Source organism: Nostoc sp. UIC 10630 (genome assembly GCF_010747425.1).
Classification (GTDB): domain Bacteria; phylum Cyanobacteriota; class Cyanobacteriia; order Cyanobacteriales; family Nostocaceae; genus Nostoc.
Window position 1 is genome coordinate 1 of sequence record NZ_JAAGOG010000033.1, and the last position, 53,760, is coordinate 53,760.

General features: G+C 41.3%; 43 protein-coding genes and 2 pseudogenes. 23 read left to right on the plus strand and 22 right to left on the minus strand.

Features of this window, described 5'->3' with window-relative positions; genetic code table 11:
- Positions 1–548: 548 nt before the first annotated feature.
- Positions 549–1,868 (minus strand): dihydroorotase, encoded by a 1,320-nt coding sequence (locus G1O98_RS10960; RefSeq protein ID WP_163928823.1) that lies wholly within the window; start codon positions 1,866–1,868, stop codon positions 549–551.
- Positions 1,869–2,139: 271 nt separating this feature from the next.
- Between G1O98_RS10960 and lepB the strand changes: the two genes are divergently transcribed.
- From lepB to G1O98_RS10980, 4 genes are all read left to right on the plus strand, one after another.
- On the plus strand, positions 2,140–2,793 hold the full coding sequence (gene lepB, locus G1O98_RS10965; RefSeq protein WP_163928825.1) for a signal peptidase I: 654 nt from the start codon (positions 2,140–2,142) through the stop codon (positions 2,791–2,793).
- 123 nt (positions 2,794–2,916) lie between these two features.
- Positions 2,917–3,699, plus strand: coding sequence for an MOSC N-terminal beta barrel domain-containing protein (locus G1O98_RS10970; RefSeq protein WP_163928883.1), 783 nt, complete (start codon positions 2,917–2,919; stop codon positions 3,697–3,699).
- Between the two features lie 529 nt (positions 3,700–4,228).
- Positions 4,229–7,801, plus strand: coding sequence for an ATP-binding protein (locus G1O98_RS10975; protein ID WP_163928827.1), 3,573 nt, complete (start codon positions 4,229–4,231; stop codon positions 7,799–7,801).
- Positions 7,798–9,633 (plus strand): GGDEF domain-containing response regulator, encoded by a 1,836-nt coding sequence (locus tag G1O98_RS10980; RefSeq protein WP_163928829.1) that lies wholly within the window; start codon positions 7,798–7,800, stop codon positions 9,631–9,633. Before G1O98_RS10975 ends, G1O98_RS10980 begins: the two co-directional genes overlap by 4 nt.
- 38 nt (positions 9,634–9,671) lie before the next feature.
- Here the strand turns inward: G1O98_RS10980 and tnpA are convergent.
- Positions 9,672–10,019: pseudogene (gene tnpA / locus G1O98_RS10985) on the minus strand (IS200/IS605 family transposase); the annotation flags it as partial.
- A gap of 105 nt (positions 10,020–10,124) precedes the next feature.
- Here tnpA and G1O98_RS10990 point away from each other — a divergent pair.
- Together G1O98_RS10990 and G1O98_RS10995 are read left to right on the plus strand one after the other, a co-directional pair.
- The gene (locus G1O98_RS10990) at positions 10,125–11,330 is read left to right on the plus strand and encodes an RNA-guided endonuclease TnpB family protein (RefSeq protein ID WP_163928831.1); all 1,206 of its coding nucleotides are present in this window, start codon (positions 10,125–10,127) and stop codon (positions 11,328–11,330) included.
- 147 nt (positions 11,331–11,477) lie between these two features.
- Entirely contained in the window at positions 11,478–12,914 is a 1,437-nt protein-coding gene (locus G1O98_RS10995) for a response regulator (RefSeq protein WP_163928833.1), read from the plus strand.
- A gap of 123 nt (positions 12,915–13,037) precedes the next feature.
- Here the strand turns inward: G1O98_RS10995 and G1O98_RS11000 are convergent, their stop codons facing one another.
- From G1O98_RS11000 to G1O98_RS11015, 4 genes are read right to left on the minus strand one after another with little or no spacing between them, the layout of a single operon-like run.
- The gene (locus G1O98_RS11000) at positions 13,038–13,475 is read right to left on the minus strand and encodes a four helix bundle protein (protein WP_163928835.1); all 438 of its coding nucleotides are present in this window, start codon (positions 13,473–13,475) and stop codon (positions 13,038–13,040) included.
- A 57-nt stretch (positions 13,476–13,532) separates the two neighbouring features.
- Positions 13,533–15,152 carry a response regulator gene (locus G1O98_RS11005; RefSeq protein WP_163928837.1) on the minus strand — a complete coding sequence of 540 codons (1,620 nt, stop codon included), beginning with the start codon at positions 15,150–15,152 and terminating at the stop codon, positions 13,533–13,535.
- Positions 15,153–15,154: 2 nt separating this feature from the next.
- The gene (locus G1O98_RS11010; RefSeq protein WP_345940545.1) at positions 15,155–15,553 is read right to left on the minus strand and encodes an ATP-binding protein; all 399 of its coding nucleotides are present in this window, start codon (positions 15,551–15,553) and stop codon (positions 15,155–15,157) included.
- Between the two features lie 3 nt (positions 15,554–15,556).
- Positions 15,557–19,105 carry a PAS domain-containing protein gene (locus G1O98_RS11015; protein ID WP_163928842.1) on the minus strand — a complete coding sequence of 1,183 codons (3,549 nt, stop codon included), beginning with the start codon at positions 19,103–19,105 and terminating at the stop codon, positions 15,557–15,559.
- 161 nt (positions 19,106–19,266) lie between these two features.
- Here G1O98_RS11015 and G1O98_RS11020 point away from each other — a divergent pair, with 161 nt between their 5' ends.
- The 5 genes from G1O98_RS11020 to G1O98_RS39850 all read left to right on the plus strand — a co-directional run bounded on the left by G1O98_RS11020 (position 19,267) and on the right by G1O98_RS39850 (position 24,009).
- The gene (locus G1O98_RS11020) at positions 19,267–20,415 is read left to right on the plus strand and encodes an LdpA C-terminal domain-containing domain (RefSeq protein WP_163928844.1); all 1,149 of its coding nucleotides are present in this window, start codon (positions 19,267–19,269) and stop codon (positions 20,413–20,415) included.
- Positions 20,416–20,571: 156 nt separating this feature from the next.
- Entirely contained in the window at positions 20,572–22,305 is a 1,734-nt protein-coding gene (locus G1O98_RS11025) for a R3H domain-containing nucleic acid-binding protein (protein ID WP_163928846.1), read from the plus strand.
- Positions 22,306–22,475: 170 nt separating this feature from the next.
- A complete protein-coding gene (locus G1O98_RS11030) occupies positions 22,476–23,084 on the plus strand; it encodes a hypothetical protein (protein ID WP_163928848.1) in 609 nt (202 codons plus the stop codon).
- 435 nt (positions 23,085–23,519) lie between these two features.
- Positions 23,520–23,909: a hypothetical protein gene (locus G1O98_RS39255; RefSeq protein ID WP_202985789.1), complete on the plus strand. Its 390-nt coding sequence runs from the start codon at positions 23,520–23,522 to the stop codon at positions 23,907–23,909.
- Positions 23,875–24,009 carry a hypothetical protein gene (locus tag G1O98_RS39850; RefSeq protein ID WP_345940544.1) on the plus strand — a complete coding sequence of 45 codons (135 nt, stop codon included), beginning with the start codon at positions 23,875–23,877 and terminating at the stop codon, positions 24,007–24,009. Before G1O98_RS39255 ends, G1O98_RS39850 begins: the two co-directional genes overlap by 35 nt.
- A 184-nt stretch (positions 24,010–24,193) precedes the next feature.
- On the opposite strand, the gene G1O98_RS11040 is transcribed toward G1O98_RS39850, so the two are convergent.
- Complete coding sequence (locus G1O98_RS11040) at positions 24,194–25,387, minus strand: Coenzyme F420 hydrogenase/dehydrogenase, beta subunit C-terminal domain (RefSeq protein WP_163928850.1); 1,194 nt, start codon at positions 25,385–25,387, stop codon at positions 24,194–24,196.
- A gap of 92 nt (positions 25,388–25,479) precedes the next feature.
- Positions 25,480–26,250, minus strand: coding sequence for a pentapeptide repeat-containing protein (locus tag G1O98_RS11045; protein WP_163928852.1), 771 nt, complete (start codon positions 26,248–26,250; stop codon positions 25,480–25,482).
- Between the two features lie 495 nt (positions 26,251–26,745).
- On the opposite strand from G1O98_RS11045, the gene G1O98_RS11050 reads away from it, so the two are divergent.
- The gene (locus G1O98_RS11050) at positions 26,746–27,012 is read left to right on the plus strand and encodes a type II toxin-antitoxin system HicA family toxin (RefSeq protein WP_163928853.1); all 267 of its coding nucleotides are present in this window, start codon (positions 26,746–26,748) and stop codon (positions 27,010–27,012) included.
- Complete coding sequence (locus G1O98_RS11055) at positions 26,996–27,208, plus strand: type II toxin-antitoxin system HicB family antitoxin (RefSeq protein WP_163928855.1); 213 nt, start codon at positions 26,996–26,998, stop codon at positions 27,206–27,208. The genes G1O98_RS11050 and G1O98_RS11055 overlap by 17 nt, the downstream gene beginning before the upstream one ends.
- A 167-nt stretch (positions 27,209–27,375) precedes the next feature.
- Here the strand turns inward: G1O98_RS11055 and G1O98_RS11060 are convergent, their stop codons facing one another.
- On the minus strand, positions 27,376–28,437 hold the full coding sequence (locus G1O98_RS11060) for an L-histidine N(alpha)-methyltransferase (protein ID WP_175586624.1): 1,062 nt from the start codon (positions 28,435–28,437) through the stop codon (positions 27,376–27,378).
- A gap of 205 nt (positions 28,438–28,642) precedes the next feature.
- On the opposite strand from G1O98_RS11060, the gene G1O98_RS11065 reads away from it, so the two are divergent.
- The 4 genes from G1O98_RS11065 to G1O98_RS11080 all read left to right on the plus strand — a co-directional run bounded on the left by G1O98_RS11065 (position 28,643) and on the right by G1O98_RS11080 (position 32,924).
- Positions 28,643–30,436 carry an ABC transporter ATP-binding protein gene (locus G1O98_RS11065; RefSeq protein ID WP_163928857.1) on the plus strand — a complete coding sequence of 598 codons (1,794 nt, stop codon included), beginning with the start codon at positions 28,643–28,645 and terminating at the stop codon, positions 30,434–30,436.
- 145 nt (positions 30,437–30,581) lie between these two features.
- A complete protein-coding gene (locus G1O98_RS11070) occupies positions 30,582–32,384 on the plus strand; it encodes an ABC transporter ATP-binding protein (RefSeq protein ID WP_163928859.1) in 1,803 nt (600 codons plus the stop codon).
- A gap of 39 nt (positions 32,385–32,423) precedes the next feature.
- Positions 32,424–32,678, plus strand: coding sequence for a TIGR03643 family protein (locus G1O98_RS11075; protein WP_163928860.1), 255 nt, complete (start codon positions 32,424–32,426; stop codon positions 32,676–32,678).
- Between the two features lie 15 nt (positions 32,679–32,693).
- Positions 32,694–32,924, plus strand: a complete 231-nt coding sequence (locus G1O98_RS11080) for a hypothetical protein (protein WP_243458403.1) — start codon at positions 32,694–32,696, stop codon at positions 32,922–32,924.
- 137 nt (positions 32,925–33,061) lie between these two features.
- Here G1O98_RS11080 and G1O98_RS11085 read toward each other — a convergent pair whose 3' ends face one another.
- Positions 33,062–35,053 (minus strand): AarF/ABC1/UbiB kinase family protein, encoded by a 1,992-nt coding sequence (locus G1O98_RS11085; RefSeq protein ID WP_163928861.1) that lies wholly within the window; start codon positions 35,051–35,053, stop codon positions 33,062–33,064.
- A gap of 276 nt (positions 35,054–35,329) precedes the next feature.
- Here G1O98_RS11085 and recN point away from each other — a divergent pair, with 276 nt between their 5' ends.
- Positions 35,330–37,078, plus strand: a complete 1,749-nt coding sequence (recN, locus tag G1O98_RS11090; protein WP_163928885.1) for a DNA repair protein RecN — start codon at positions 35,330–35,332, stop codon at positions 37,076–37,078.
- 693 nt (positions 37,079–37,771) lie between these two features.
- Positions 37,772–38,092: a hypothetical protein gene (locus G1O98_RS11095; protein WP_163928863.1), complete on the plus strand. Its 321-nt coding sequence runs from the start codon at positions 37,772–37,774 to the stop codon at positions 38,090–38,092.
- Positions 38,093–38,287: 195 nt separating this feature from the next.
- Here G1O98_RS11095 and G1O98_RS11100 read toward each other — a convergent pair whose 3' ends face one another.
- The 12 genes and pseudogenes from G1O98_RS11100 to G1O98_RS11155 form a co-directional block, all read right to left on the minus strand.
- The gene (locus tag G1O98_RS11100; protein ID WP_163928865.1) at positions 38,288–39,556 is read right to left on the minus strand and encodes an MFS transporter; all 1,269 of its coding nucleotides are present in this window, start codon (positions 39,554–39,556) and stop codon (positions 38,288–38,290) included.
- A complete protein-coding gene (locus G1O98_RS11105) occupies positions 39,522–39,995 on the minus strand; it encodes a MarR family transcriptional regulator (RefSeq protein ID WP_012410989.1) in 474 nt (157 codons plus the stop codon). The genes G1O98_RS11100 and G1O98_RS11105 overlap by 35 nt, the downstream gene beginning before the upstream one ends.
- 19 nt (positions 39,996–40,014) lie before the next feature.
- The gene (locus G1O98_RS11110; protein ID WP_163928866.1) at positions 40,015–40,869 is read right to left on the minus strand and encodes an ABC transporter permease; all 855 of its coding nucleotides are present in this window, start codon (positions 40,867–40,869) and stop codon (positions 40,015–40,017) included.
- Positions 40,826–41,677: an ATP-binding cassette domain-containing protein gene (locus G1O98_RS11115; RefSeq protein WP_163928868.1), complete on the minus strand. Its 852-nt coding sequence runs from the start codon at positions 41,675–41,677 to the stop codon at positions 40,826–40,828. Before G1O98_RS11115 ends, G1O98_RS11110 begins: the two co-directional genes overlap by 44 nt.
- Before the next feature lie 245 nt (positions 41,678–41,922).
- A complete protein-coding gene (locus G1O98_RS11120) occupies positions 41,923–42,411 on the minus strand; it encodes a DUF3368 domain-containing protein (RefSeq protein WP_163928870.1) in 489 nt (162 codons plus the stop codon).
- Positions 42,408–42,653: a UPF0175 family protein gene (locus tag G1O98_RS11125; protein WP_163928872.1), complete on the minus strand. Its 246-nt coding sequence runs from the start codon at positions 42,651–42,653 to the stop codon at positions 42,408–42,410. The genes G1O98_RS11120 and G1O98_RS11125 overlap by 4 nt, the downstream gene beginning before the upstream one ends.
- 753 nt (positions 42,654–43,406) lie before the next feature.
- The gene (locus tag G1O98_RS11130) at positions 43,407–43,631 is read right to left on the minus strand and encodes a hypothetical protein (RefSeq protein WP_163928873.1); all 225 of its coding nucleotides are present in this window, start codon (positions 43,629–43,631) and stop codon (positions 43,407–43,409) included.
- 143 nt (positions 43,632–43,774) lie between these two features.
- Positions 43,775–43,947 (minus strand): annotated as a pseudogene (locus tag G1O98_RS11135) (ISKra4 family transposase); the annotation flags it as partial.
- Positions 43,948–44,242: 295 nt separating this feature from the next.
- Positions 44,243–44,929, minus strand: coding sequence for an SAM-dependent methyltransferase (locus G1O98_RS11140; protein WP_163928875.1), 687 nt, complete (start codon positions 44,927–44,929; stop codon positions 44,243–44,245).
- Positions 44,930–44,975: 46 nt separating this feature from the next.
- Entirely contained in the window at positions 44,976–45,521 is a 546-nt protein-coding gene (locus tag G1O98_RS11145; RefSeq protein WP_163928877.1) for a dual specificity protein phosphatase family protein, read from the minus strand.
- Between the two features lie 128 nt (positions 45,522–45,649).
- Positions 45,650–47,701 (minus strand): 5'-nucleotidase C-terminal domain-containing protein, encoded by a 2,052-nt coding sequence (locus G1O98_RS11150; RefSeq protein WP_163928879.1) that lies wholly within the window; start codon positions 47,699–47,701, stop codon positions 45,650–45,652.
- Positions 47,702–47,764: 63 nt separating this feature from the next.
- On the minus strand, positions 47,765–48,838 hold the full coding sequence (locus G1O98_RS11155; protein WP_163928881.1) for a sulfonate ABC transporter substrate-binding protein: 1,074 nt from the start codon (positions 48,836–48,838) through the stop codon (positions 47,765–47,767).
- 211 nt (positions 48,839–49,049) lie between these two features.
- On the opposite strand from G1O98_RS11155, the gene G1O98_RS11160 reads away from it, so the two are divergent.
- The 4 genes from G1O98_RS11160 to G1O98_RS11175 form a co-directional block, all read left to right on the plus strand.
- The gene (locus tag G1O98_RS11160) at positions 49,050–49,772 is read left to right on the plus strand and encodes a class I SAM-dependent methyltransferase (RefSeq protein WP_163928882.1); all 723 of its coding nucleotides are present in this window, start codon (positions 49,050–49,052) and stop codon (positions 49,770–49,772) included.
- A gap of 374 nt (positions 49,773–50,146) precedes the next feature.
- Positions 50,147–50,506 (plus strand): VOC family protein, encoded by a 360-nt coding sequence (locus tag G1O98_RS11165; protein ID WP_114085223.1) that lies wholly within the window; start codon positions 50,147–50,149, stop codon positions 50,504–50,506.
- 1,299 nt (positions 50,507–51,805) lie between these two features.
- The gene (locus tag G1O98_RS11170) at positions 51,806–53,260 is read left to right on the plus strand and encodes a glycoside hydrolase 100 family protein (RefSeq protein ID WP_163928886.1); all 1,455 of its coding nucleotides are present in this window, start codon (positions 51,806–51,808) and stop codon (positions 53,258–53,260) included.
- 88 nt (positions 53,261–53,348) lie between these two features.
- Positions 53,349–53,760 (plus strand): transcription antitermination factor NusB (locus G1O98_RS11175; RefSeq protein WP_275941772.1); only part of this gene is annotated, 412 nt, incomplete at its 3' end.

Here is a 53,760-nt window from a genome sequence, read left to right on the forward strand (position 1 = left end):
TGGTCGGGTTGTGGGGAAAAGGGGGAAGGGGGAAGGGGAAAGGGGAAAGAAAAAACCTTTAACCTTTACCCCAAACCCAATTCTGAGTTAAAAATCCAAAACCCGAGCAGTATTGGGATGAAGGTCATATATGTTTCATTTTGTTTACTCCTATCCAGCTGTAAGATTTAACGAACTGCCTTCACTACGAAACACCACGCGTAGCTTGCTTTCCCATAAAGGTACGCGCAACATCTCGTTGCACACCAAGCAGGGAAAACGAAGATTAAATAGGTAATCTTATAGCCGTAAGGAGGGAGTTATTGAAGATTTGACTTCAAACACTTATAAATAAATTCAGAGTTTCATGTTGCAATTTTTGATACAGCAACAAGTCAATACCCTTTGGTTAAAAGGGTAAAGAAGGAAAAACAAAGATTTTCGTCTTTTAGCTTTAACCAAACCGCATTGGTCTAGTCTTAACTCTGGATAGATGAAAATCTTGCCTATTCAAGTATGGCTTTGATGTATAAATATCTGTCTACTACGTAAGCTTAAATAAACATTTGCTATAAGAAAGTTAAAGCTTGACCCCGCACTTGGGTATTTACTTGGCCTTTCTCATAAACTATCTCACCGCCGACAATGGTAGTTGTAGCCCAGCCTGTGAGGTTCCAGCCTTCAAATGGACTCCAATGGCATTTGGTTAAAAGTTCCTCACGCCGGACTGGACGGTATGTATTTAAATCTACAAGCACTAAATCAGCATCATAACCAGGTGCGATCGCTCCTTTATTGGGAATACCATAAGCCACAGCTACATTCTTAGACATCCAGTTGACAACTTGGGAAACAGTACACTTTCCCTCCATCGCCGCAGTTAACATCAAAGCTAGGGAAGTTTCCACCCCAGGCATTCCTGAAGGAGTATTGGGGTATTCTTGAGCTTTTTCTTCTAAGGTGTGGGGTGCGTGATCTGTAGCGATGAAATCAATCACGCCATCGCGCAAAGCTTGCCAAAGGACTTCGTTATCGTGGGGCGATCGCAAAGGTGGATTCATCTGTGCTAAAGTACCAATCTTTTCATAAGCACTGGTGTTTAACACCAAATGCTGTGGCGTTACCTCTGCTGTCACCCAACTAGGTTTCTCCTGACGCAATAAATCTGCTTCTTCGGCTGTTGACATGTGAAGAATATGCAGACGACGGTGATATTTTTGAGAAAGTTTTAATGCCAGTTGGGTTGCCAACAAAGCCGCTTGATTATCTTGAATTTGCGAGTGAACGGCTGGATCGTGAATGTTGGCAAATTCTTGGCGACGTTGGTTGATTCTAGCTTGGTCTTCGGCATGAACAGCAATTAAGCGATCGCCTTTAGCAAATATCGTCTCCAATGCTGTTTCACCATCAACTAGCAACTGACCGTGCATCGACCCCATGAAAATCTTAATTCCCGGTGTGGGCTTGGCCAAAAGCAAGTCTGGAAGATTCTCTGCTGTTGCCCCAATAAAAAAGCCATAATTAACCAAGGACTTTTGTGAGGCCCGTTCTAGCTTGTCGTCTAAAGCTTGCTGTGTCGTTGTTAGGGGGCGCGTATTAGGCATTTCTAAAAAAGAAGTGACTCCACCTTTAGCGCAGGCGCAACTAGCGGTGAATAAATCTTCCTTGTGTTCTAAGCCAGGTTCCCGGAAATGTACCTGCGGATCGATCACTCCCGGCAACAAAGTTAACCCTTCTGCGTCAATTTCAGTGACTACAGCTGTTTGGGAGATTTCTGGCGCAACTTCGACTATTTGGCGATCGCGGGTCAACACATCCCCAATCATCATTTCACCATTGGGTAGGACTATGCGAGCGCGACGGATCAGTAAAATTTGTGGAGATGACATAAGGCTAACTTTTTTAGGCAGGGAGCTATATATTACAGATAACTATGCTTTTAGGTTAAACTTAGTCGCGCTCTGAGTGTTAAATTTTTTGCTGACCGTTAAAAAAAAAGTTTATTTTTAATCTATGAAGAACCCCATTTATCAATAATCTAAAATTGGTAGTCAAGATGCGAACATAACCAGGAAATTAAAATTTTCCCGTTAAGATTAACAGATAAAGTCTCACTAGGCGAGTTAATTACCTACATCTTTCCTTCAGTTAAGTAATTTCATGCAAAATCAAGTGTCTGATAACAACTCTAGTCAACAACCCGATAATTCCTGGATCGCAGAGCTAGGTAGAACAATTGTATTGAGTATTGTTCTAGCTCTGGGAATTCGTACCTTTGTTGCTGAAGCACGCTGGATTCCTTCTGGGTCAATGGAACCCACTCTGCATGGTACGCCAAACCAGTGGGAAGCAGACAAAATCATTGTCGATAAGTTGAAATATAAATTTGCTGACCCGCAGCGTGGAGATATCGTAGTATTTTCACCCACGAAAGAGTTACAAAAAGAACAATACCAGGATGCTTTTATTAAAAGAGTAATTGGCTTACCTGGAGAACAAGTACAACTCAGAAATGGCAAGGTCTATATTAACAACAAACCCCTTCCAGAAACTAATTATCTCAGTTCTGGTCAAAGCACAGTTATTAATGTTTGCCAATCAGGGCCACAGCCACCTTTTTTGGAAAAACCCCAGACTATACCAGATGATTCATATCTAGTACTAGGTGATAATCGTAACAATAGTTATGATGGACGCTGCTGGGGTGTTGTCCCTCGCCAGAATATTATTGGAAGGGCTGTAGTTCGTTTTTGGCCTCTAAATCATGTCGGGGGAATAGATAAAGTACCACCATATCCCCAAACAACCCCATAACAGATAATTTAGCTTGATGCTTTTGCTCAAGAAGAATTTAGTAAGGTAAATAAATCATAAAATAATTTTAGATTGGTGATTTAACAGTCCCTAATCTAAAATCTAAAATCTAAAATTGCTATGATGCCTTACCTAGCCAAGATTTTACTGTATCCAGTAAAATCACTGGATGGTGTTGAAGTTGAAAAGGTTGGAGTTCTTGCCAGTGGCGCACTACAGCATGACCGCGAGTTTGCCATCTTTGACGAGCGGGATAGATTTGTCAATGGCAAGCGTCATGCTAAAATCCATTTACTAAGGGTGCAATTTGCACTTTTCAATAGAACTATTTCGCTACAAATCCCAGGCGGCGATTCACAACAAGTTTTTCATCTGGATGACGAACGGCAAGCCCTAGAAGCAACTTTGAGTAATTATTTTGAGTTTGCTGTTACATTAAGGCAAAACTCTCTGATGGGCTTTCCTGACGATACATACTCGCCAGGCCCAACGGTAATTAGTACAGCAACGTTGACAGAAGTAGCTTCTTGGTTTCCCGATTTAAGTGTAGATGAAATACGCCGTCGGATGCGTGCCAATATCGAGATTGATGGTGTACCAGCATTTTGGGAAGATCGGCTATTTAGCGAACAAGGTGATTTAGTCTCCTTTCGAGTAGGAGATGTAGATTTTTTTGGGGTTAATCCATGCCAGCGTTGTATAGTTCCAACACGCGATTCTTACTCAGGGGAAGCTTACCCAAGCTTTCAAAAAATCTTTGCAACCCAGAGGCAAGCAACTCTGCCTAATTGGGTTGCTTCATCGCCTTTTAATCACTTTTACAGATTGAGTGTTAATACTCAATTGCCTATATCCTCAGCCGGAAAAATTTTACAAATCGGTAATGAAGTTGACATACTTGTATAAGAAAATTAATATTTATTTACAATAAAAAGCACTAAGTAAATTTTCTTGGATTTTTTTTGTTATTACTATGTATTTGCATGAAAATTTTAAAATTGTTGTAGTTAGATATAGATTTTTGTGCAAGTCCAGAGGTTTCGAGACTGGAAAATCAAGACCTCAGCAATTAGAAATTAAATTTAGGATTAGGTGCTAATGGCAACCTGAATTTTAGAATGGCATACTGTAGCTTATCGGTTAAATTTCAGTTGTTCTGAGTAAATGTACTGATACATTGCCAGATAAAACTGAGCGAATTAAGCCGTAATGTTTACAAATCGGCTATGCCTACGCAAAATTTGAAAATTGGAGGTTGGAGAAACTTAACTAGTCAGACAAGTATCCAAACAAAATTTTTTAATGCTTTTTTTATACTCAATTTTCTCAGAGATGTCATGATCGAAGTGATGACATACCGTAATTTTTTTGGTATTAAATATAGCTGGCATAGCAAAAATGCCCCAAATATATGCTGGGGAAAAATTAAACAACAATGTTATCCAAACTTCAGTCCGTCAAATCTCTTAATTGCTTAGTTGGCAAAGTTTACGCCAGGATGCCCCTAAAGTATGTTCTGATTGTCCCCTTTATATTGCAAATTTGCGGGGCGGTGGGGCTTGTGGGCTATCTTTCGTATCAAAACGGACAAAAAGCGGTAAGAGAGCTTGCTAGCCAATTAGAAAATGAAATCTGCGATCGCATTGAACAGCATCTTAATAACTATTTAACAACTCCGAAGCAAATAAATCAAATTAACTTAGATGCGGTTGAGCTAGGTATGCTCAACCTTTCTGACTTTAAAACTGCCGGAAATTACTTTTGGAAACAAATGCAGGTTTTCAATGTTGGCTACAACAGCTTTGCCAACCCCAAAGGGGAATTTATCGGTATTGAACGTTTAGATAATGGCAAGCTGTTGATTAATGAAGTTAGTCAAAAGCATGGTATTGGGAAACTTTATATTTATGATTCAGACTTGAAGGGAAATCGTCGCCAGCTTCAGCAAGTTAAAGATTACGATCCTCGGACAGAAGCGTGGTATGCAGATGCAGTCAAGGCTGGCAAACCCGTTTGGAGTCAAATTTATCAATGGGAAGATAAACCAGAAGTTTTATCTATATCTTCCAGCTATCCTGTTTACGATAAGACCCGCAAGCTTGTTGGGGTGATTAGTGTTGATTTAATTTTGTCACAAATCAGCAATTTTTTAACCAAATTAAACACCGAACAATCGGGTAAAACTTTTATTTTAGAGCGTTCTGGGTTAATAGTGGCTTCTTCTACCGAACCACCATATAGCATCATTAATGGTCAAATAAAACGTCGAACAGCATTAGAAAGTCGAAATTCTTTAATTAGGCTCACAACCCAGTCTTTGATCAAACGCTTTGGTAGTCTTGGGTTTGTGGTGGGGAAGCAACAGCTAACTTTTAGCGCCGATGGTATGCGTTATTTTGTACAAGTAAAAAGTTGGAAGGATGAACTGGGTTTAGATTGGCTAATCGTAGCGGTGATTCCTGAAGGCGAATTTATGGAGCAAATTAATGAGAACACCCGCATCACCGTTTTACTGTGCATAGTTGCTTTTTTAGTGGCTACAAGAATCGGGATTTTAACTGCTCGCTGGGTAATTAAGCCGATTTTACAATTAAACACATCAGCTAAGAAAATTGCTCAAGGTGAATGGGAGCAAACACCAAAAATTCAGCGCTCCGATGAGTTGGGGGAACTAGCCAAGTCATTTGAAACTATGGCAAAGCAGCTGCAAGCATCCTTCAGTGTTTTGGAGGCAAAGAATGCTCAGATGCAAGTTTTAAATGAAGCTCTATCTGAAAGTCAGAGTCGGCTAACTCAATTTTTAGAAGCTATGCCAGTAGGTGTATTTATCATAGATGCTGAAGGTGAACCTTATTACACAAATCATATTGGGCAGCAAATTCTTGGTCAAGGAGCGATCGCAGAAGTTAGAAGCGAACAATTGTCAGAGGTATATCAAGCTTACCTTGCCGGCACAGATCAACTTTACCCCAGCGATCGCCTACCAATTTTGAGAGCATTGCTTGGGGAAAGTACCAGGATTGATGATATGGAAGTTCGCCATTTTGACAAGATTATTCCCGTTGAAGTTTTGGGCAACCCCATCTATGATGAATCAGGAAATTTGGCTTTTGCGATGGCTACCTTTTTTGATATCAGCCAACGCAAACAAGCAGAAAACTTATTAGCAGAATATAATCGCACCTTAGAAGCTCAAGTCAAAAAACGTACTGAAGAGTTCCAGCAAGTGATTGAGCAACTGCAAACTACCCAAGAAGAACTGATTCAATCGCAAAAAATCGCCGCCCAAGAACAGCAAGCAGCCGTTCGGGAAGCAGCGCGAAGCGCCGCCGCCAACCTCGCCAAAAGCGAATTTCTCGCGAACATGAGCCACGAACTGCGTACCCCACTCAACGCCATTCTTGGCTTCACCCAAGTCATGAGCCGAGATTATTCGCTATCTAGCGAACACCAAGAAAACTTGGCAATTATTAATCGTGCTGGCGAACATCTACTTAACTTAATTAACGACATTCTAGAAATGTCTAAAATCGAAGCTGGGAGAATCACATTAAATCGCAGTAGCTTTGACTTAATTCATCTATTGAATAACCTAGAAGAGATGCTGTATTTGCGTGCTGCATCTAAGAGCTTACAAATAGTATTTGAGTATGCACACGACATTCCTCAGTACATAGAAACCGATGAAAATAAACTATTTCAAGTCTTGCTCAACCTCTTGGGGAATGCTATCAAATTTACTGATATTGGCAGAGTAACTCTACGGCTGAGATGGGAGCAGGGGGAGGAAAATCTTTCTTATAACCCTCGTCTCTTGTTCGAGGTACAAGACACTGGTTGCGGTATTACTCCACAAGAAATTGGCTTGCTGTTTGAGGCTTTTGAGCAAACCGAAATCGGTAGAAAATCTCAACAGGGAACAGGGCTAGGTTTAGCAATTAGCCGTAAATACGTGCAACTGATGGGGGGAGATATTACAGTCAGCAGTACTCCTGGTATAGGTAGTACATTTGCTTTTGATATTCAAATTGCTTTAGCTTGTCCTAGAGAAATGCCGATAAACCAAATTAAATCTCAAATTCTATCTTTAGCGCCGACTGAAAAAGCATACCGCATCTTAGTGGTTGATGATGCCAAAGAAAGCCGTCTACTGCTAGTTAAAATTCTGACATCTCTGGGCTTTGAAGTCAGGGAAGCTACAGATGGTGTGGAAGCAGTTAGTAATTGGGAATCTTGGCAACCAAACTTGATTTTTATGGATATGCGAATGCCGATCATGGATGGCTACGAAGCTACAAGAATAATTAAAGGTAAACAAGTAGGGTATGGGACAGCCAGTAGATTACGGAGGTTCCCAAAATTTAAACAACTGACATCATCGGGGAGCCAGTACCTTAACGGAGGGTTAACCGACTCAGATGACTGTGAGGTTCTCAAAACTATATACAAAGCCTCTTCCACACCAGAAATAGCTGGTGTCGTGGAACACAATCATGACGCTTCTGGTGCGGCCATTTTGCGATCGCCAAAAGCCCTAGCTTCCTGTTTCGACTTCCTGGAAACAGGGCAGGGTTGTTTGAATAAACACACAATCGTTATTGCCCTAACTGCTAGCGCCTTTGAGGAAGAACGTCAGAAGATTTTATCTATTGGCTGCGATGATTTTATTCGCAAGCCATTCACACAGGAAGTATTATTGGAAAAACTGAGCCAACATCTGGGTGTAAAGTATACCAATCAAGTAGAAAACCCAAATACAGCAGTTGCCGAGCAAGCTACACAGATATTTGTTAGTTTTGCTGAACTCCTGAGTCATTTATCACAAATGTCACCTGAGTGGCTTCAAAAGATCCACTATGCCGCAGCCAGCTGTAGCGATGAATTGATTTTAGAGTTAATCAAGCAAATTCCCTTAGATAATGTTCAGGTATCGCAAGTTCTTAGGGATTTAGCAAATAACTACCAGTTTGAGAAAATTATGGAATTGACTAGAACGAACGTAGAATGAATTACGAGCATTTAGACCCTAATAAAAAAGATATTTTGATCGTTGACGATATGGCGGACAACCTGCGGGTTTTATCCTCAATATTGACAAGGGAAGGGTATAACGTTCGTAAAGCCTTGAACTGGCAAATGGCACTGACAGCAACTCAAACAGTATTGCCGGATCTGATTTTGCTCGATATTATGATGCCAGAAGTAGATGGCTATGAAATTTGTCAGGCATTTAAAGCTTGGGAGCTAACAGCCGATATTCCGGTAATTTTTATTAGCGCTTTAGATGATGTTTTTGACAAAGTTAAAGCCTTTAAGGTAGGTGGTGTAGACTACATCACTAAACCTTTTGAGTTTCAAGAAGTTTTAGTGCGCGTGAAAAATCAACTGGCATTGAGGTCAGCGCGATTAGAAATATTGAAACTCAATGTAGAATTGGAACGTCGGGTAACACAGCGAACTGAGGAGCTAGAAAAAGCTCTCCAAAAACTTCAAAAAGAAATCAATTCCCGCCAAAAATTGCAAAGTAAACTATTAGATATAGCGCTGCATGATTCGTTGACTGGATTACCAAACCGAGTGTTGTTTATGAGGCGACTAGACAATGCTCTCAATCGAGCAAAACAAGAATCTAGTTATCAGTTTGCAGTACTTTTTTTAGACTGCGATCGCTTCAAAGTTGTCAATGATTCCCTTGGTCATTTGGTAGGAGATGAATTGCTGATTTCTATCGCTCGTCGCCTGCAAGCGTGTCTCATACCTATTGATACTCTAGCCCGATTGGGTGGTGATGAATTTGGAATTCTTTTAGAAAATATTACGGATATCAATATAGCAATACAAGTTGCCGATAGGATTCTAAAACAGCTATCACTTGCTTTTAAACTATCAAGATATGAAGTCTTTATGAATGCTAGTATTGGCATTAGTTGGGGCAATAAAGATTACGATCGGCCAGAGTATTTGCTGCGGGATGCTGATACAGCAATGTATCGGGCTAAGGCTCAAGGAAGAGCCAAATATCATGTTTTTAATCCAGCGATGCATCAAGAAGCAATTCAGCTTTTAGAGTTAGAAAATGACCTACGAAGGGCTGTTGAAAGGCAAGAATTCCTCGTTTATTATCAGCCAATTGTTTCTCTAATTACAGGTAGAATTTCTGGATTTGAAGCCTTGGTGCGCTGGCAACATCCAATTCGTGGTCTAGTTTCTCCTACAGAATTTATTCCTGTAGCAGAAGAAACAGGTTTGATTAATGCCATCAATACTTGGGTATTACAGTCAGCTTGTCATCAACTAAGCATCTGGCAACATCAGCCAGTGACACCAGAACCTCTAACGATTAGTGTCAATTTGAGTGCTAGGTTATTTTTACAACCCAATTTTGTAGAACAAATTGACCGAATTATTTATGAAACTAAAATAAATCCTATATATTTAGAATTAGAAATAACAGAAAGTGTAATTATGGAAAATACTAATGCAATTAAGATAATTTTTCAACAACTAAAACAGCGAAGTATAAAGTTGGTTATGGATGACTTTGGTACAGGATATTCTTCTTTAAGTTACCTGCACAGCTTTCCTTTAAATGCACTCAAAATTGATAAATCTTTTGTCAAACGTATGCAGGATAATAAAGAAAATATGGGGTTAGTACCAGCAATGATTGGCATTGCCAATTCAATGGGTATGAGTGCGATCGCTGAAGGTGTCGAAACAGAAGAGCAGTTAGCCCAGTTGAGAAGTCTAAATTGTAATTTTGCTCAAGGATTTCTGTTTTCTGAACCCATAGAAGAACAATTGGTTGTTAAGTTGCTTGCCGCATCACCTCAATGGTAGCTATCCACTAAGCACTTGGCAAAATAGTTTTTAACTGCTTAAGTTGAGATATTGCCAGCAGTTGAAACAAAATAACTGGGTGTCCACAAGGTAGGAAGTTTCAGTAATTCGGGAAACTATTTTCTTAGGCGATGTGATGTTCTAGCTTTAATCAATCTAATGATTTTACTAGGTTCGTCACTAGGTTTTGCGTTCACGAATAAATGCAGATGGTCGGGCATAATTTCCATTGCAATGATTCGCCATCTGTTTTCGTGACACACTTCACAAATAATCTGCTCTAATCTTTCTGAAATTGCCCCAACCAATACCTTTTTACGTCTTTTGGGGATAAATATAAAGTGATAATTCAACAGAGATACAGCATTTTCATGTCTGTATTCCTCTGGCTAAAATTTTCCCATAATAAGGTTAAAAACGCTTATCTTTTGTCTACAGATATTGTATTCTAGACATTAACTATAAACAAGAGTCTAGGGGGTGATTAAGTAGTGCTGGTGTTGGAGTACAAAATCAAAGGTTTTAAGTTGCAGTATCAAGCCATAGATGAAGCTATTATAACTACACAGTTCATCAGGAATAAAGCTATTAGATATTGGATGGATGCACCAAGAGAAGCCAATATTAATAAAATTGCTCTTAATAATTACTCAACCGCACTACGAAAAGAGTTTAAGTTTGTGGAAGAACTAAATTCAATGGCTTGCCAATCCGCAACAGAAAGAGCTGTGATCGCTATTGATAGGTTTTATGGTAATTGCAAAGGTAAAATTCCAGGTAAAAAGGGATATCCACGCTTTCAGAAAGATAACCGTTCCGTTGAATACAAAACTTCTGGATGGTCATTGCATCCCACTAAGCGACGTATTACCTTCACTGATAAAAAAGGTATTGGTGAGGTTAAATTACTCGGTAAATGGGATATTAACACCTACCCAGTCAAGTCAATTAAACGAGTGAGGTTAGTCAAAAAAGCCGATGGGTACTATTGCCAATTTGCAATTAAAACTGAATCATTAAGTGAGTCAAGAATTGCCGATGATGAAGTGGGTTTAGATGTTGGTTTAGAATATTCTTACTCTGACTCTAATGGGCATCATCAACCCAATCCCAGGTTCTTGATAAAAGCAGAAAAATCAATTAAACACGCTCAACGTCAGATTTACAAAAAGGAGAAAGGTAAAAACCAACGACGAAAAGCTAGACAGAGATATGCTCGAAAACACTTAAAAGTAAGTAGACAACAGAGTGAACACGCTAAGAGAATAGCGCGTAACGTATGCAAGGCTAGCGCCTTAGTGGTTTACGAAGATTTAAGGGTCAAGAACATGGTAAAAAATCACTGTCTTGCTAAATCAATTAATGATGTTAGCTGGGGGTTTTTTCGTCGTTGGTTAGAATATTTTGCAGTCAAGTTTAATACAAAAGTTGTTGCCATCAATCCGAGAATGACATCTCAAAAATGTAGTGATTGTGGTGCAATAGTTAAAAAATCTCTTTCAACTCGTACCCATAAATGTAGTTGTGGATGTGAGCTTCAAAGGGATGTGAACGCTGCAAAAAATATTCTGAATCTTGCAAAAGCTAGGGACGGGCAGTCACAAAGGAACGCTACTGGACTAGCAACCTCTACTCTACTTGGGGAAACCCTGGTTGAGCAAGTGGCTAGGGTGAAGGTAGAATCCCCGTGTCTTTAGACCGAGGAGTGTCAAAAAACTCTCTAGCCACTGTGGGAGTTAAACTATAAATACAAGTATTTTGGTGAAATAGAGCAAAAAAATCAGGGTAATTTTAAATAAGCATTTACTATCCTCAATCATTACAAGCATAGCTTTTAATACATAATGCATTTCAATCAAACTAACCATCATAAAAAAAATATTTTGGTGGTCGATGATACCCCAGATAATTTGAGGCTTTTATCGGCAATGTTGACTGCACAAGGTTTTGAAGTTCGCAAAGCTTTAAACGGTAAAATGGCACTAACTGCATGTCAAATGGTTTTGCCGGATGTGATTTTGCTGGATATCAACATGCCAGGGATGGATGGCTATGAAGTTTGTCAACAACTGAAGGCTGACGATAAAACTTGTGAAGTCCCAGTAATTTTTATCAGTGCCCTGGATGATGTTGTGGATAAAGTAAAAGCTTTTGATGTTGGTGGTGTAGATTATATTGCCAAACCTTTTCATGGGGCAGAGGTTGTGTTGCGAATTGAAAATCAGATTAATTTACGTTTGCTCCAAGTTAGACTGCAAGAAAAAAACTTTTTATTGCAAGAGGCTCTTGACAACTTAAAATCTGCTCAAGTTCAACAGATTCAGAATGAAAAGATGGTGGCGCTGGGGCAGCTAGTGGCTGGGCTGGCTCATGAAATTAACAATCCCATCAGTTTTATTTATGGTAATCTCCAATATGCTGGTCAATATGTGCAAGACCTAGTAAATCTCATTGAAGTTTATCAAAAAGAATATCCTAAACCCACACCAAAAATTCAGCAAATATCCCAAGATGTAGACCTGAATTTTGTGATTAACGATCTACAAAACCTCATAGGTGCAATGTATAGAGGCTCCGATCGCATTCGGGAAATTGTCGTGGCGCTACAACACTTTTCTCGGCATGATGAGGCAGAGATGAAGCGGGTAAATATCCATGAAGACATCGAAAACACTTTGGTGATGTTACAACATCGACTCAGAGAAGCAGCAGACCGTCCCGCAATTATTGTAGTGAAAGATTATGGTAACTTGCCCCTAGTTACTTGCTATGCGAGTGAACTAAACCAAGTATTTATGCATTTATTGAATAATGCTATTGATGCAATAGAAGAGGGAATGGGGAAGGTTGGGCCCCTGGGAATAAGGGGTAATGGGGAGTGGAGAGCGGGGAATCAATCTTTTAATCGTTATTCTCAAATGCCACTTGACGGGAGTCGCTCTAATTGGGGAGACACACCAGTTCCTGCACTCGGAGAAACCTCAAACCCTCAGTGGCTCTTCCCTACCCCCCAAATTAGGATTCACACAGAGGTGACAGACTTAAATACGATCAAAATTGCGATCGCAGATAATGGCCCTGGTATAGAAGAGGCGGTGCGATCGCGTTTATTTGACCCATTTTTTACCACAAAACCTGTGGGCAAAGGTAGTGGGCTAGGATTATCTATTAGCTATCAGATTATCGTCCAAAAACACCGAGGAAATATTACCTGCACCTCTTCTGTTGGGCAAGGAGCAGAGTTTGCAATTGAAATTCCCATTGAGCAATCTGAGCATTAGCCAACAGTAAACTCGTCAATGAAGAGGATAACCCGAATTTCTCACTCATAGGGTGGGGAGTGTGGGAGGGAGGGGGAGTGTGGGAGATGTGGGAGGTGTGGGGAGTGTGGAAAGTGTGGAAATTTAGTCAAGTAACCAATCATCTGGATGGGTAATCATCTTGACTAATCCACTAAGGACTTGATTGTAAGGAGCGTAGAGTTCTCTTCCTTGTTCGACCGTAAGATATTGACACTTCACAGCAAACTTTAACCAAACTTGAGTTTCTGCTGCTTCCGCCTGTCTACGACACGCTCCGCGAACACAATCATTCAGTTTAGCGACAAAAGCGGCTTTATATCGACGTTTTCTCCAAGCCTCTGCCATATTTGCACAGACAGAGCGAGAGGAGCGACGAATTTGGTCAGTTAATGAATATTTTTCTTCAACTGGGAACTTTTTAGAATATTCAAAAATTTGCATTGCTGTTTCAAATGCTAATTGATAAATGGCTAAATCCTCATGAGTTCTAAAATACTTCTTCCCTTTTTCTTCCATCTTCTTTAATTTCGACCGTTCCATTCTTCATCTTCCTACCCTTCCCACACCTCCCACCCTCCCCGCCCCCTGCCTCTTTAGTCACAGGCTTAACGGCAGTTGAACTGTGAACATTGCCCAGCCATGAGAACTAGTAACTTCAATTTTGCCTTGGAGATATTCTACTAACTTCTTCACTAATGCTAAACCTAATCCTGTGCCGCCATGTTGCCAGCGATCGCTCTGAGGAATTCGGTAAAATGGCTCAAAGATGCGAGATTGTTCTGTTGTGGGGATTATTACCCCAGAATTACTAATTGTAATTTGAAAGTAGGGGACTTGAGGGTTATCTAATAGATCAGATTCAGCATCCTCATTTATGAGACTTTTTGTGGGGTCGATTATCCGAACATCCATTCTAATCTGTCCTCCAGGCGGAGTATATTTACAAGCATTGTTGAGTAATTCTGAGACAATTTCGGTCAGGCTAGCCAAGTCTGAAACTAAAGGTGGTAAATTTGGCACAACACTAACTTCCAAAGTCTGTTCTTTAGCTTTCGCACTTTCTTCAAAATACTCGGCGACGTGAGGCAGCCAATGTTGAAGTTGAATTGAAGTTAATTCCAATGGATAGACATCTGCATCAATCATTCGGATATGCAACAAATTATCTACTAGATTCAGCTCTTGTTCGCACTGCTCACGCAGGATAGTTAAGTAGCGGGCTACAGATTCAGATCGAGAAAGTGTGCTTGAATTTAAGCTGCCCTGCCGCTCAAGAATATTTTCCAGGGCGGAGATTGCCATTTTGATATTTGACAAGGGCGTTCGCATTTCATGAGAAGTGGTTGCGAGAAAATCCTCTTTCAACTTGTTCAGGCGTTGGAGTTCTGCCACTTGAATTTCTAGTTGTTGGGCACGTTCGGTTGCGAGATTGCGTTCTTCGGTGAGCCGTCGTTGTGTGTCATCTCGAAAAACTAATACTGCTCCTGTAATGATGCCACTGTTGTCTCTGAGGGGAGTAGCACTATCAGCGACTGGTATAGTTGTCCCCTCTCTAGTAATTAGTAAAATTTCACTGCCTAGATAGATAGTAGTTTCTTGTTGGAGGGCTGTGATAATTGGATTTTGGACAGGGATCTGAGTTTGTTCGTCAATGAGTCGGAACACCTCTGTTAACATCCGTCCCTTGGCTTCATCCCATCGCCACCCTGTTAATGCTTCACCTGCCTGATTTAGGTACTTTACACGCAACTCAGGATCAACTACAATCACACCGTCCCCTATTCCTCTAAGGACAGAACTCAAAAATTGCTCGCGATCGTAGCGATTGAGTGCTGTTTGAATGGCAACGTAAAGTTCTTGTTCCTTGATGGGTTTGAGAATATATCCAAAGGGGGATGTCAGTGTTGCCCGCTCCACGGTACTTCTATCCGAATGACCTGTAAGGTAGATAACAGGAATTTGCAAATTACGCCAAATTTGCTCAGATGCCTGAATACCGTCCATTTCGCCGCGTAACCTGATATCCATTAAAATCAAGTTTGGGCGTGACCCAGCTGCTTTTTCAATTGCCTCTTCTGCTGAATCAGCGATACCTAAAACAGTATATCCCAGAGACTCTAAACTTTCTTGTAAGTTGATGGCAAGAATATATTCATCTTCAACAACAAGGATTCGAACTGTCTCCTTTTTATATGTGTTTGATGGGATGCCAATCATTTTTATATCCGGCTGTTTGTAAAAGTAATTTTGAACTGTGTTCCCTGATGAGATTCAATTTCGAGTTTTCCTCTTAACTGTTTGACTAAGCCCTGAACAAGGGTTATGCCCAGTGTTTTAGCTTTCTTACTATCAAAATTTTCAGGTAAACCAATGCCATTATCTCGAATAATAAGTGTCAAAATAGACTCGGATTCTTGATAAAACTTAACCTCAATTTCACCCCTAATATTACCAACAAAGGCATATTTCAAAGCATTAGAAACCAGTTCGTTGATAATCAAGCCACAAGGAATGGCCGTTTCGATGTCAAGGCTAGCATCATCAACTTGAATCTTCAGGTGAATCTGGCTGGAATTGACGTTATAAGAATCAAATAAATGAGTTGTTAAATCTGGGATGTATTAAGCGAAATCAATATCAGTGAGGTCTTCAGATCGGTACAGTTTTTCATGAACTAGGGCAATGGAGGCAATGCGGTTTTGGCTATCGCGCAAAAGAGCTGTCACGACAGGATCTTGTGTCCGTCTGCATTGCATTTGCAGCAAACTGCTGACAATTCCTAAATTGTTCTTCACTCGATGGTGAATTTCTTTAAGTAATACTTCTTTTTCTTTAAGAGAGGCTATGATTTTTTCCTCTGCTTGCTTATGCTCGGTGATATCTTGGTGGACAGCTACAATGACGCTTCCATACTCAGGATGCCCAAAGATGGAAGCGTTTGACCTACACCAGAATGGGGTGCCATCTTTCTTAACATTATGAACTTCATAAGTAGCTTCACCATGTTGCAAAATAGCAGTCCTAATTGCCTGATTCACTTCTTCTGGTGTAGTATCTTCGTCACCGTAGTTCACAATCGACACATGCTGACCAGTTAATTCATCAGGTTCATAGCCAAACATCTGCTCAAATTTAGGATTGGTGTAGACGAACACGCCATCTATAGCACGAACTAGGCAAATTCCTTCTGCCATGTTGCGGGTAATTACTGCTTGCAACTCTAACATCTGTTCAGCACGTTTGCGATCGCTAATATCAATGATCAAGCCCAGCATCCGCACAGGGTCCCCTGCTTCGTTGTAAACGCCGCGTCCTTTCCCAGTCAGCCAGTGAACACTGCCATCGGGGTAAATCACTCGATATTCACCTCGAAAATTAATATGTTCTGCCAACGCATTGAATACAGCCTGTTCAATTCGCTCAACATCCTCTCGATGAACACAATCGCGCCATAGCTGATAGCTGGCTGCTGATGTTTCTGGCTCTAAACCTAACAAACGAAAATGGTTGTCGTTCCAGATAACTTCGCCTGTTTCAACATTCCAATCCCAAAGACCAATGTGGTTAAATTCTAAGGTTAGCCTTAGTTGTTCTTCACTTCTAGCTAAGGCAGCTTCGGCTTGTTTGCGTTGTGTAATATCTAGAACATATCCTAACAATTTAACTGCCTTCCCTTGAGGATCGTAAGCTATCTCTGCTTTCGCCTCAAGGTAGCGAACTGAGCCATCGGATAAAACAACTCGATACTCAATATTGAGAGGGGTTTTTTGAGTGATCGCTCGTTCAAAATTGGACTGGAACAGTTCCCTATCCTCTGGGTGAAGGATCTGGAGGAATTCCGGCTGGGTGGGTTCACTTTGAGTTGGATTTAGACCAAAAATGTGAAAGGTTTCCCTTGACCAGCAACGCTTTTTCGCTTCTAAGTTCCATTCCCAACTGCCTATATGGGCAATTTGTTGAGTAGTGGCTAGTTGCGCTTCACTTTGGCGCAAGGTTTCTTCCGCTTTTTGGCGATCGCGTAGCGCAATTTCCCGTTCGGTGACATCTTGGGCAGTACCATAAAGGCGAATCACCTCTCCATCGGCGTTGAATTCTGCATATCCAATGCCCTCAAAATAGCGATTAGAGCCATTCTGCGGGACACGGAGAATTTGTTTGTAGGACTCACCAGTGGCGATCGCCCGCTCAACTGCTTGGTGCAATTTCTGCCCATCTTCAGGGTGATACAATTGCAGATTTTCCTCATAGCTTGGTTCAAGAAGTGCGGGTTCTCGATTGAAGAGATCAAAAAGCCCCTTTGACCAGGTAATTTTGCCACTGGCAAGTTCAAACTCCCAATTACCAAGGCGAGCAACTCGCTGTGATTCTTCTAGCAGAGCTTGACTTTTGCGTAAGGTTTCTTCACTGTTTTTGAGATCGGTGACATCTACCACTAGTCCATCCCAAGTCACACGCCCATCCTGCAACTGGCGTGGTGTAGAACGAAAATGAAACCATTTGAGTTGACCACTAGGCGTTCGGATTCGTAGTTGAATATCAAAGATAGACAGATTTAGCCGGGACTCTTCAACGGCTTCCTGTAGACGGGGAATATCCTCTGGGATAAACTGCCGATAAAGCAAAGATGAATCTCTGAGTGCATCTTCTACTTTGACTTCCGTCAATCTTTCAATCCCCCCACTCAGATAGGAAAAGCGATCGCTTCCATCCAGTTCGCGGATCACCTGATAAACTACACCATTGGGCAGATTATCTCCAAGCAAGTGCAACATTACTTCCCGCTCATGCAAAGCGCGTTCGGTTTGTTTACGTTCAGTGATATCTCGCCCTTCAGGAATCAACAAAACGACTTTACCTGTCTCGTCTTGAAGCGGACGCAGTGAAAAATCGATTGTTGCTACTCGCTCATTTGCGCCTAGAACGTCAACTTCATAGCGGACAAACTCTCCTTGAGCTGAACGAGCGATCGCTTGTTTTAATTCTTCTTGAATTTGCGGTGAAATTGTCCACCAATGTGTTTCCCAAAAAGGGCGATTGATCACATCTTCCAGCTGAAGTCCGGCAAAATTAAGCGCAGTCTGGTTAGCCTCCAGTAAAATACCAGATGGCGTTAGCAGTCCTGTGAATTGGAAAGTGTTGTTAAAGATAGCGCGGAATCGGCGATCGCTTTCTTGCAATTTGGCAGTGCGTTCTTGGACTTTGGCTTCTAACTCAGTATTGAAGATTTGGAGGTTACGGTAAAGTTCGGCTTGTTGAATAGCGATCGCTAATTGTACAGTCAGTTGATTGAGCAATTCCACCTCAAATGCCTGCCATTGCCGGGGAGCAGAACATTGATGCACAATAAATAGCCCCCAGAGTTCAACTGCTGAAGTCGCTATGTTTTCTACCAGAATGGGGACAATTAAATTCGCCTTTACCTGAAACTGTTCTAATAATTGCAGATGGCATTCACTTAAACCCGCTTCGTAGATGTTCGTATTTGTCCAAATTTTTCCTTGGCGATATTTTTCCCCCTGGCTTTCTTGAAAACAGGTATCTTCAATCTCTAGTCCCAAACTTGATTTCCATTCAGGTAACACCGACTCTGATACAATGCAACCCTGCATAAGGGGAGTGAATTGATATATTAGTACCCGATCGGCACTCAATAACTGGCGGACTTGTTGAACACTAGTAGTAAGAATGTCTTGAAGCTGCAAAGATTTGCGGATATGCAGAGCGATCGCTCCTACTAGGCGTTGTTGTTCCTGCTGCTGTTCTAGCTGCTGCATTAGCTGCTTGTGCTTGATCGCCCCATGAATCGTTCGGCAGAAATTTTCTCGGGTCAGTTTTCCCTTAACTAGATAATCATGGGCTCCACTCTTGAGAGCTTGGACTGCGATCGTTTCGTCTCCCTGTCCCGTCAGCATAATTACTGAAATTTGGCTGCTGGAAGTTTGCCTCTGTAGCTTAGTAAGAAATTCCAGCCCATCTAAATCTGGTAATAGATAGTCCAACAAAATCACATCCGGTATTTTCCCTTGGCAAGCTTGTAGCGCCTTATTTGCAGACTCAAATTCGGAAATATTATAAGTGTAGCGATCATCCCGCTCTAGGAAGCGCCGATACAAAGCTCTGTCTTCAGGAGAGTCTTCTACAAAAAATACAGTTATTGCATTGACTGTCATGTATATCAGCTCCTCAGAAAGCTGCGGCAGTAGGTGAGAAGAATGAATAATCAATAATACCCAATACCCAATGCCCCATTCCCAATCTCTAATTTAGGAAATCCGGATTTTTTCTTGATTACAGACTACTATTTTTAGTCGCATAAACGCATAATAGAATAGTGACTGATCTGTTCGTCCCTTTACAATCTCTCAAACAAGGTGACTGGTTCAAGCTCATCTGCGGAGCTAGCTTCCAGCATTTGCCGGCAGTCAGAAATTTAACGTTAGCCTATACTTTGGCGGGCGCTGACTGCATAGATGTTGCAGCTGATCCAGCAGTGATTGCAGCAGCGCAAGCAGGGCTACAAGTAGCTAAAACTCTAGCTAAAGATGCCCAACAGCGAGGCTTTGACTACAAAGGCAACTCACCCTTTTTAATGGTCAGCCTAAACGATGGAGAAGACCCCCATTTTCGCAAAGCAGAATTTAATCCTACTGAGTGTCCTAGAGACTGTCCTAGACCCTGTGAACGAATTTGTCCGGCACAAGCAATCGTATTTGACAATATCAAAGAAGATTTTTCAGGAGTAGTATCCGAAAAATGTTATGGCTGCGGTCGTTGCATCCCAATTTGTCCTTATGGTATAATTTATACAGCTTCATACGTGACAACGCCAGGAGCGATCGCGCCATTAGTAATGTCAACAGGAGTAGATGCCGTAGAAATCCATACACAAGTAGGGCGGTTGGCAGAATTTCAGCGATTGTGGCAGGCAATTTCACCGTGGGCCGATCAATTAAAGGTACTAGCCATCAGCTGTCCCGATGGCGAGGGGATGACTGATTACCTAAGAGCAGTGTATGACCTGATTGCCCCACTCAAAAGTGCTTTAGTTTGGCAAACCGACGGTCGTTCTATGAGTGGCGATATTGGCGATGGCACGACAATAGCCGCAGTGAAATTAGGGCAAAAAGTTTTGGCAGCAAAATTACCGGGATATGTGCAGTTAGCAGGCGGCACAAATAGCTATACCGTTGCTAAGTTAAAGACAATGGGACTGCTGAAGAGAGGGGAACAAGGAGGACAAGAGGGAATTTCTCCCTTGTCCCCCCCCTCCTTCATTTCCGGGGTCGCCTACGGTAGCTACGCCCGTGTACTGCTGTCACCAATTCTCGAAAAGTTAGAGAATAAGGAGGTAAGTAACACCAATATGAAGGCGACTGTTTGCCTAGAAGAAGATGAAGTATTACTTTGGCAAGCTGTAGAACTTGCCCATTCTCTCGTTTCCCAGATCAAGTCATCTCAGAGAAGGGAGAGTGAGCATTAATTAAGCATAATTACTAGGTACCAGAAGATACTGTAATTTATGTCTAATTTATGTTTGTATAGTCAAGGTAGGAGGTTTGAGCATTGAATGAGCGCTTGAGAACAGTTAGAAGCTGAAAGTATCTGATTTACTGTTGTTTCCGTCACCATAGAAAGCATGACGATTACAGACGATCTCCAAAAGTTATTAGACATTTTGCCCCAAGACCTGCAACAAGTACTAGAGAGTCATCCCAAACGAGATATTTTAGTAGAAGTGGTCTTGGATTTGGGTCGTCGCCCAGAGGCTCGCTTTCCTAATCAAGCTGAGTATCTGAGCGAAATACCCGTTACTCAAGAACAGATAGATGATTGCATTCAACGAGTCGGAATTTTTGGTGGAGATAATCGAGCAGGAATTGAGCAAACTTTGCATCGGATCAGTGCGATCCGTAACCGTACTGGTAAGATTATTGGCTTGACCTGTCGCGTTGGTCGGGCGGTATTCGGAACCATTGGCATGATCCGCGATTTGGTAGAAACTGGTAAATCGATTCTCATGCTCGGTCGTCCAGGTGTGGGCAAAACTACCGCCTTACGGGAAATTGCCCGTGTTTTGGCAGACGATCTGCATAAGCGAGTGGTGATTATTGACACCTCCAACGAAATAGCTGGAGATGGTGATGTTGCCCACCCCGCCATTGGTCGCGCTCGGCGGATGCAAGTGGCTCATCCAGAACAACAGCATCAGGTGATGATTGAGGCAGTGGAAAACCACATGCCAGAAGTCATTGTCATTGATGAAATTGGCACGGAACTGGAAGCTTTAGCGGCTCGTACTATTGCTGAACGGGGCGTACAGTTGGTAGGTACTGCCCACGGGAATCAGATCGAAAATCTGATTAAAAACCCTACCCTGGCTGATTTAGTTGGGGGTATCCAAGCTGTGACTTTGGGAGATGACGAAGCCAGACGGCGAGGCTCTCAAAAGACTGTTTTGGAGCGTAAAGCCCCTCCTACCTTTGAAATTGCTGTGGAAATGTTGGAACGCCAACGCTGGGTAGTACACGAAAGTGTTGCTGACACAGTAGATAATCTGCTGCGGGGTCGTCAGGCTACCCCACAAACGAGAACCGTTGATGACCACGGCAAAGTTGCGGTGACAAGGCAGTTAGCTGTTGTCAACGGTCGCGGTGGACAGTTAGGGACAGTGGAAGAATCTTTCCCACCGGCACGACCGTCTAATGGCTGGCGTTCTTCGGGACAAATGGTTGCACTGCCACAATTGCCTGTAGAACGGGTGACTGGGCGTAGTGAGTTTGATCGATTGCTGGATGAATCCTTCAATTATTCTGAGAGCATCGATTTAGATGCTGCGACAAGAGTGCCAGGGCCAAATGGTGAAGATTTGCCACTGCACGTTTACCCTTATGGCGTTAGCCGCCATCAACTAGAACAGGTAATTAGCGTGCTAACTTTACCCGTGGTATTGACAAAAGATATAGATAGTGCAGATGCAATTTTAGCACTGCGATCGCACGTCAAAAACCACGCCAAATTACGCCAAATGGCCAAAGCCCGTCATGTCCCCATCCACATGATTAAGTCCAGCACCATTCCGCAAATTACCCGTGGCTTGCGGCGGTTGCTGAACATGGACGACCCAGAAATGACCGATGACCTCGAACTGCAACTGTTTTTGCACAGTGGTAGCGATGATGAGATGGATGCCTTGGAAGAAGCTAGACTTGCTGTTGAGCAAATTGTGATTCCTAAAGGACAGCCAGTTGAGTTATTACCGCGTTCTCCGCAAGTTCGCAAAATGCAACATGAGTTGGTAGAACATTATCGCCTCAAGTCGCATAGTTTTGGCGAAGAACCAAATAGAAGATTGCGGATTTATCCGGCCTAACTTCACCCTTTACCCCTCTTCGCAGTGCAAAGAGGGGTAAAGTAACGAACCGCATAGACGCAAAGAGCGCATTCGCGCAGCGTCTCGCAGAGAAAGAAGAAGGAAAAGAGAGAAATAAAAATCTGTGTTACCAAGTATTGTTGGCTTGATGGAATACTAGGAGACACCTGATGTCCTATAGAGAGTTTTCTTTACGAAAAGTAAAACAAGACTTTAATCTCACCTTAGTAGAAGGTGGGCGATTTTTACCTTCTATAGAACCAATTTCACCTAGTCCTCTATTAGCTGAATTTTTAGCAGAAAGTATCCAGCTAGCAATTGCAATGGGTTCTGAGAAAGCTAGATCAGAATTGATTATCAGCCCAATCTTGTTTGAAGTCAGGAAAATTCTCAACAGACAAATCAGTTTTTTTTCGGGAGAAGAATTTAACGTTGAACCAGAAGTTGGACTGGCTGGATTTTGCGACTTTATGATTAGCATTTCCCCAGAACAATTATTTATTGAAGCTCCAGCAGTAGTAATTGTAGAAGCTAAAAAGGAAAATCTTAAAGGTGGTTTGGGGCAGTGTATCGCAGAAATGATCGCCGCCCAAAGGTTCAATACCAAATACGAAAAACCTATTGCTACTATCTACGGTAGTGTTACTAGTGGCAATCTGTGGACATTCATCAAGCTGGAGGACAGCACAGTTACTATTGATTTAACTGAATATTTAATTCCGCCAGTAGAGCAAATCTTAAGTATTTTGGTGTGGATGATTAGATCGCAATCAGCTTGAAGCAGGGTTTCGCTTTTGATTGTTGTTAATTTACGCAACCAGTACAAAAAAACTAATATTATCCCATCCTTCCCCTTAGAAGGCGGTTAAAATCTTAGGTAGATTCCCACATCATTTACATATTTCGCAATGCCAAAAAACCCGGTCATGAAAACCAGGTTTTTGTGGGGTCATATTTCCCCAAGGCTACTTATAGAAGTTATTTATAAATCAGTGTTCTGGTAATTACTACCAAACTTAGATTATCAATTTCGGAAAATTATCGCTCAATTATCACAATTTTTTCTCACTCACCTGTGCAGATGCCTGGATTGGGCTACGTCTAGGCTCATGTCTGCTATTAGCTTGATAACAGTGTTATCGCTCACTACTGATTGAAACTGAGATCACAATGTTGGTCTGAGAACTTTGCTATTATTTGCTACTTTAAAATATATGCAAATAATTGAAATTTCTCCATTCCAAGCATTTCGCCGGAGTGTGACGACGGTGATGCAAGTAGTTCCAAAGGAGCTACGCTATGTGGCAATTTTGACATTACTGGGTGGTGCAGGCCCAGCGATCGCTATTTGGCTCAACAAGACGATCATTGATGAAATTACCCGTTTATTGAGTACGGGAACAACGCAGAATGCGATCGCCTTGATACTTTCCCAACCCCTGCTACTCTCAAGTCTTGCAGGTTCACTGCTGGTAAATTTGGTAAGTGATGCGATCGCTAACATCAATAGCTTCGTATATACTTCTCTGCGCGTAGGCGTAGCCCGCCGTAGGCATCGCTCGTGCTTTGTTGCGACTGTCTCCAGCCGAATTACTCATACTTGATGAACCAACAGCAAACCTTGACCCTAAAACAGAACATGAGATTTACAACATTTTGCGTACTCTAGCAATGGGGAGAATAACCGTTATCGCCTCGCCTTAGCAAAACTAGCAGACCGAGTAGTAGTCCTAGAACACGGTCAAATTATCGAGGTAGGCACTCATGACGAACTCATTGCACTAGGGGGACAGTATCACTTAATGTTTACTCGTCAAGCTAGTAGTTATAACTGAGCGGGGAATGGGGAATGGGGAATAAGCAATGCCCAATTCCCAATTCCCAATTTTTATTCTGGTAACTTATATTGATCAACAATACGCTTGGCAAACTCTGGAACGTGCGCTTCTAATTTCTCTGGATGATTTCGCTTTACATATAAATAATTGCGAGTAAAGTGAGAATCAATGGAAAACCGCGCATATTCCAAACCTTTGGGACCGATTTTTTCGATAACCACACCCATGAGTTTAGCTGCCCACATGGGGAGGGTAACGCCTTTATCGTAAGCGGGAATACTTTGCTGTACAGCTTCCTTGCGATCGCCTTTAGACGTAACTGGTTGGGTGTCTAACTGGTCTTGCACCAAATCCAGCATTTCCTTACCAGTGTCATTTCTAACGACAATCCATTGCCAGCCGAAGGGTGCGCCCATGTAGCCAACAACTAAATCAGCTAGGGAGTTGACGTAATCAAAGCAACTCATACACGATGGGGCAAAGACATCTTTGAGTTTGTTGGTCTTCAAACCAAAGAAAGGCACTGTTTCTGATGAGCCATCCTCATGTTTGAAGTGAACCCGGAAGTCTTGCATGAATTCGTAATGCACAACTGTTTCTGGCGAACGGCTAGTGGTTTCTAAGAATTTTTGCAATCCCGCGCGGTTAACATTATCTACGCAGGGTGTACCCAAAACATACAGTTTTTCTAAACCCAGTTGTTTTTCTACGGCTCGTAATGCCTGGATTTGGCAACCAACACCAATTACCAACAGCCGCTTCATCCCCGATTTTTCGATCTGTTCCAATACGGAAAGGTTAGGGGAAAGCGTTGGTTTATTTACCCGCGCTGCTAGTATTTCTTCTGGAGTTCGGGCGATGATGGGCATGGGTTGAAAGCGGTCTTCTTTGGTGTTTTGCACACAGACGACACCTTCAACTAAGCCACGATTGAGCATTTCAATGGCAATGCTGCTAACAATACCCGTCCATTGTGCGCCTTCGATGGGCTGCTGTTTCCGCGCCGCCATCATGTCTTGGTGGACACCAAAGTATAGCTCATCAGGGTTGTCGAGATGGCGCGATCGCGTGTGGGTTTCTGCTTCAAGTTCGCCTATTTGCTGATTAATAAAAGCGCAGGCTTCCTTGACATAGTGAATATAGTATGTATCGCATAGTCCGCACTCGCTACAAAGTTCTTTAGCAGGGCGGCGGCTAGTAGGTTTTAAGGCTTTGGCTTTTTTGTGAGGAGAAACTGAGGTCATATAAATTTTTTGTTTTATCCAGTAATCGCTTTTATTACAATACCTTTACTGGCTATGAATTCTTTCAACTCTCCTCCTCAAAAAGAAAGCACTCAGAAAGGGAAGAACTGGAGCAAGACTGAGCCAAGGCTTCCCAAAAAGTCAACGAAACTGGGTTTACCAGGGCTTACCTTATCATTTACAGGTGTTTGCAGTTCTTTAATAAAGGCTTGGGCTGTTTGTGTTCCAAGGCCATTATTTTGGGATGTAAACAATTTTTCAGCAATTTGGGCATCTTGGAATGCACCTTGTCTATCTAGTATTTGGTAACGGGCGACACCACGAGCTAAATAAGCACCAGCATATTCTGGTTTAATAGCGATCGCTTGATTAAAATAACTGATTGCTTGCTGTTGGTTGCCTTTTTGACCTTCCGCTATACCTAAAGCATAAAATTCTTCTGGTGAAGCAATTTGTGATGGTATACCAACTGCACCTTGGAAGTTAGCACCATTTAAGTAAGCACCCTTCATTTCTGCGTTTGCTAGATAAGTATTTCTCAAATCAGCACCCGCCAAATTTGCCCCGCTAAATTTAGCTTCGCTCAGGTTAACACCAAATAAACTAGCGCCACTCAAGTTTGCACCCCGTAAATCTGCGCCACTCAAGTTTGCACGGCTAAGGTTAGCACCTGTGAGATTAGCTCCGCTCAAATTAGCTCCAGATAAGTCAGCCATTACTAAACCTGCATTAGTCAAATCACAGTTTTGACATTGCTTAGTTGCCAATAATTGGCTAATATGTTCAGAATTTGCTGCTTGTACGCTTGTTGTCAAACTAATCGTGGTTAAAAATGCGGCTGCACCTAGAATTCGGTTCTTCATATTCGCGTAATATTTCTTACTCAATATTCAACCTTGACTGAGATGGATTTATACCTCAGCATTATGATATGAGCAATCTTTACAATTTGACCTCTGTAGTTACCTATATCACTTGTAAATTTGGGTATAAGGGTTATAGGTTAGGTTTAATACACCGTCTTTGCCGAGGTATACCTTTTGTTGTGTCTGGCATACGACCGCATTTCTCTATTTTATAAACAAGCGATCGCATTGTAGAAAAATAACCAAGCTATGACTATCAAGCAAAATGATGTACCTTCACAATAGTCAAAAATGAGGTAACAACCCTAAACTCAGTGCAAAACATCTCTTTAAATCAAGCATCTGTGACATCCAAATAGTTAGGATTTCCTTCAAGAAAGTAAATCAGTGGAGCGGTATACAAGTCAAAGGGCAAAAAGAAAGATTTGCTTTTGTATTTCCCGATTTTAAATAAATATGAGACTATAGAAACATTAAAGCAGTCAGAAAAACGTGAGTCAGCAAGACAAACTCTTAGACAAAATTCTCTCTGGGACTTCTGATACAGACATCCCTTTCGCCCAACTGTGGCAACTCTTATATACACTAGGCTTTGAAGAACGTATTCGTGGCGATCATCGTATTTTTTTCAAAGCCGATGTTGAAGAAATATTGAACCTGCAACATAAAAAAGGCAAAGCTAAAAGCTATCAAATTAAACAAGTTCGGGCAGTGATTCTCAAGTATAAGCTAGGAAGTAAAAATGATGTTTCGGTATGAAATTATTATCTACTGGAGTGAATTAGATCAAGCCTTTATTGCTGAAGTACCAGAATTATCAGGCTGTGCTGCTGACGGTGATACTTATCAAGAAGCTCTGCATAATGTAGAATTAGTTATGCAGCAATGGATAGAAACGGCTAAGGATTTAGGGCGTTCAGTTCCTCAACCTAGACCACGTTTGATGTATATTTGATTGCTCCAATCAAGTAAGTCAAACTGATTTTTTAGTATCATCAGAAATATTTGACTTCATCTACCATAATCGTATCTATAGCAGTCCTAAATCATTGATGAAAAGTTAGAACACCGACTTCTTCGAGAAGTCGGTGTTCTATACACCGCAAAGTATAATTGAAAAAGTTAGTTACTAACAACCTTACAAATTACCATGATATGTGATTTATATTTGTCAGTACTATATTGAATAAGTTGCAATCCAGAACGTTCTAATTCTTGCAACAGTTTAGGTATTTCATATTTATGATGTCGCCAAATAGTAATTTCTTCACCTTCAGAGATTTTAATTTTTTTATCTATCCCCATCTGACTGAAATTTATCGTGTAATCATGATTAAATTTCATGTTAGCAACTATACTATCGGTTTTTAAATCATACTTTCTCACTAATTCGCAATCTTCAGATTCAATCCCAATCTTATTTTTAACCCATCCATATATTTCTTCTACATGATACTTACAACCACCTCTGACGTTTCCATCCCATTTAGAGTTAGAGCCAATTTCATTAGTAAATACTAAGAAATCATTTTTGCTCATGCTCTCTCTAAAGTTTTTGAATACCTTATCTCTATTTTGATGGTTTCCAATAGTAACACCTAAGTGTAAAAATATTTTTGCTGTATTGTCAATTTCAAGATCAGGATTATTTTGAAATAAGGTTTTTGGGACACAATTATTTTCAATATCAATTGTGGAACTGACAAATTCGACTTTGGGAAACCATTTTTTAAAATTCTTCTTTGATAAAATCAGCAATTCTTCACTAATATCCAAGGCAACATATTTATTAACCTTATCCAATTTATTAAGTCTTTGAATAAAGTCTTTAACTGGATAGGAATTTCCTGCACCAACATCTACTATGTTGATTTTATTACCACTTTTAATGTTGTCATTAAAATATTTAAAGTTATTTTTTAAAAGCTCAATTTCTACATTGGATGTTCGATACCATCTAGGAATGACATATTTTTGATAAAAATCATCCCAAATTTTTGCACCTCTACCTTTATAAGAATACTTTAATGGGATTTCTCGTCTGATTTCTAAAGCAAAAATGATTCCTAAAATTTCTTCTTCCGAAAAAATAGAGTAGAACTCAGAACTTGGCTTTGCTGTGCGACTGATAGCAGTTGACATCTCTGAGGAAACTTGGGAATTGTCATGAAAATTTTGAGCCATTATTCTTGTTCTTTGGTTTTCTTCGGTATTTAAATGGATTAGCCGCAATGCTTGCCAAAGATGTATCTTCCCATGCCGTTGTCCCCAAATTTGAACCGAAATTTAAACTTTTCATCATAAATAGATCCCATATTCCCCATTGACCAGTTGTTTTTTTACAATCAAAGTGCGAGATAATTTTCCAAAGATAGAGGGGTGAATTCTAGTGGTTCAGCAACCAAAACTCCAGGAAACTTCGTCGATACAGTCAATGCAGCGTGTGCTGAAAAGTTTAAGCAGTTACCGATGGACTTCGCTAGGAGCATTGGTCAGCCTGTTACTGTTGACGATCGCAAATGCCGTTACCCCACAACTATTTAGATGGGGAATCGATCAGGGTATTATCCAAAAAAACCTCCAAGTTGTGCTGTACAGCGCCGCCTGGATGGTACTCGCCGCGATCGCTCGTGGTTTATTTAATTTTGGACAAAGCTATTTAGCAGAAGCAGCCTCTCAGGGTGTAGCTTATGACCTGCGGAACAAGATTTTCAGCAAAATTCAAAATCTCAGTTTCAGCTATCATGACCAGGCGCAGACTTCCCAACTCTTAACCCGTGTCACCAGCGACATTGAGCAGATCCGTACTTTTGTTGGCACTAGCTTAATTCAGGTCATTGGTGGAATTGTCACACTGGTAACTATTGCAGTAATTTTGCTGGTGATGAACTGGGAACTAGCACTGATCACCCTAACAGCAGTGCCCATATCAGCATGGTTGATGGCAAGATTTGTCGGTCGAAATAACAAACTTTTTCGGCAAGTACAAGAGCAATTAAGCAACCTCAATGCTGTATTGCAAGAGAACTTGTTAGGAATACGGGTAGTGAAAGCCTTTGTCCGGGAATCAGCCGAAAGGTCGCGTTACACAACCCTAAATGATGGTCTAGTTAGGGCAAACATGAAGACCATTAGTGCCATCCATAATACCTTCCCGTTTATCTTTTTGCTGAGTAACTTTGTCACACTGGCAGTTTTCGGCTATGGGGGAGCGCAGGTAATTGGGCGTAGATTTTCTATTGGCGAATTGGTAGCTTTTAACTCTTACCTAGCGTTGATTCTCCAACCAATTTTGTTGATTGGATTTGCTGCACCTGCGATCGCTCAATCAGCCGCTTCTGCTGAACGAGTCTATGAAGTTGTCGATGCAGAAGTAGAAATTCGCGATCGCCCCGGTGCTGTCCCATTTGACACCTGCGTTGGTAGAATCACCTTTGAAAATGTTTCCTTTCGCTATCCGGGAGCCACCACTGAAACTCTCAAAGAAGTTTCCTTTGAAACAAGGCCCAAAGAGCTAATCGCCGTTCTCGGAATGACTGGTTCCGGGAAAAGCACAATTATGAACCTGCTTGCCCGTTTTTATGATGTCACAGGGGGAGCAGTTCGCATTGACGGACGAGATGTCAAAGATTTCACGCTCAAAAGCCTGCGATCGCGAATTGGCATTGTATTTCAGGAAACCACCCTTTTCTCTGGCACAATCCGGGAAAATATTGCCTACGCTAAACCCGATGCAACCCTAGAGCAAGTGATTGAGGTTGCAAAAACCGCCCAAATGCACGATTTTATTATCAGTTTACCCGATGGCTACGAGACGATTGTGGGTGAACGGGGCGTAGGCTTATCTGGTGGACAAAAACAAAGAATTGCGATCGCTCGAACCTTACTAACCGATTACAGCATTCTGATTTTGGACGATAGCACCTCAGCCGTGGATGCCAAAACTGCCGCCCATATTCAAGCCGAACTAGATGGCTTAATGCGCCAAAAAGCTTGTACAACTTTTGTAGTAGCTCAACGCATTAGCACTGTCAAGAATGCCGATCGGATTTTTCTCATGGATAAAGGTCGATTAGTCGCTCAAGGCACTCACGAAGAATTGATGGAAACCAGCCCCCTCTACGGTGCAATTTTGGAATCTCAGGTAAAGACGAAAGAAAAAAATGATACAAAACTAAGATAAATAGTATTGCTTGAGATTTTTATAACAACCTTGTAATCCAAAACCATTCGACTGAGCGTATCGCTAAAGCGAAAGCTTCGCTAACGCGTAGCGTCTCAAAGAGAAGTCGAAGTCCAAAATCCAAAATTTAAAATCTAAAATTGCTATGAGAGGCACTATTCCCGTTGTTGCATCTGAGCAGGCGAGTAAGCAACTTTCTACCCTGCGGCGCTTTTTGCAATACCTGCTACTTTATCGCAAAGAAATTCCCATCGCCCTGACATTAGTATTTATTGGTGCTGTAACCCAGGCAATTGGGCCATTTTTCCTCGGTTGGTCAATTGATCGCCTAATTGAAAAAGGTAATTTACAGGGACTCCTACTGTTATTAGGTCTACTAGCCCTAAACTACGGACTTGGCATTTTAGCAATCCGGGGTCAAATTATTCGAGTCGGCTGGATTATGCAGCGATTGCTGGCTCAACTGAGGCAAGATATTTTTCTCAAAATCCAAAGTCTGCCCCTCAGCTTTTTCGATCGCAGCGAAGCGGGCGATTTAATGAGCCGTCTGCTGAATGATGTCAATACTGTCAATCAGGCATTTGGACTGACGATCGCCCAAATGCTGGGCAACATTTTCAGTTTAGTCGGTATCATCATTGCGATGCTCTCAATCAACCTGCAACTTGGCTTATTGAGCAACCTGGTTGTGCCACTGATGATTTTTACCACAAGTTTGTTTGCACGTTGGGCAAGAGCCAGGTTTCGCGTTACCCGACAGACGATTGGGGAGCTTTCCGCCAAGTTGGAAGAAGATATTGGCAGTGTCAGAGAAGCACAGGCATTTAATCGGGTACAGACAAACATCGCCCAATTTGACGTTCTTAACGCTGCTAATCGTGATGCCAACGTCGAAGCTGTAGCAATTACTTCGGCCTTTTTGCCCTCCATCGATTTTCTCAATACACTTGCAACCGCAGGTGTACTGGCTTATGGTGGCTATCTTGCCGTCACTGGGGCTGTAACAGTGGGTGTGGTGACATCGTTTTTACTTTACGTCCAGCAGTTCTTCCGCCCGATCCAGATTCTCAGCCAGTTTTACACCCAAGCTCAATCTGCCTTCGCCGGGTTAGAGCGAATCTTTCTATTACTAGATGAACCATCAGAACTCAAAGATGCACCCGATGCGACAGAAATGCCGCCGATTCAGGGGGAAGTGAGATTTGAGAATGTCAAGTTTGGCTATAACCCAGATCAATTGGTTCTTAAAGGGGTGAATTTGCACGCCTATCCAGGGCAGATGATTGCATTAGTCGGGCCGACCGGTTCGGGAAAAAGTACAATTATTAACTTGATTTTGCGCTTCTACGATGTATCTGGTGGTGCAGTAAAAATTGATGATATTGATGTGCGTAGTGTTACCCAAGCAAGTCTGCGCCGTCAAATTGGCATAGTTTTACAAGATAATATTCTGTTCAGTGGTACTGTCGCCGAAAACATTGCCTTTGGCGCTCCTCATACGACCCAAGCTGACATCGAAGCGGCTGCACAACTGGCAAATGTACATGAGTTCATTACCTCACTCCCACAAGGCTATACAACCCAATTGGGTGAACGAGGAGCGCCCCTGAGCCAGGGACAACGACAACTGATCAGTATTGCTCGTGCGGTATTAATTAACCCACGAATTCTGATTCTTGATGAAGCCACCAGCAGCATTGACACGCGCACAGAAGCGCTAGTCCAAAGTGCGATCGCTCGTTTGCTGCAAGGTCGTACCAGTTTCGTAATTGCCCACCGCCTCAGCACAGTTACTCAGGCAGATCAGGTATTAGTAATTCAGCAGGGACAAATTGTAGAGCAAGGTACTCACGCCGAACTCATCAATTGGCAAGGTGTATACGCCAACCTCTATGGTCTACAACTGGGTGCAGCAGCAGACACAACGGTTCTTCAAAACGAAAACTAAAATATATATAGCTCGAATTTATCAATTGTCAGAAAAGAAATGAAGCTACCTAACCTCGATCCAGAAACTATAAATCGCATCATTGAGATGGCATGGGAAGATAGAACATCTTTTGATGCGATTGAGGCTCAGTTTGGACTGCTGGAAAAAGAGGTAATTGCCTTAATGAGGCGTGAAATGAAAGAATCTAGTTTTCAGATGTGGCGAAAGCGAGTTACCAAACGCAATACAAAACATTTATCTAAGCGAGAATTTATTGCAGGTCGGTTTAAATCGCACAATCAAAAAACGTAACTAATTGAAAGTAAAATGACGAAAGTTACGCTCTATATTGCAGCTAGTTTGGATGGCTACATTGCTCACAGCGATGGCGGAATTGATTGGCTATCAATCCTTGACATAGAAGAGGAAGACTACGGTTATGGTGCTTTCTACGAATCCATTGATGCTATTGTTTTGGGCAGCAATACTCATGAAGTAGAACTTAGTTTTGATAAAATCGAAAAAGCCTTAACTGAGCAGTATTGCACTTCGTTCTGAAGTTGAATGCAAAACTAACCAAGAAACCGTTTGCGAAAGTGCAACTAGGGTTTTAGAAAAGCTGGAAGAGTTTGGTTATATAGTTATGAATGTTGATGAATTATGAGTTAAAGGAATTTTTTAACTCATAACTCTTACTACGATGCCAATAATTGCCGAATCAATCTAGCTACAGCTTTTTGCGTGAAGCGGTTGGCAATTTGTTGACCTAAACGTTGTACATCGGAATTTACCAATAACTGAGAAATTTGAGTCGCAAGTTGCAGTGGGTCAAAGCCTCGTGTTTCTCGGAGAATACCTAATATATGTTTGATATGCTCTAAGGTTTGTTGTTGCTCAACTGTCGCTGCTGGAGTTTCATTAACTGCTGTCAATCCAACTCGTTCCCGTAATAGGGAGGTGAAGTTATGCAAAACGTTTTTACTTAAAGCATCGAGTCCATTGACAGATTCATCTACTAGCTTGTCAAGGATGAAAGCACCACGTTCAGATGACAGAAATTCTATTCCCTGATTCAGCACTAAATTGAAGTCGTAGTCTTGACTGTTACGTGCATTACGTAACAAGTTCTCTAAGCGATTCCAGCGAAATCTGCCATCTTTAAATAGCAAATCTTGCAATGATGCTCTTAATTGCGGTGCTTGGTCTGTTAACAGACGTTTAGAAACGTAGGGATAAGCTTCGCTTAGGACTTTAAAGTTGGGATCTATAAATATTGCAATCCCTTCGAGAGTAACAAGGGAACGAATAATTAAGGCGTAGTAGGGCGGTACGCGGAAAGGATACTCATACATCAAAGCCGATAGTTCATCGGTGATGCTTTTAATGTTAAGGTCAGCAACGCTGGCTCCTTGGGCATCAGCAAAGACTCTGGCAAAAGCTGGGATAATTGGTGTTAAATCGGTTTCTGGCGATAAGAAGTCTAATTTAACGTAGTCTTTTGCTAATCCTTCAAAGTCACGGTTGACGACGTGGACGATCGCTTCAATTAAACCATAACGCTGTGGTGGCTTAATTTCGCTCATCATTCCGAAGTCGAGATAAGCCAATTTGCCATCTGGTGTTGCTAATAAATTACCAGGGTGGGGATCGGCGTGGAAAAATCCATGTTCTAGCAACTGGCGCAAGGAACACTGGACACCCACTTCAATGAGATAACGAGCATCTATACCTTGGGCACTAATTTCTTCTGTCTGGGTTAATTTAATACCATTAATCCATTCCATCGTCAAAACGCGACGATTGGTATATTCCCAGTAAATTTTTGGTACGTAGATGTCTTTTATATGACCGTATAACTCGAAAAATCTTTCAGCATTTTCACCCTCGTGAATATAGTCCATCTCTTCAAAGATGCGATCGCCTAATTCATCGAGAATCCCAACTAAATCACTTCTTACCCGTTTGAATGTTTTCTGTACCCAGGCGGCGATGTTACGCAAGATATACAAGTCAATGGTGATCCGCTCTCTTAAGTCGGGGCGTTGGACTTTTACAGCAACTTCTTCACCAGTTTTTAGCTTACCTTTATATACTTGTCCCAAGGAAGCCGCAGCAATTGGCTGGGCCGAGAGTTCGGCGTAAACCTCTTCTGGAGGTGCGCCTAGTTCTTCTTTGATAAACTGGTAAGCAAGTTCGTTAGGAAAAGGTGGTAATTGGTCTTGTAGCTTAGTTAATTCTTCTAGATATACGGTAGGAACGAGATCCGGTCTAGTGGACAAAGCTTGTCCAATTTTGATGTAAGCAGGCCCCAGTTGAGTCAGCAATACTCGAAGCTGAGTAGCTCGGCGGCGGTCATTTTTGACGACAATTCCCCGTTTACTATCCGACCACAACCCAAAAGCAAAGGATAAAGTCGGCCCCAACACGGCGAAAATCCGCCGTAAAACTTGCAGGGGTCTATTTTGATAATGCTCCGCTATGCTCGCGGGATCGTAAAGCGTCTCAGGTTCGGCTGTTGTCCTGATCTTTTGGGCTGCTAAGAGTCTTGGCGAACGCACAACTAAGCTCGGTGTACCATTTTCTTCTGGCACTATATCTATAACGTCCAGTTCACCTCGGCTATCTGTGCCGTTGCGACTGTCCTCCTGAATCGGTCGGGAACTAGGGGGAAGTGTCTTAACAATCATGAAAAAGGCCACCAGTCAGAACGATCACATTAAGTATTGTAACAATATCTTTACGAATTGGGAATTAGAAATGGGGCATTGAGGATTAGAAATTAGCAGGGTTCAACTAATTTTTTCTATTACCCATTATCGATTACCCATTACTCAAAGGTTTGCTACACTTAAACGGGCATACTAGTTCAATAGTATTAGGTATTGCTAGTTGCTGGAAAATCATACTTATTGTCCTGTAAATTAGAAGTACCCGGCATCTGCCCTTATGGAGAATTTGGCTTGATGTTGCTTTGCCTGCGAATTGAAAACTTTGCCTTAATTGACCAACTGGAATTGGAATTTGGCGCGGGACTAAATGTGCTGACAGGTGAAACCGGCGCTGGAAAATCGATTATTTTGGATGCCATTGATGCCGCTTTAGGCGGTAAAGTCTCTAGTCGAGTCATTCGCACAGGGACAAGTCGAGCGATGGTAGAAGCAACTTTTACCTCAAATGCCCCCCTAGCCGCTTGGTTGACTGAACAAGAAATAGATTTGCTTGATGAAAACTCCGTAGTTATTAGCCGAGAAATCACAGCCACTGCTACTAATATCCGCAGTCGATCGCGGGTGAATGGTGTGTTGGTAAATCGGCAAATCATGGCAGGAATACGCGATCGCTTGGTGGAAATCACCGCCCAAGGTCAAACTGTACAAGTGGGACAATCTGCACAAGTCCGCGACTGGTTAGATTTGTATGGCGGTGATTCTCTAATGCAACAGCGTCATAAAGTCGCCACGAGCTTCAGTACTTACCAACAGGCGCATTTAGCTCTAGAAAAACGCCGGACATCAGAACGGGAACGGTTGCAACAACTCGACTTGCTCACTTATCAAGTGCAAGAACTGGGAGCAGCTAATCTTAGCGAACCTAATGAATTGGAACAGTTGGGACAAGAACGGGAACGTCTGAATCATGTCGTCGATTTGCAACAGATGAGTTACAAGGTTTATCAAGCTTTGTATCAAAACGATCATGAAACCCCAGCCGCAGGAGATTTACTGGGAGATAGTGAGGCGATATTAAATGACATGGTGGAATACGATACCCAACTACAACATCTGTTGGAGTTGGTTAGGGACGCGCAAGCTGCGGTAATGGAAGTGGGAAGGCAAATTAATGCTTATGGGGATGGTTTGGAAGCCGATCCGCAGCGCTTGGAAGAGGTGGAAGAACGGATTCAGGAATTAAAGCAAATTTGCCGCAAATATGGGCCGACACTTACAGAAGCGATCGCTTATTACCAACGTATCCAAGCAGAATTAGCCCAACTTAACGACAGCGAACAATCTATCGAAAGTCTAGAACAGCAAGAAAAGGCGTGTTTTGAGAAACTTACCCAAGCAAGTAATCAGTTAACTCAATTGCGGAGTAAGGCGGCTGCTAATTTAGAATCACGTTTAGTAGCTGAACTCAAGCCTTTAGCGATGGAAAAGGTGAAGTTTCTGGTTGAGATAGTACCTGCTTTCCCCACTGTTATGGGAGCAGATAAAATAACCTTTACATTTAGTTCTAACCCTGGAGAACCACTGCAACCTTTAACGGAAGTTGCCTCTGGCGGGGAAATGAGCCGCTTTTTACTAGCGCTGAAAGCTTGTTTTTCTCAGGTTGATGTGGCTGGGACAATGGTTTTTGATGAAATTGATGTCGGGGTTTCGGGAAGAGTCGCCCAAGCGATCGCGGAAAAATTACACCAGCTAAGTCAACGCAATCAGGTATTATGTGTTACCCACCAGCCTTTAGTTGCGGCAATGGCCGATCAGCATTTTCGCGTCGATAAGCAAACTATCAATCAAGGCAAAGGTAAAAAAGCTAACAATGAGAACGCTGAACAGCGTACCGTTGTTAGAGTTACGACCTTGGATAATTTAACCAGTCGCCGGGAAGAATTAGCGCAGTTAGCTGGTGGTAAATCTGCAAGTGATGCGATCGCTTTTGCTGAATCTCTTTTACTACAAGCTGCTAACCACCGTCAAAAAATTAAAAATTAAAGATAAATCACTGGTCTGTCAACTTAGTTTTGAGCGTTAAAGGAACGAACCACAAAGAACGCATTCGCGTAGCGTCTCGTAGAGAAGATAAGGAAAAGGAAAATAAGAGAAATTGAAAACATAAAAACCTTAACCTGTGTAGGTTGGGGAGCCACTGCGTTGGGTGGGTTTCCCGAAGCTACGCTCTTAGCGTTCCCGCAGGGTAGCAAGTGGTGTTTGAGGAACGTAACCCAAGACAAGCGTTCATTGTTGGGTTTCACTTCCCTACGGAACGCTACGCGAACGTTCAACCTAAGCGTATTGGGATATGACCATCTAGAGGGATTTGTTAACCTAGTATACGGTTCGTTTAAAAAGATGTGTAGGGACAATTTGTCAAGTCTCATGCATACCAATTTAAATAAGTTTAACCTGCAAATTGCAGTAGAAAAAGTATCTAAATATTTGACATAAGCATCTAAAGATTTTTCATTGTAAAAATAACTTAATTTTTATATATTTTTTCAAGTAACTAGCGTTAATTAAAGGTTTTTTGGAAAGTAAATTTTATGAAACCACTATACAATACATTCCAAAAATATCAAGATTAGCAATTAAAAAAACAAAACAAAAGTTACTAAGAAAGCTTAATTATGCTTCCTTAGTATTTCTTGATTACACAAAATTTATCTACTAATAGGAGGATTGACTCTCATGGCATTTGATGCAAATTCCTTTCCTGTTAACGCCTTGGATAGTCTTTATCCTGGCAACCTCAGCGATCCGTTTGCACCTGGAGGAGCATTCGGCATACCAACGGCTGCTAGCTTCGACCTTGCTGAGTATGGTATTCCAACTGATGGCAACTTTAATTTGGGTAGCTTTGGCATTCCAAGTGAGGGCGGCTTTAATTTGGGTAATTTTGGTATTCCAAGTGAAGGCGGCTTTAATTTGGGTAGTTTTGGTATTCCAACTGATGGCATTATCCCAAATTTTGGTGCTAATGCGGGCGGGGGAAGTTTCCCAATTTTTTAGTAGCAATTCTATAACTTTTAGGGCAAATTGAAGTTAGATATAATCTCAAAAATTTGAGTTTTTCTATCTTTTAATTACGCAAGCTGCAACTTTCGCTAAACAAAAATCCCACTCTATGCAAAAGCTACGAGATTGTGATTCTTATCTTTTGCTGCGGTGGGACAAATATTATCTATGAAAAATAGATAAGTATTTCTATTTATACTCTTGCAAAGCTCCTAACTTACGAATTCCTGGCCAAATCATTGCCGTAGCAATTACCACCACAATTGTGCCAATTCCACCACCCACAACGGAAATCACCGGGCCAAATAAAGCAGCAGTCAAGCCGGACTCAAAGCCCCCCAACTCATTGGAGGCACTAATAAACACGCTATTAATAGCAGCAACTCGACCACGCAAATGATCGGGTGTTCTGATTTGAACCAATGTATGGCGAATCACAACGCTAATACTATCCAGTGCGCCACCAAGAATCAGCATTAACATAGACAGCCAAAAGGAACGGGAAAGTCCAAAGATAATTGTGACAACCCCAAAGCCAACCACTGACCACAATAAGGCCGGGCCTGCTTTGCGTAACGGCGGTAAATACGCCAGAGTAATGGCCATAGTCAAAGCACCGATGGAGTGGGCTGCTTGTAGATATCCCAACTCCACTGGCCCCACGTGTAAAATATCTTTGGCAAAGATGGGTAACAATGCGATCGCACCACCCAACAATACTGCAAACATATCTAATGTAATCGCTGCTAAAATCAACTGATTCTGCCAAACAAATTTAGCACCAGCTGCAAGTGCTTTAAATGAAATTGGTTCGGTTGAGCGAATACTTTTTTGCTGTTTGATCGCCAGCGTTAAAATAAAACACAGTAAAGCTGCGATCGCTGCTAACACATAAACCCCTGTAGCACTTCCTAGTAGCGCAATCCCAAATCCCCCCAAGGCTGGGCCGATGACTGCGGCTAACTGAAAGCTACTACTATTCCAGGTGGCTGCATTAGTAAACGCACTGACAGGTATTAATTGCCACATTAGAGCATCACTGGCAGGTTTGAGGAATGCCCTCGCTACACCTGTTAATACTAAGCAGGCGTAAATTAGGAAAATTGCACCTTGAGTATAGGAAAGTACTGCTAAAGCTAGGGAGCAGAGAGCTAGCAGCATTACCGAGAGTAACATGGTTACTTTGCGATCGCGGCGATCGGCAACATCTCCGGCAATTAAGGTGAGAATAATCATTGGTAGAACTTGCGCCAGTCCTACACCACCTAAAGCGATCGCTGAGTTAGTCCGCTCATAGAGTTCCCAGCCAATCGCTACAGTTTGCATTTGCGACCCCACAAACAGCACCAGCCGTCCAATGGTAAATAGCCGATAGTCTCGAAACTTAAAGGCTGCAAAGGGATCGTGTTGTGCAACCTCAAAGTTATGGGGCTTTGAGTTCTGTTTTCTCGAAGACATTTTTTAGTAGAGTTAAGCCTTCTTCAATATTGGAAATTTGGTCTTCTGAAAGACCTTTCAGCAAGTCGGTAATATGAGCGCGAGTTTGATCTTGGGATTGCTTGAGATGGTGTTTTCCATCTTCAGTTAAATTAAGCAGCACCCGCCGCCGCTCTTGAGGATGAGCAATCCGTTTCACGAAGTCGCGTTGTACCAAGCGTTCTATGGTTGCTGATGCCGTGGCAGAGGTAACACCTAAATGCTCTGCCAGATCAGATAATGAAGCACCAGGATTACGGTTGATAAATGCTAGCGATCGCAACTGAGGTATAGATAAAAAAGCGGCACTATGGGCACGCATATCCGCTCGGATAAACCGCATCACTAATGGAACTGTTTCCATTACTCTAGCGGCACATTCTTCGGAAGTTGCACCTTGATTAGGTTTATCCAAGGTCATGGGCTTGTTGTTCTCCTAGTTACATGGCCACCCGTGGATAAAGTTTTCCACCAAGAATGGCCAAAATTATTAATGTTAATAAGAGAATTGTACAATCCAGACCAAAGCCATAGATGCTAGTGCCATTCAACAGCATGGTGCTACGTAACCCGTCAACCAGATAAGTCAACGGATTTAAATGGGAAATGAACTTTAACCAACTGGGCATCAAAGAAATCGGATAGATGGCATTGCTCGCAAAAAATAACGGCATGGTTAACAATTGTCCAATACCCGTCATCCTTTCTCGGCTTTTCACCAAACAGCCAATAATTAATGAGAAAATACAAAAGGAAGCCGCCCCCAGTATGACTAGCAACAGTACTTGGAGAATAGCTAGGGGATGAAGATTTAGTTTGACACCTAATAAAAATGCTAATCCGTAAATGAATATTACCTGAGATAAGCACCTCACTCCACACGCCAGGGCTTTGCCCAACACCATCGCCACGCGAGGCGTAGGACTAGCTAAAAATTTATGGACAATGCCTAAATCTCGCTCCCAGATTAGCGTCATTCCACCACTAAAAATTGCCACGAACAGAATACTCTGAGCCAAGATGCCGGCAGAAATAAAGTCTAAATAGGGTAAGTTCCCTGTAGGAATCGCGCGAGTCCGGGAGAAAACTTGCCCAAAAATTAGGAGCCATAATGCTGGTTGCACAGCCCGAACAACTAAATCAGTGGGATCGTGGCGGAGTTTACGTATTTCTAATTCTGCGATCGCCAGGGTTTTCGTAACTAGCTCTTTAATTGCAGAGATCAAATTTACTCGGACAGTGGGTGGTGCTTTAACCCAACCGTTGAGCAGTACGTCTGGTTCTTGCTGTGTCACGGTAGTTGACTCCTGATGTTAACTGGTCGCCTGTATAGTGAATAAAGACATCATCCAAAGTTGCATTTGGGTTATTTAAAGAAGCTTTTAAGTCCCTTGGTGTACCTGTAGTAACGACTTCACCTTGCTGCATAATCGCCACTCGGTTACATAAGCTATCCGCTTCTTCTAAAAAGTGGGTTGTTAAAAATATAGTTGTGCCGTAATCAGCACAGAGTTGTAGTACAAGCTGCCATACTTGAGTTCGAGCGATGGGATCTAGCCCGACAGTCGGCTCATCAAGAAACAGAATTTGGGGTTGATGGAGAACTGATATGCCAATTTCCAGCTTGCGGATCATCCCACCAGAGTAGTTTCGTACCAAGCGTTTCGCCGCATCTTGCAAACCCATGTATTCTAGAATTTCATAGATGCGGCGATCGCGTCCTTTGGCAGGTATTCCATACAGCTTGGCGAAGATTAAGAGATTTTCGTAACCGGTCAGACTACCATCAGCAGAGAGCGCCTGGGGTACATAGCCGATAGCCCGTCTCACAGGATTGGGTTGACGAGCCACATCATAGCCAGCTAAGGTTGCTTTCCCTGCACTGATAGGCAGTAAGGTTGTCAACATCTTAAGAACTGTACTTTTCCCTGCACCATTGGGGCCAAGCAGTCCAAATACTTCGCCCTGTTCCACAGATATGCTCAGGTTATTAACTGCGGTTAACTTTCCAAAACTGCGTGTAAGTCCCTGAGTTTGCAGAATTAGCGGTTTTGGTTCGCTAGGAGGTTGCGATCGATTTATCTTTCCCGTCAGTATTGTCACAAGTTTGATGCACTTCTATTAATTAGTAAATCTAACTATTAGCTTCTCAATAGATTTACTAGAAGTCAATAGACTTCTGGCATAAAGTTGAATCAGAGTAAAAAAAAACTCAGTAGGGTGGCGGCGAGGTTATTGATAGGGGAAGTATCACTGACAAATTAACCGCAAACACTTGCTAGGGATGGTTAATAGGTAAAAATTTTCAGAATGCCTACTGCTGCCCAGCTAGAGAGTCTATGCCGCATTTAATTTTCATCAACAAGCTGCAAAACCCTCTTGTATAAAGGTTCCGCAACCCAGAATCCTGCTTGGTTAATCAAAGCATCTAACAAAGGTTTCACAGCAGAAATCAGCCTTTGACTTTTAGCTTCAACCAAGATTCCTAAAATCCCTGTGTAACGAAGATTTAGACTAGCTGCAACCATACGACCACGACGTTCATCAATCAAAACTTGATCTGCTTTCATTTCTAGTGCTAAAGCGATGGCTTCAGCTTCACCAATATCCAGTTCATTGCTGAGTGCTTCAACCAATGTTCGATCTTGAACTGGACAAGTTTGAATCCAAATAAAAGTTTGAACTTCAATTGCACCTGCCACTGGAAAGTTGGGATCAGTCAGTTCTCGGTAGACAGCTTCAGGAATTAGGACTGTTCCGTAAAGCTGTTGTAGTAAATGAAGATGGTTAATGGCGGCGAAGTTATTAATGGGTGAAGTATCACTGACAATGATCACAGTCTACCCATCGCCCGCAAGTTTTCTATATCTTGGTCAAAATCTTCGACCCCATAATGCACTGAAATTTGACGACTTGCGAGTAGATGCTGAAATGCTATACGATTCATACCTGCAAACCGACTAGCTTGAGCTAGGGTTAACTTTTCTTTTTGAAAGAGCATCACTGCAATTTCCTGCTTCATTTCGCCTTCAGTCATCCGAGTTGCGGTTAATATTTCATTAGGAATGACGACGTTCATAATTATAATCCTCTCTATCACTACTATTCTAAGCAGCTTGGGCATCGCCAAGTGATAATCAGGTAAATAAACCGAACCGTATCCTTTTTATAAATCTTGTTCATGTCATAATGTAACGCTTTGTTCTGGTTTGGGAACCCTAAGAATAATACTTGAGTACTGAATACAGTCTACATGGCAATAAAGGATGTTCTTGCAAGTGACTATTAAGAGTATTCAGCAAGGATTAAAAGACTTTGAAGCGGGTAGATTCCGTTCATTTGATGATTTTGCTGACGAGCAGCATCGCAAGTATAATCTGCTAGCCGATTCATGAAATATCACATTGATATTCTAGTGTTGCTCAAGCAGAGCATATTAAACATATACCAACAAAGCGATCGCATCTAGTGGTTTTGAGAGCGATCGCCTTGCCAAAATTTTCTTTAATTATTTGATTTATATTTTTAAATATCCTCAGATTAATAAAAAGCGTTGAGTTGCATATCTAATTTTAGTCCAGATTTAGCTCATGTCTATCTGTAAAAAATTACCCATTTCCCTTTACTCAATCTCATCGCCTAGTAAAAAAAGTGGATGCTAATGATAGCTTCCACTTTTCTCTTTCATTTCATTAATTTCATGATTTTGGAAAACATACATTACAGACTAATACAATTCTCTCAAAAAATAATTGATATTGAGTGAATTATATCAATATTGTTCCTATATGAATTCCAAAGCTTTACCTATGCTATTTCTAGTCATGGCTTACTATTGGTCAAGCCTAAAACCTAAAACTAGGATGGGAATTTGATCCCCATCAGCAGTGGTCAGATTCCCGGTTATTCTAATATCAGGATTACCTTGCATATCACGATTACCTTGCATATCACGATTACGTCGCCTTCTTGAAAATAATTGTCCTCCAGACAGATGTTGCTGTTGGTCTGAAGGTATCTCCACAAATAACTCTTGTTGTTTGGCTATAATTGACATAATTACCTCACTTACGTACATAGGTATTGAATACCTATATGATTCTTTATAAGGATATTTATTTGAAATTAAATTATCCAAAAGTAATAATTTTGAAACCTATGTATACCTTGATTTTTTCATCTAAAAGCATTAGGGCGCATCTAGCGCTTAGGGGATGGCAAAGTAGAATCTGGAAATAAGTTATCAAAAGCGTCCATTCACCCAAGCCAGTCGTAAATATAATAAATGATTAAAACCGGACTCACTCCACCACATTCCAACACCTTTAAATCTTGGCGTTCATCAACCATTTACAAGCCCTTTCAACTCATCCCACTTCCCAACAGCAAATTCTACTCAGTAGAACATTAACTAGTGTGGGTATCTGTTGTAACGTTCAGGAAGTGACTCTGCAAGAGTATCGCTCATCGCAGCAAAGTATACTGACTATGAATGCAACTTGGTAACAGCGACACTGTTGTCCATTCCTGGTAGAAATGCCACACAATAACGCTGATTGTAGTGATCGGTGCGATCGCATTAAAAATTATTCAATCATTGAGCGCTTGTAAAAAAATCCTTCTTGGTAATCAGAATGTAATTACTGAAAATTATGAATTATAAATTTTCTAAACATCTCTGGTTATCTTCAACATTTTATTTCCACCAGGCTGTAGCTCATATTCAACATTTTCAATATCGATCTTGTAACCCATTGAAGTGTAATATTTTACTATTTCATCTAAATGTTGAGAATGTTTCCACATTAAAGTTATCAGGGGAAATATTCTGATTTCTTTAGCAATACGTAGCATCTCGCCTACAGAATTTAGGTGAAAGTTGTAATCTAGATGGTCTGAATATAAAAACAATAAATGTGAACACAGGGCTATATCAAACTCTTGATCTTTAAATTCTAATTTTGGAAATTCATCAACTATATATCTGTTGCTTTTTTTGCCATTTTCATAATCAGAGAGAAATTCTTTAATAACTTTGACTCGATTGTGTCGCAAATCATCTGGAGATTTATGATAGCTCCATACCCAATCTTTCGATGTAGCCTTGACTTGGCTAATAATGTTATCTACCACTTCATTAAATCGTTGCAATATCTCATCACCAGAAAATTGGTATAGTGGATCAACAGAAACTACACTTTTACCCTGACGTGTCATTTCTGCATTAAAGCTTGCCGGGCCATCCCCAATTCCAAGGATTTTTTTATTTAAATCTGCGTCTGTTAAATTGAATATTTTTATATATTCATCCATTGATCTCCCAAAAGGAACTACTTTATCTAAAACCATTGCCATAGAATTTACCTCGCCAAGAGACTGATTAAACAGGTTGATAGCAAAATCAAAAAACTTTATGTATTGCTAGACGGCAATCATTTAGAAGCAATTCAAGTTCTTTTACAACTTTCAACGGATTTCTACCTATAAATACAGCAGCTAATGCAGCTTCATAAGGATTTCTACCTGTTTTCTTGACAGCAGCGATTGCAGCTTGATTTGATAATCCTCGGACACTAACTAGCCATGCCGCTAATACATGTCCAGTACGTCCAACTCCACCAGAACAATGTACAACGACTTTCTCATTTTGTTTATCTGCTTCTATTAAGAAAGGAAGTATTTTTTGTGTGAGGGTTTCTAAATCAGATAGATGGAAATCTACAATTGGTGCCCAACATACTAGCTGATTACCAAATTCCTGTTTGTAGCTATCCAGAAGATTAGAATAATAAGCTAGCTGTTGATTGGGAAGAAGGCAACAAACTCGCTTAATATCTTGGCACTTCATGAATTCTATCCAATCCTGAACCTTATTGTTAGTGTATCCAGGTCGCGCAGCACCAAATACTATTTGCTCGTTCTCCCAAGCCGGGGCAAACTTATACATCTTTAAGCGGGTAATATTGTCGTTGAAATCAGGCAATAGACAATAGGCATAAGGGTTTTAGCCTAGTTCATTTTTATTTACATAGTTTGATTTTATTGTGTCAACTTACTTGTATTAGGCACAAATAATTAATTTGATAACACCACATCTTTACGCAATTTGAGATTTTGAATGCGAGTATCTTCTGCGGGTGGCACATCCCCTTGAGAAAAGGGAATCTGCTTAAAGTTAGCAGCTAGATATTCGGCTAATGTATCTTGCTCGGAACCATCAGCAGCAAAGGTGGCTAAACCTGTGCGTTTGTTCTTATCAGCATCTTTTGATATCAAATCAACCCGTTCTGTTTTCGGAAAAGGATAGCCATCGCCACCAGTTGCAAGGAAATTGAGGGTAACAGTGCGGAAGATCCGATGAGGATCACCCACTAACTCGGCATTTTTAACTACTACATCAATAATTTTGCCCTTCTCATCCTTGATAGCAAGGGATTTGACGCGCTTACCTGCTGGCAAATCTGGGTCAAAGCTAAAGGTTAATCCCGCTACTTGGGGAAAACTGCCAGGGGTAGCGCTGGGTGCGATCGCTGCTACGCTATGTTCAATGACCGCTAGTAGTTCTTTTGCACTCAGAGTAACTAAAGTCAAGCCATTGTTGAATCGTAGCGCATTGGTGATATCAAGTTGGGAAATTTCTTTTGCTTTCTTACCTGCTACAGGATTTGCTTGAGGTGGTAGTTTGATAACATCTTGTGAGCGAGTCGAACCAGGGGGAAAGGTGTAGATACCGATATTGTCACGGATACCACCGCCATTTTTGATGGAAATGACTGTTTTAGGATCGTATCGTTTAGCGATCGCTAAATTAGCTTCGGCTGTCAAATTCCCTAAATTGGTTTCTTGTGTGCGGACATCACCGCGCCAGCCATTGAGGAAGACGTTGGTTTTCCCAAAAATTTTACCATCTTGGGCAATAATCACTTTTTGAAGTGCCTCTGTAATGGCGACAATTTTAGGATCGGGTTTCCCGCCGACAGTTGCTACACCTTTAGAATCAGTCGCATAAGCACCACTGATTTTGGAGTCAATATTAAACGGAATAATCACTCCATTGGCATCAAAGTTAACTACTAGACGACCAACATAACGATAGTTTCCATCGGTATTAACTACGGCTATCGGATTACCATCTGCTGCTTTTGTGAGGATTGGATAAGTTCCAGCAGATTTATCACCGACTCGTAGACGGTCTGTTTTGTCGGCTAGTAAGGTATTAGAACCACCAGCAACAACAATATCTACTCCTTTGAGTAATTTTGCTAGCTTTTGCTCAATAGCAATTTGCTGCATGTGCGCCAACAGAATAACTTTATTAATATCTGGATTTTTTGTCAGCAGTGCATCGACAGAAGTTTGAATTTCAGCAGCTAAGGCGGCGATGTCTGCGGCATTACGATCGTTAAATGCTTTAGGCAACACAGTCACATTACCGGGAGAAGAAATCGTCCGCAGAGTGGGAGTTGTCGCGCCAATTACACCAATCTTTTCACCATTGAGGGTAATGATGGTACTACGGGCAATTTTATTAGGAATTTTACTTGCCTCTTGTCCATCAGCAGTAACTAATTTTGCTAGGTCTTTATCAGTGCTGAAGTCTAGATTCGTGCTGAGATACGGAAAATTTGTACCTGGGTAATCTTTTTTAGCACCGAGTAAATCGGCAACAACACCTGTACCTAAGTCAAATTCGTGATTACCAAAGGCGATCGCACCAAACCCTAAAGCATTTAAAATTAAAATATCTCCTCTTCCCTGTCCACCAAAAACTGTATCACTAGCAAATAAGAAGGGACTGGGAATATAGGCATCTCCAGATGAAAGGATTAAGGTATTAGGATAATCAGGCTTACCGTCACGATTAGCATCCTGATTTTTGAGTGCATTCAACACTGCCGAAAAGTTTGGTGCATCCTTCAGTGCTGGAACACCAGGTTCTTGATCGGAAGTATGTAGAAGTTGCAGTGTGAATCCCGATTTAGGTGTTGTTCTGACTTGCGCTACACCAATACTAGTTCCCAGAGAGAATAATATACCAAATATAACTAACGAACTTAACTGGTTAGTACTTAAAATTAGGCTATTAAGCTTACCGAAAAATCTATTTTTGGAATTTAACAAAGGCATAATAACTTTTCAACGTGTTACGTTAACTTGTAACATTATTCGGAACTCAAAAATCATTATTTATTAATTATTCACTTTTCCTTGCCAAACAATTTCCTTAACTTTGATTTCTTTCGGGATCAACTTAATTTTGTAGAAGGTATCTGCAATCTCTTGTTGTTTAGTAATCACTTCATCTGTGAGCGGAAGTACATCATATTCACGTCGCTTTTCTGCTATTTCCAATACAGGAGCATCTATACCCAAAGCAGGGGAAAGAAGTTTAGCAACTTCACTAGGATTATTCTTTGCCCAGCCACTAACTTTTTTCACCCTATCTAAAACTATTTTCAAAACATCAGGTTTGGCATTAACAAAAGATTTTGCAGCTAGATAATAACCACGATTGGGAGCTAATTCCGTTGCGTCTGTTAAAATACGTGCGCCTGTTGCTGCTTCTGCTGCGGCTAAATATGGGTCCCAAATTGCCCAAGCATCAACCTTTTTTCCTTCAAAGGCAGCACGAGCATCGGCAGGTGGGAGAGTTGCTGGCTGGATTTCACTGTACTGTACCCCTGCTTTTTCGAGCGCTTTCACCAATAGGTAGTTAGCATTAGAACCTTTGGCAAAAGCAACTTTTTTGCCCTTGAGTTCAGCCACACTTTTAATAGGTGAATCCTTGGGTACTACAATGGCTTCGGCTTTCGGACTCCAAGGATCATAGGCAACATAAATTAGAGGAATACCCCCAGCTTGGGCAAATATTGGTGGTGATTCTCCGGTATAGCCAAAATCAATGCTACCTGCATTCAATGCTTCTAGCATTGGAGGCCCAGCCGGAAATTCTGACCAAGTTACGGAAGATCCTGAAGTTGCAAAGGCTTTTTCTAATTCTCCTCTCGCTTTCAGTGCATAGAGGACAGTTGACGCTTTCTGGTAGCCTATACGAATTGTAGTGCCGCTAGCTACAGCACTGGGGCTAGCGGTTTGAGTTGTTCCATTGTTACTTGCGCTTGGAGAGCAAGCAGAGATAGCCAAAGTTAAGCTAAGTCCCAATGCAAATAATAGGGAAAAGGTGTGGATTCTTTGCTGTTTGAACCTTTGGAGGAAGGCAAAAGCCATACCCAAAAATCGACTTGAAGAGAACTTAGTAAACATCTTCATTCTGCTTTCAGGGGTAAATAAATATCAGATTGCAGCTACTTAACGGTGAATCTACGATAAGTTTATTGATTCACCGTATTATTATGTAATGATAAAAATACCACATAATTACAGATGAAATGCAAGTTTATTCATTGAAGAAAAAAATCTTACTGAAAGTCATAGCAATGTCAAATATAAATTCAATCGGATCAGAAAGGACGCGATGACAGATAATATTCTTCAACAACAGATTGAGTACTATCGCGCTAGAGCCAATGAATATGATGAGTGGTTCTATAGGAAAGGACGCTACGATCGCAGTCCCGAAATAAACCAGCGCTGGTTTAATGAAGTAGTTGTGATAAAAAATACATTACACCAAATTGGTTTGATGGATGATATTTTGGAGTTAGCATCTGGAACAGGTATCTGGACGCAGGAGCTTTTAAGAATCGGTAAAAAGATTACTGCGATCGATGCCTCTGAAGAAATGATTGCAATTAATCGCTCGAAGTTGAATTCACTGAGTGTTGAATATCACCTAATTGATTTATTTACTTGGCAACCTGACACTGAATATGATTTGGTGTTTTTCGCCTTTTGGCTATCTCATGTGCCACCAAAATTACTCGATTCTTTTTTGACGAAAGTCTACCAATCTGTTCGCCTTGGTGGGGAAGTATTTATCATTGACTCTTCCTTTGAACCTACATCCACAGCTAACAATCATATCCTTGAAGACGACGGAAACATATATAAAACCCGTAAATTAAATAATGGTCAAGAATTTCAGATTGTCAAAATTTTTTATCAGCCGGATGAACTTAAGGATAAGCTAAAAAAAGCAGGCTTTCAGGCTGAGGTAAAAGTGACAGATAATTATTTTATCTACGCACAGGGAAAAAAATTTGAAACAATTCGTAATTCAGAATCTGTAATTATTTAAACTACACCTGATGTATTACTAATTAAATACTATGGGAATATCAGACATATTTTTTCTTGCAGAGACATTAATTCAAGATGGCATCAGAAAACATCTCCTGCTATTTTCTCTGACATACTCCTAAAACTAGGTACTGTTGCAAAATCTATGTATATATATTGGTTATAGCTATACAGATGACTTATGTGGGGCTAAAGGAGTAGAAATGAAATGTATTTTGATTGACTGCAAACAACATTATCAAGAGCTATATGAACAGAGAATTGAAGACCTTTTCAAGTTGAAGATAGACTATATTCTTGATCAATCTTAGTTAACTATGATTGCTGAGTAAGCAAAATAAAATCCATTAGCTGCCTAATAGATAGTTTGCAATGCAAATTCTTAAAGTATTAACCAGAGTCTATCTTAGTCCGGTAGACTTGGATGAGGCGATCGCTTTCTATGAAAACCTTTTTACAGAAAAATGTTGGTTGTGGTTTCAATATTCCGAGTCTGAGTTGGAACTCGCAAGTGTGGGTTCTATTCTTTTAATTGCTGGTTCGGCAGAAGCACTCTCTCCATTCAAGAGTACACACGCAACATTTCTTGTGGACTCACTCAATGATTTTAAAGAAGCACTTATTCAGCAGGGTGCTGTGATTCTGGCGGAACCGAACAAAGTTACCACTGGAGCGAATATGCGAGCGATGCATCCTGATGGAACCATTATTGAGTATCTTGAGTTTGGATAATGGAATGGAAGGTTTCTAGTTGATGTGATTGGTTTTTCTGGTGTACTGACTTAAGGGCAGATAATAGAGTTTTATCTGTCAGCATTAGTCCCAATGGTAAGATCCTTGCAAGTGCTAGGGACAATCAAACGATTAGGTTTGGGATTTAAAAACTTGGGAACAGTGCTATATTCTCACTGAAGATTTGGCAGTTGTGAATACAGTTGTTATTAGTCTTAACAGTCAAACTCTTATTAGTGGTAGTACAGACTCCACAATAAAGCTGCGGAATCTCCAAACCGGAGAATTACTCAATGCTCTGCTTAGGCATTCAGCAACAGAGATAGTATTATCAAACTTTGGAACCTCCATACCGAGAAATACTACAAAATATTTCTGGGTGTAGTCCTGTTGCTAAGACGCTGCTAAGTGGCGATAATTGCAGGAACATTAAGATTTGGAGTCAAATACAAAGCTTTGATAAATTTACTCTTGACACCGTATTATCTGGGGAACGGTGGGAAATATTAGGTGTAGATCAGAGTTATAATGTCAACTTTGTTAAACTTGCGTATCGTCGATTAGCAAGACAATATCATTTTGATATCAACAGTTCTGCATCGCAAAACCTTTAATGCAAGCAATTAATCAAGCTTTTGATACTTTCAGGTCTAAAGATGCTGAGATTATTTAATCAACGAGCCAAGCTACTCCGTGTCTTTACACCTCTCTGTGAGACTTGATTACTATTCTTAGGCTTACTTTTATAAACACCCCATGTCATCTGCCAGTGGGGTAAAAAATTTAACCCTTCAGAAGTATTGACATTTGAAATTTTTCAAGAATTCATCTTGCATATTCTGAAAAAAAGTTATAAATTATTATCTTATAGGGGAATAATCTGACCTCTTAGTGTCAAAAACTAATCCTGCTCAAGTAAATATACTGCAACCAGTTTTAACTTCACACAAACCATAAGCAGCGCTGAAGATATATTTTTGTTTGGTAAACCAAAGCTTCTGGACATGAAACAGAACAATAAATAATCTAAAAATATATCTTGTGTGACTGTTTGAAGAATTATATTACTACTCTGGGTGAATAAAAACAACTATAATTCACCAATGCAGTAATCGATTATAGGGCAATTAACTAATAATAATGCTGTAAAAATTTCAGCAGATTTATTTCTTGTTAGTTGATTAACTTTCTCCAATTATGCTATTCAAAGAATCGTTTTTGTTATGCTGAGAATAGCAAAAATAAGGAATGAAGACGCATCTACCACAAATTCACAACCCGAATGGAGTTATTCTGGCGATGCACTTAAACGAATTGGAAACTACTGAAAATTTAAAAGAAGTAGAAGAAGCGTGGCTAACACTAGAAAAATCAATTCTCTATTATCAAGGCCGCCCCGTTGGTACTGTAGCCGCTTATGATGCATCTGTAGAGGCTCTCAATTATGACCAGTGCTTTGTTCGGGATTTTGTCTCTTCAGCTCTAATTTTTCTGATCAAAGGTAGAACAGATATTGTTCGCAATTTCTTAGAAGAAACCTTAAAGTTACAGCCTAAAGAAAAGGCATTAGATGCCTATAAGCCTGGACGAGGATTAATACCAGCTAGCTTCAAAGTTGTATCAGACAATGGGCAAGAATATTTAGAGGCTGATTTTGGTGAACATGCGATCGCTAGAGTTACACCTGTTGATTCTTGCCTATGGTGGATTATTTTGTTACGTGCCTATGTAGTCGCCACTAAAGATTTTTCTCTAGCTTATCAACCTGAATTCCAAAATGGCATCAGGTTAATTATGGAAATCTGCTTGGCGAATCGCTTTGATATGTACCCAACGCTATTGGTTCCAGATGGTGCTTGTATGATTGACCGTCGTATGGGCATTTATGGGCATCCTTTAGAATTGCAAGTTCTTTTTTACACGGCATTGCGTGCATCTCGTGAACTGCTAATTTGTCAAGGGAATTCCGATATTGTTGCAGCCATTGATAACAGGTTGCCTCTTTTATGCGCTCATATTCGCCAGCATTATTGGATAGATATTAATCGCCTGAATGAAATTTATCGCTTCAAAAGTGAAGAATATGGTAAAGGTGCTGTAAATTTGTTCAACATATATGTAGATTCTGTTCCCTATTATGAATTAGATAAGTGGTTGCCAAAAAAAGGTGGCTATCTAGCGGGTAATGTCGGGCCGTCGCAGCTAGATACTCGCTTCTTTTCACTCGGAAACTTAATGGCGATTATTTCAGACTTAGCCACCGAAGAACAATCACAAGCAATTATGACTCTCATTGAGGAACGATGGGATGATTTGGTGGGAGATATGCCGATGAAAATTTGTTTCCCAGCTTTAGAACATGAAGAATACAGAATTGTAACTGGATGTGACCCCAAAAATATCCCTTGGTCGTATCATAATGCTGGTAGTTGGCCAGTTTTAATGTGGATGTTGGCAGCTGCGGCTGTGAAAACTAACAAAATAAGTCTTGCACAAAAGGCTATTCAAACTGCCCAAGGACGGCTCAGTACAGATCAATGGCCAGAATATTACGACGGTAAGAAAGGGCGACTGATTGGGAAACAAGCTAGGAAATATCAAACTTGGACAATTACTGGATTCTTATTGGCAAAAGAACTGATGGCAAACCCCACTTATTTGCCACTAATCAGCTTTGGTAAATTACCAGCAGAACAGGTTTCTAGAGCATGTGAGTTTGAAATCGCTAGTGTAGACCCGTATATGCCTAGATAGGGAAGTTAGGAGAGACGCGATTAATAGCGTCTGTACAGGAGTTGGGAGTTAGAATACAAAAGCCTCCTGACTCCTGATTCATGTTTCCATGACAAACCCCCGTCAACTAGCTTTTATCGCCCTGCGAGATGTTCATAAGGGGGCTTATGCTGATGTTGCCCTAGATAGAGTACTGCAAAAAGTTAATTTGCCCGATCACGATCGCCGCTTGGTCACAGAATTGGTTTATGGGAGCGTCAGAAGGCAGCGCACTCTTGATACTCTCATAGATCAATTCGCCAAAAAGAAATCTCACCAACAACCACAAGACCTCCGCACCATCTTACACTTGGGTTTCTACCAGCTGCGCTATCAAGAGCGTATTCCCGCCTCTGCTGCTGTTAATACCACTGTCCAACTCGCTAAAGAAAACGGTTTTTCTGGACTTACGGGTTTTGTTAACGGTCTATTACGCCAGTATCTTAGAAAAGCAGGGGAGCAAGGGGGCAGAGGGGCAGAGG

Coding starts and splice junctions, on each gene's coding strand:
- G1O98_RS10960 (WP_163928823.1), bottom strand. CDS start 1,868: ATGTCATCTCCACAAATTTTACTGATCCGTCGCGCTCGCATAGTCCTA.
- lepB (WP_163928825.1), top strand. CDS start 2,140: ATGCAAAATCAAGTGTCTGATAACAACTCTAGTCAACAACCCGATAAT.
- G1O98_RS10970 (WP_163928883.1), top strand. CDS start 2,917: ATGCCTTACCTAGCCAAGATTTTACTGTATCCAGTAAAATCACTGGAT.
- G1O98_RS10975 (WP_163928827.1), top strand. CDS start 4,229: ATGTTATCCAAACTTCAGTCCGTCAAATCTCTTAATTGCTTAGTTGGC.
- G1O98_RS10980 (WP_163928829.1), top strand. CDS start 7,798: ATGAATTACGAGCATTTAGACCCTAATAAAAAAGATATTTTGATCGTT.
- G1O98_RS10995 (WP_163928833.1), top strand. CDS start 11,478: ATGCATTTCAATCAAACTAACCATCATAAAAAAAATATTTTGGTGGTC.
- G1O98_RS11000 (WP_163928835.1), bottom strand. CDS start 13,475: ATGGAACGGTCGAAATTAAAGAAGATGGAAGAAAAAGGGAAGAAGTAT.
- G1O98_RS11005 (WP_163928837.1), bottom strand. CDS start 15,152: ATGATTGGCATCCCATCAAACACATATAAAAAGGAGACAGTTCGAATC.
- G1O98_RS11015 (WP_163928842.1), bottom strand. CDS start 19,105: ATGACAGTCAATGCAATAACTGTATTTTTTGTAGAAGACTCTCCTGAA.
- G1O98_RS11025 (WP_163928846.1), top strand. CDS start 20,572: ATGACGATTACAGACGATCTCCAAAAGTTATTAGACATTTTGCCCCAA.
- G1O98_RS11030 (WP_163928848.1), top strand. CDS start 22,476: ATGTCCTATAGAGAGTTTTCTTTACGAAAAGTAAAACAAGACTTTAAT.
- G1O98_RS39255 (WP_202985789.1), top strand. CDS start 23,520: ATGCAAATAATTGAAATTTCTCCATTCCAAGCATTTCGCCGGAGTGTG.
- G1O98_RS11040 (WP_163928850.1), bottom strand. CDS start 25,387: ATGACCTCAGTTTCTCCTCACAAAAAAGCCAAAGCCTTAAAACCTACT.
- G1O98_RS11045 (WP_163928852.1), bottom strand. CDS start 26,250: ATGAAGAACCGAATTCTAGGTGCAGCCGCATTTTTAACCACGATTAGT.
- G1O98_RS11055 (WP_163928855.1), top strand. CDS start 26,996: ATGATGTTTCGGTATGAAATTATTATCTACTGGAGTGAATTAGATCAA.
- G1O98_RS11060 (WP_175586624.1), bottom strand. CDS start 28,437: ATGGCTCAAAATTTTCATGACAATTCCCAAGTTTCCTCAGAGATGTCA.
- G1O98_RS11070 (WP_163928859.1), top strand. CDS start 30,582: ATGAGAGGCACTATTCCCGTTGTTGCATCTGAGCAGGCGAGTAAGCAA.
- G1O98_RS11075 (WP_163928860.1), top strand. CDS start 32,424: ATGAAGCTACCTAACCTCGATCCAGAAACTATAAATCGCATCATTGAG.
- G1O98_RS11080 (WP_243458403.1), top strand. CDS start 32,694: ATGACGAAAGTTACGCTCTATATTGCAGCTAGTTTGGATGGCTACATT.
- G1O98_RS11085 (WP_163928861.1), bottom strand. CDS start 35,053: ATGATTGTTAAGACACTTCCCCCTAGTTCCCGACCGATTCAGGAGGAC.
- recN (WP_163928885.1), top strand. CDS start 35,330: ATGTTGCTTTGCCTGCGAATTGAAAACTTTGCCTTAATTGACCAACTG.
- G1O98_RS11095 (WP_163928863.1), top strand. CDS start 37,772: ATGGCATTTGATGCAAATTCCTTTCCTGTTAACGCCTTGGATAGTCTT.
- G1O98_RS11100 (WP_163928865.1), bottom strand. CDS start 39,556: ATGTCTTCGAGAAAACAGAACTCAAAGCCCCATAACTTTGAGGTTGCA.
- G1O98_RS11105 (WP_012410989.1), bottom strand. CDS start 39,995: ATGACCTTGGATAAACCTAATCAAGGTGCAACTTCCGAAGAATGTGCC.
- G1O98_RS11125 (WP_163928872.1), bottom strand. CDS start 42,653: ATGAACGTCGTCATTCCTAATGAAATATTAACCGCAACTCGGATGACT.
- G1O98_RS11130 (WP_163928873.1), bottom strand. CDS start 43,631: ATGTCAATTATAGCCAAACAACAAGAGTTATTTGTGGAGATACCTTCA.
- G1O98_RS11140 (WP_163928875.1), bottom strand. CDS start 44,929: ATGGCAATGGTTTTAGATAAAGTAGTTCCTTTTGGGAGATCAATGGAT.
- G1O98_RS11145 (WP_163928877.1), bottom strand. CDS start 45,521: ATGTATAAGTTTGCCCCGGCTTGGGAGAACGAGCAAATAGTATTTGGT.
- G1O98_RS11150 (WP_163928879.1), bottom strand. CDS start 47,701: ATGCCTTTGTTAAATTCCAAAAATAGATTTTTCGGTAAGCTTAATAGC.
- G1O98_RS11155 (WP_163928881.1), bottom strand. CDS start 48,838: ATGTTTACTAAGTTCTCTTCAAGTCGATTTTTGGGTATGGCTTTTGCC.
- G1O98_RS11160 (WP_163928882.1), top strand. CDS start 49,050: ATGACAGATAATATTCTTCAACAACAGATTGAGTACTATCGCGCTAGA.
- G1O98_RS11165 (WP_114085223.1), top strand. CDS start 50,147: ATGCAAATTCTTAAAGTATTAACCAGAGTCTATCTTAGTCCGGTAGAC.
- G1O98_RS11170 (WP_163928886.1), top strand. CDS start 51,806: ATGCACTTAAACGAATTGGAAACTACTGAAAATTTAAAAGAAGTAGAA.